Origin of the sequence: Novipirellula artificiosorum (genome assembly GCF_007860135.1) — a bacterium.
Taxonomy (GTDB): domain Bacteria; phylum Planctomycetota; class Planctomycetia; order Pirellulales; family Pirellulaceae; genus Novipirellula_A; species Novipirellula_A artificiosorum.
Map to the genome: position 1 here is coordinate 57,672 of NZ_SJPV01000017.1, position 57,671 is coordinate 115,342.

Consider the following 57,671-nt stretch of genomic DNA (forward strand, 5'->3'; position numbering starts at 1 on the left):
TCGCCAGGCCTCCGAAGATCAGCAAATTCATCAAGACAAACATGACGAGATATCCTGGGACGGATTGCTCGAATCCCGATGGGATCTTCCTGCGTCCGGCGAACTGAACCTCCAACTGGACGGGCTTTTCGCGTGCAAGCATCGCCCTTAACGGCGCTTCACGGAGCATCGAATCAGCTTCCTGCGAAACCACGGCAAAGATCGCCGATGTGACCGCAGTGATCGCACGTACGATTCGCACTTCAACCATCGCCGCTGGCTGCAAATCACTATCCGACCGCCGAAAGAACTCGACATCGACTTGCTCTGCCGATTCGACTTTCGCAGTGAAGTCCTCAGGAATATGGAGGGTTCGTTCGGCGGGATCGGCATCAACCCAATCAATCACCCGAAACCCTTCTTGTTCAAGTTGTTCAAGAAAGATTGCTCCGACGTAGCCGCTATCCTCGTTATGGACGACCACTGTGGGACGCGGATCCTCGGGGGGGCGATCCGATCCACCCGTTGCCGTTCCAAAGAAATAGATAAAGACAACGGGCATCACGAACAACCAAAAATAGCCGCCCTTGTCTTTCAAGAAAACACGAAGATCATTGCTCGCGATCACCCAAATGCATCTCATTCCTCTGCTCCCTGATCAAGTCGGTATTGGAACAGCGGGATCGCGATCATCAACATCGTAGCGCCAACTGCCACTAGACCAATCGACGCGGTCGCCCAATTCGGGCCGGGAAAACCAAACTGAAGATTTTTGATCGATTCCGCAAAGGCGTGATTTGGCATCCTGGGGGACAAAATATCTCGAATGAATGGCGGCAAATTCTGGCTCGGTAGCATCGAACCACCGAGAAATCCAATCATCATGATGAGGATCGTCGACAAAATCGCAATCCGTTTTTCACGGTAAATGACTGCGACCATCAGGTATGCAAATCCAACACAAAACGCGGAATAGGCGGAGGTGAGGATGGCGGTCTCAACTGGGCTTCGCCATTGGATTCCAAAAATCCATGCTCCACCGACAAGCATGATCACCGCAGCAAGGATCACGACCGTATACGAATAGACTGCTTTGGCGACGAAGAACGGCAACAAACGAACTTGGCATGTGCGAAAGCGATTGAGCGTTTTCGTCCTTCGCTCAACGACCAAATCTCTAGCTGTCGCCTCAGCGGTAAACAGCAGAAACAACGCGGCGAGTCCCGGCATGACCAGTGCAAACACGTTAAAGCCTTCGCTTTCCTCATCGGCAATTTCGGGATCCTCGACGGTGCCTCGTTGAAGCCCAATCACCGGTGGAAAAAGGTAGCCTTCCGCCCGCTTCAGCCGATCACCGATGCGTGTCATGATGCTTGCCAAGCGAACGGTATCCGGTGCGCCGGGGGCATCGAGAATTTCGATGACATCTGGCATCTCATCGACCAAGTTCAGAGAAACCGCGTTGAGTCCCTCGGTCACTAACCGCAGCAACTCTTCAGTAATCGCCGGCATGTAGGACTGCGCTGGATTCTTAATCAACTCGATCGGCGGTGTTGACTGACCCGAAACGTACTTCTCGGTAAAGTCTTTTGGGATAACGATCACGGCACTGATCTGATTGTTGTTCATCAAGTCCATCGCCTCGGAGCGAGTGACGCCAACCGAATCGAGGTAGTCAGCAGCCTGTTCACCAGAGGCGGCGGTGGCGATCATGTTTCCGATCAATCCTTGATCCTCGTTCACGATCGCTAGTTGGATACGAGGCATCTCTCCGTTACGAGCCGATGGGCCAAAGACGCTGCCAACGAGTGCGGTGATGCCGATCGGCATGGCCAACAAAATCGCAAAACCGACCCAATTGGAGCGCAGTCGTCGCAAGTCTTTCCGCAGCAATGTTCCAAGCATCTTATTCTCGCAGTTCTCGTCCAGTGAGTTGCAAAAAGACGTCATTTAGATTCGGTTTCTTCACCATTGCGTTGTCAACCCTAACAGGAATGTCCAATAGCTCTCGCAAACAATCAGACGGGTGACGCTCGTCGACCGATGCGAGGATAAGCTGATGCTCGCGCTGACTTAGGATTCGGAAACGATCGGCAAATCCAGTCCATTGCTTCGGATCTGCATTCGCGAAGTCGCCTTCCAATACGAACAATCGGTCACCGCTCAAACGATTTTGCAATTCCTGTAAGGTTCCTTCGGCCAGTAGTTTTCCGTGGTCGATGATTCCGATCCGGTCACAAAGTGTTTCGGCTTCCTCAAGATAGTGCGTCGTGTAGAGCACTCCGGTGCCCTGTGCGGTCAGGCCGCGAACAAACTCGAGAATGTTCGCACGAGCTTGCGGATCGATGCCAACGGTCGGTTCGTCCAGCAACAACAGTTGCGGGTTGTGAAGCAGAGCGCAACCGATATTGACCCGTCGCTTCATTCCACCCGAATAGGTGCGAACCGCGTCGCGGCGCCGATCGGTTAGCATCAGGTCGTGCAGCAGGTGTTCGGTTCGCTCCTTTGCCAACTTGGATGACAATCCGGCAAGTTTCCCCCAAAACAACAGGTTTTCTTCGGCTGAAAGCTCTTCATAGAGAGCAACCTCTTGGGGCACGACCCCCATGCTTTGCTGGGCGGATTTGGGATCGATTGAGAAATCTTTCCCATTGATCGACACGGTCCCGCTATCAGGCTTCCGTAAGCCACAGATCATGTCGATCGTTGTCGTTTTCCCCGCGCCGTTGGGGCCTAGCAAGCCATAGACTTCGCCCGCATTAATCGCGAACGACACACCGGAAACGGCGTGGATGTCACCAAATGCTTTGAACAATCGATCAACTGCGAGAACCTTCGAGTGTGTCATGGGTTTGCTGCAAAACAGGCAGAATCGAAAAAGGGACTGGGCCTGACTGAGAAGGCTCGACCATTTACCTCATCGGGCGCAACAATTCACAAAGAGTTCAAGAAACAGGACACGCAACGCTAAGACGATGCCGCTGCGGTCGTCTACGAATTCAGGCCAGTTTCGAATATCGCGTGGATGCGCTTCGGTGAAAGATCAGCGTGGCCCCAATTTCGAAAGGTGCCGCGTTGCGAATTCCACGTACTGCTGCCAATCAAAGTCGGTCACATCGTGCTTTCCACTTCGCATGTGGTAGCCAATCTGTCCATGGACCGGTTCATTCACCGCGGGCATGGTGTCGGTCGGCAAACCCTCGGTGCCCAGCAGCCGATAGACAGGGTCGGCATGCAGACATGACAAGAACTCACCTTTTGGATCAGCCCACTGGTCCGCTTCGGCGCTTGCAACGTAGAGGGGACGCGGCGCAACGAGTGCCAATAGCACATGGTTGTCGAATGGCATGTCGGCTTCATGGTTTCCGTACTTCTTGAAGTTTCCGCAGAACCAGTGTGGGAAGGAGTCGTTGATTCGCCATACCGTTTCTCCGATCCTCCGGCGTGATAAGGCAGCACCACCACAGCCAGAATCATTTGAAATCACCAGTGCAATTCGCTCGTCCGATGCACCTGCCCACAAACTGGTTTTGCCAAGTCGCGAATGACCGAAGACGGCAACTTTTGTCGCATCCACTTCTTCCACCTTTTCCAAAACATCCACGACTCGGCTCAACGCCCACGCCCAGGTCGCGATCGATGCCGCCTGGTCAGCGGCAGGAATTCCGAGTTGCTCGTGAACGCCGTTCTTGAAACCATCATCGAAATCAGGATCGACGTCTCCGTAGTACAAAGTCACCAACCCGAATCCGCCATCGACAATCTGTTCAATCGACCAGCGACTTGCGGATGTGCCTCGATCCTTTTCATGAGCTTGATGATCCGAAGTACTTCGCATCCAACTCTGCGGAAGCAAAACCGCAGGATCATCGATCACGGTATGGTTGCCGTTAAAGTTATACCCAAGGAAAACGGGGACCGCTTTTTCAGTCGCAGACTTCGGCAAGAACAAGGCAAGGTTCAATTCCTTGCCAGCAAGTTCCACGATCAGCTGTCGCAGCAGCACCTTACCGTCGAGAACCAGCGTGTTGTCCGCTGCAGATCGAAATTGGGTCGCCCCTTGACTCTCAGGCGGAGCCATTCCGAACATCTCTCGCGAAAGCAGGTCGTACCATTCGACACGCTTTGCCACCCAGTCGTCAGCCGTCGTCACTCCGGCAAGGACATCCGGTAACTCGTAGGCCGGAATCTTCGACTCGTCATAGTTTGCCTCAAAGACGAACTCTTCGGCATTGAGGGTAACGGACAACACGAGGGCGGTGGCAATTATGCCAAGCAGGGATAGATTCATAATGAGAATTCTAAGCCGCGCCGTGGCGGATATCAACAGCAGCCATCCCGCCCAGGCAGCAAGTTCAATGGACTGGGGCCACTTTCCCATTGCCGGTCAGGACCGAGTACACTGTTCTTGTTTCCTTCACCGCTCACTCCGTAGGTATGATGATGATTCGCAATTTTGGCTTCTGCATGATCTTTTTGGTGAATCTTCTCAGCACGGCATCCGCAGAGAAGAACGCTTCGCTTGATCCTTTGATCGCTACACTCGGCGAACCCACAATAAAGGAGTCGTTTGATTCCGCGCTTCCTGAGAGGTTCGTGGTCGCGAAGGGGCAATGGAAAGTTTGAGCAGGGAAAATGGTACACCCTGCAAGTGGAGATGTTGGGCGATCAGGTGGTTGCACAAACGGACAATGGCCTCGTTGTCAAAGCTTCCCACGCAAGCCTCGATACCGAAAAACCCAATTATCGTTTCGTCATGCGAGGTGACTCGCTCTCGCTAGACGATTTAACCGTCTGGGACTTGAAATAGACCGCGAATGCTGTCAGCCAAAATGCTCGTTTCCTATTATTGACCTCTCACCTGATTTGACGTCAACGTTGCCCAGCCGACACGGTTTGCGTCGTCGATGCCAATGCCTCGGGTTTCCGATTGGCTTGCTCAAACAACCTGCGGAAACGCGCCACTTCGGGCGTCTCAAACCGAAACAATTCGCTTGCGTGACGCGGGGTGATCACTTGGAACATGAGCGTTGCCTTCACCGTGTATTCCCCGGGTGATGGAATCGGAATTTCGTAAATCAGCGAGTCACTGCCGCCAACAAAATCCCTGTCTTCGCCGATCCCATAGGGACGTGTGGCGGGACCATCGGCGTGGTCAGGATCCCAACCCCGCGGCAACAAACGATTGTCTTTCACGTAAGTTGCACCTCGTAACAAGGTAAAGGTCGGTTTCCCGTCGGCATCCCCCATGATGGTTTCGTAAACCTGGACTTGATCCGACTGATTGACAACCGAATGATGCTCGTTCACCGGTCCGCCGGCCTGTTCGCTGATCAGAACGTTGCCATCGGCGTCGACCAATTCGCCGTCGGAGTTGGTCTGCCCCGACGAGAAAACCGTTTGGCCGTTGACATCGGTGACAACCAACTCGACCCAGACTCGTCGACTCGGATAAGCCGTTGGAAGCTTATGCCCACTTCGATTGCGGACCACCACCGGCACTCTGAGCTGGTTGCCCTCGACCGAAACGGTTTTGATTTCAATTTCCGCAGACTCGTTTTGCAGAAACTGCAAGGTCGTTTGGATCGACTGGTCAAAGGCCTCAGCCGGCGCGATCACTCCCAGCTCCTTCGCATTGTCGCGCAGGATCCGCTTCATCAAAGTGTTGCCGCCAAGGAAAGCATGCCGACCAAACGGGGTCCGTTGTCCGAGGAACGGAAAGTCACGCCCACCTGGATTGTGCGCGATCCGAGTCGCGATCGGCTCTCCGTCGACATCGGTTGTGGGCATGTGACAAGCTTGACAGCTCTTCGCCTCGTTGCTCGGAGGGTCCACTTCGTCGTTGAACACGGAATTTCGCCATTCAAGGTAGGGCGTTTGCTCATGAAATTCACCTGCGGTTGGACGCCCGTCGGCATCAACACTGTGGGTCATCACTGTGTGACAAGTCGCACAGAGTCCCGATTTCAGAACATGATTGCTATGAGTCGGTGTGTAACCGACATGGTGTTGCATGGGCATGGTAAAAGGATCGGCATGCGGACCAAAGATCTTCCGTTCCTGATTGATTTCAAAATGCCCCGTGAAGGAGGCGTCCGTTCCGAGGTTTTGGTCCGCGATTTGATGGCACACGGTGCATGAAACGCCGTCCAATCCAAGCTGGGAACGCTGATCCTGGTTAGTCAAATAGGCCAGAACTTTGCCATCAGGACTTTCCGGCGTTGGCGCGGCCATTGGCGTATGGCAACGCGTACATTTTTCTTCGATCACCCCTTTCATGGACGGCGTTGCCGCAACTTCAGCGGACAAAACGGCTCGCCAAAAAGGGTCCCGCGAAGAATTGGCCATCATCGACGATTGCCATAAATCGTAGGGAGCCACAGGTCTTCGCTTTGCGTCGCGCATCGCCACGGCCCAGTTCGAATTGGAATGACAAACCGCACAATTTTTTGAATCAAGAAAATGACTTTCATTCTGAACTCTCAGCGAAACCGCGGCTTCCACCACGTCATCACGACGGTTCGCGACCGACGCGGTGGGTGAATCCTCTGCGAGCGAGAGCGAGCTCACCAAGGAGCCGGAGAAACAGAGGAGTCCGGAAGAAAACAACGCGAGCAACCGGGTGAAACGTGTTGGCAGAAATACCATGAGTTCACTTTCTCGTCATTTGTCAACGATCTTGAAAAAAAAGATCGAGGATCGGTGGTGGGGGGCTAAGGAAGCGACCGAGGGCGGGGTGTCGTTGCTAGGGGGTGGAAAGACTCCGCGATGGAGCCTCATTCTATCACAATCTCGATCGAGTCATCTTGATCGAGGTTCTCCGCTTCGGAAAGACTCCCCTCGGGCTTCAAGACGACTTCGCGCTCGGGCGTGTGATCGGAGGATTTGACCCAGGTCGCACCGCGAATCCAGCCGTCGTGGCCATTGCCGGAGGAGTCTCGCAACGCACCGCCGGTACCCTCGTCACAGTGATAGAGAGCCAGCGTGTGTTCGTCCGGTTCGAATCGCTCGACTGGCGTGAAGTCCTCGCTGTAGCGAGCGGTGCTGGAAATCCGGATTTCGTCGATCGTGAAGTTCTGCCCGTGCTCGAAATTCTTTCCTAGATGAAAAATACTGGACGGCTGAGAAAGTTTTCCTATCGACGCGGTTCCTTCCAGTTTGCCGTCTACAAAAACACGCAGGACTTCGTCGTCAAAAACGCCCGCAATATGAGTATGTGCGCCGGGCTGAACCACGCTCAACGCTTCGCTTTGGGACATGCCCGTCCTCTCCCACATTTGAACTGAGGGACGACCGTTAGCGAGAATCGCCATGACAATGGAACCATCGCTGTCTTCGGCGCTTAGGATATTGATCTGTCCGGCCGACGATTCCGCCCGAGCCACCGTCGCTTCGATTGTGAAGGAGCCGTCGGGGTTATGTTCGATTTGTGTGAGTTCGACATCGGCCGTTTTACCGTCGAACGCAAGTGCGAAATTAGGTGCGTCGCCTGGATTCCCATCAATGCTGCCATCCTGATCGCTGATGATCCCGCACTCAGGAAGCATCGCTGCGATCCGGCTGACACCCTCGGCAGAGAGTTTCGTGCCGGTCAGTTTCAGCCATCTCAGGGCGCGAAGGCGTTCGAAGTGGGGGATGCACGCATCGGTAATCGACGTGCCTTTTAAGTTCAGCTTTTCCAGATGAATCAACCCGGCGAGGTTCTTTAAGCTGGTGTCATCAACCGCTGCATTATCGGTAACATCAACGCTACGGAGATAGCAGGGCATGCCTTCGTAGAAGATCCCCAATTCGAAGTCGGGCAGATGCGCACCAAATCCGCTCCACTCGACCATCGTTCCGTGTCCACCGACGGAAATCAGCCACTGGCATGCCAATTGGTCAGGGTCGGTTTTCGTCCATGCTAGCCCACGGACCGAATCAGAGATGATTTTGCAGTTGGGTAATGCCCTCTGAATTTCAGCGACCTGATCGGGTGGCGCTAACGTATTGACAATGTCCAGAAATCGGAGATTCGACAAGGCTTGCAGCCCGAAAAGATCCTCTACGGTAGCACTAGCTAGGGTCATAACCTCGAGATCGCTGCAACTTCCTAGGTATTTCAAGCCGTCTCCAGAAATGGTGCACCAACGAAGATCTAAACCGCGGAGCTTTATTAACTTTCCGAGAGACTGTAGCCCCTTATCTGTCAGTGAGGTATAGGTCAACGAAACATTATCTAGCTCCGGTAATCCCGTCAAAATCTCCAACGTTTGTTCGTCAAGTTGGCCAGCGAGATAGATGTTTCGAAGTTCTTTCATGTCCCCAAGAACTTGCATGTCATCCGATGTCAGGCCAGCAACCTCGATCCCAAGGAATTTCAGATTTCGCATCCCTGACAACGCGTGAACTCCTTCAGCCGTCACGGCACAATGGTTAAGTGAGAAATGTTCGAGTTGTGTTAATCCACTCAGAGGGGACAGGTCTTGCCAAGACGCCTGCGGCGCACCAGTGTTATGCAAATTAAGGGCATTCAGATCCGAAAGACGTCCTATATCAGAGAGAAGATCGCTTGAGTCGTTGATCGCAAGTTTGACGCTAAGACGTGAAATAAAGAAAGGTTCGCTGGGGTCCGGCAATGCATCTCCGGGTACAGGCCGTCGCTCTTCGCCATTCGATTTCAACACGAGAATGAGTCCTTCGAAACCCTGTTTGAGCACTGCTTCGGCAACCTTGCGATCGAGGTCGTCGTTGGTAACGTCCTTGTCGGCGCGGTTCATGTTGGCCTGATCGGAGCGCCGGACCCATGTCGCCCCGCGGATCCAGCCGTCGTGGCCATTGCCGGAGGAGTCTCGCAACGCACCGCCGGTACCCTCGTCACAGTGATAGAGAGCCAGCGTGTGTTCGTCCGGTTCGAATCGCTCGACTGGCGTGAAGTCCTCGCTGTAGCGAGCGGTGCTGGAGATCCGAATTTCGTCGATCGTGCCGTCGAACTTCTGCCCGTGCTCGAACTCCTTTCCTAGATAAAAAATACTGGACGGCTGAGCAAGTTTTCCTATCGACGCGGTTCCTTCCAGTTTGCCGTCCACGAAAACACGCAAGACTTCGTCGTCAAAAACGCCCGCAATATGAGTAAGTGTGCCGGGCTGAACCACGCTCAACGCTTCGCTTTGGGGCACGTTCGTCCTCTCCCACATTTGAACTGCGGGACGACCGTTAGCGAGAATCGCCATGACAATGGAACCATCGCTGTCTTCGGCGCTTAGGATATTGATCTGTTCGGCCGACGATTCCGCCCGAGCCACCGTCGCTTCGATTGTGAAGGAGCCGTCGGGGTTATGTTCGATTTGTGTGAGTTCGACATCGGCCGTTTTACCGTCAAACGCAAGTGCGAAATTAGGTGCGTCGCCTGGATTCCCATTGATGCTGCCGCCGTGCTCGCTGATGATCCCGCACTCAGGAAGCATCGCTGCGATCCGGCTGACACCCTCGGCAGAGAGTTTCGTGCCGGTCAGTTTCAGCCATCTCAGAGCGCGAAGGCGTTCGAAGTGGGGGATGCACGCATCGGTAATCGACGTGCCTTTTAAGTTCAGCTTTTCCAGATGGATCAACCCGGCGAGGTTCTTTAAGCTGGTGTCATCAACCGCTGCATTATCGGCAACATCAACGGTGCGGAGATAGCAGAACATGCCTTCTGAGAAGATCCCTAATTCGCCGTCGGGAAGATGTGAAAGGAATCCGTTGAACTCGACTATTGTTCCGTGTCCACCGACGGAAATCAGCCACTGGCATGCCAGTTGGTCAGGGTCGGTTTTCGTCCATGCTAGCCCACGGACCGAATCAGAGATGATTTTGCACTCGGGTAACGCCCTCTGAATTGCGGCGACCTGATTGCGTGGCGCTAACGTATTTATTATGTCCAGAAATCGGAGATTCGACAAGGCTTGCAGCCCGGAGAGATCCTCTACGGTAGCACTAACTAGGGTCATAACCTCGAGATCGCTGCAACTTCCTAGGTATTTCAGGCCGTCTCCAGTAATGGTGCAATAACCAAGACCTAAAACGCGGAGCTTTGTTAACTTTCCGAGAGACTGTAGCCCCTTTTCTGTCAGCGAGGTTTCACCCAACCTAACGCTTTCCAACTCCGGTAGTCCTGTCAAGATTTCCAACGTTTGTTCGTCAAGTTGGCCACCCAGTTGGATTTCGCGAAGCTCTTTCATGTACTTCAGAACTTGCATGTCATCCGAGGTGACGCCAGCAACTCCGATCCCAAGTAATTTCAGATTTCGCATCCCCGACAACGCGTGAACTCCTTCAGCCGTCACGACACAATGGTAAAGTGAGAAATGGGTGTAACCGGCGTTGCGCCGGTCAACATGCGAGCTTTGGTGGAGTGTAGTGCTGAATCAGGTTTCGATTTGGGTGAGCTTGATCGATTTCGTATTGCATATGCCAGTCGATGAAGGTTCGCCAGGGCCGATTTCATGTGTTCCTGCACCAATTGCAGATAACGACGTTGCAGACGCGGCTCCAGCCGCGGAAGATTGATTCCATCCAGGGCAGTCTACAAACTAAGGAAACTTGTGTAGATACCAATGCCCAGAGGGAGAGGTAAATCTTGTAAGTCTTTTTCAATCAACAACTTAAAAACTGCACGACCTCTTCCGAGGGAGGGCCATACGGAAAAAGTCGATCTAAGAGTATGTCCCTACTTGCTTGGCCTTAGTCGAACATGCGCCTTTGGCCAAGATTTCCTTGTTGGCCCTCGAAATCGGCCGTTCACGACGGCACTATCCAATCGTATACTTTTTTTGCGTGGATTCTTACAAAACCGTTAATAGAAAGTTTCACACGGGGAGGGCAATATCGCTAGGGTCGGCCTGATCTGCAGAACGGGATCCTTTCGCAAAACCAATCCACGTGGATTGCGGTTGTTGATTAGCGGGCGCAGTACGTCGCTGCCCAACAAAGTGGCGCTGCAAAATGAGAACATTTGATTAAGATAGTCAAAAATTGCGAGACGCAATCCCTGGCGCAGGTCGTCAGTGGTACCTTCGTATACGGCGGGAATTGGACGAAATCATGGGTGTAGCGACATCATGGGCATAGCGACAGCTGAGAAACTGGAACTGCTTCGGCAAATTCGAAATGCTGGAGTGATTGGGGCTGGCGGCGCCGGGTTCCCTACCTACAAGAAGCTCGACGCGACCGTTGAACACGTGATCGCCAACGGTGCAGAATGTGAACCGTTGCTTCAAAAAGATCGTGAATCGATGCTGCAGCGGCAGGATGCCTTTTTTCAAGGCCTGCGAATCCTCCGTGATCTCACCGACGCATCGACCGTTACGGTTGCCGTCAAGAAGAAGAACGAAGATGTGATTGATCGCTTCCAAGGCGATCTCGGCACAAACCGTTTCGAAAGCCTGGTCTATCCAAACGTTTATCCCGCGGGCGACGAATACATTCTGGTTTACGAGATCTCGGGTCGATTGATTCCGCCCGGCGGCATTCCGCTGAATGTGGGTTGTGTGGTGGATAACGTCGAGACGATTATCAATGTAGCATTGGCCCTCGAAGGCCAGCCGGTAGTCGACAAATTCGTCACCGTATGCGGTGCGGTGGCCAATCCGTTGACGACCGTGGTCCCCGTTGGCGTAACCATCGCGGAATGTTTGGAATTGGCCGGTGGATTGACGGTCGACGATCCGCTGATTTTGACGGGTGGGATCATGATGGGCGGCGTCACGACCGATTTATCCACACCGGTCGGAAAGAACATGGGTGGCATCATTGCGTTGCCAAAGGATCACTACCTCGCTAAGCGAAAGACGGAGTCGCAAGAAACCTATACGCGGGTCGGCCACGGCCAATGCGATCAGTGTTCGATGTGCACGGAACTGTGTCCTCGATACATCATGGGCTACCCGATTGAGCCCCATCGCGTGATGCGTACTTTGCTGATGACGGGTGAGGCCAAGGATCGAACCAGTTTGTGGGCTCAGTACTGTTGCGAGTGCAACGTCTGCACGATGATTGCTTGCCCGGAATCACTCGATCCCAAAAATATCTGTGCCGACGCCAAGCAAACTTTGCGGAAGAACCAACAGGGTCGAACGGAGCTGGAACTGGAGACGCTGTTTCGAGATCCTCATCCAAGTCGCAAAGGTCGCGAAATCCCAATTCCACGGCTGATCACTCGATTGGGACTGACTCCGTACGACGTCAAGGCACCGTTTGTCAGCTTTGACAATTGGCAACCACCGCAAGTGACCATTCCTTTGAACTCACATGTCGGCGCTCCGGCAACGCCCATCGTTGCGGTCGGTGATACCGTTCGTTGCGGAGAGACGATTGCAACGGTTGACGAGCAGCAATTAGGGTGTCCCGTCCACGCCAGTATTGACGGGCGCGTGACGAAAATCAGCGCAAGCAACATTGAAATCACAGCTTAACGAACGAACGGAAGATCGATGGAAAACGGCAAAGCAATTGGTATCGTCGAGACGTCTAGCATCGCGCGAGGTTTTTTGATCGCCGATACCGTGCTCAAGACAGCCAATGTCAAGATCATTGTCAATCGAACCATTTGTCCCGGCAAGTACATGGTACTGATTGGTGGCAACGTCGATGCCGTGACTTCGGCGATCGAGGCCGGCGTCGCGGCCGGTGCCCATACCGTCGTCGATCAGTTAGTCATTCCAAACGTCCACCCGTCGGTTTTTCCTGCGATCAGTGGTGTGAGTCATATGCCGGAGCTCAAGGCGCTGGGCGTCATCGAAGCGTTCAGCGTCGCCTCGGTTATCGAGGCCGCGGACGCAGCGGTCAAAGCGACTCAGGTCCAGTTGATCACGATTCACTTGGCGATGGCCATCGGCGGTAAGGGCTGGGTCTCGTTAACCGGCGACGTTGCGTCGGTCACGGAAGCGGTCGAGATTGGCAGTGCGGTGATCGAACGCAAAGGATTGTTGGTCGACAAAGTGGTGATCCCCGCTCCACGCCCAGACATCATTCGAGAATTCGTTTAAGACGAACTTGAGTCTCGAGTGATCCGTCAGCATTAAATTTTGCTTCCTTAGAAGAATCTGTGGGTGAATTTTGGCTCTGGCAGCGCACCAAGGTTGTGATCGAGCGCTGTTTCGTGAGCTTCTTGGGTGCGAAAACCTTAGGAATATCTGGTAACCCGTTTTCGCTTGTTGTTAAAACCTTCTCCAACGCCGGATGACAACGTCCCTCCGGCTCGAAACCAGTTCAGCAGCAATTCGCGTTTCTTGCGGAGCGTCGTTGCTAAATCCTTCATCGGATCGATTTTGCTTCTCATCGCGCGAGTACACCAAGCATCAAGAAACTTACCTGCCGATGCATGACGTGAAAACGGTCCAGGATACGAATCGCGTGAGGGCCCTTCTTGGCAATCACTTTCAAGTACGCCTGCCACATGTCACTGCAAACAATTGGATGTCTGTTCTCCTTCCTATTGAGGATTGCCCAGTCAAACACGAGGCAGGCTCTGCTGCGGAGCAACCTACCGAAAGATAACTGGGCCAGGAAGGGAAGAGTTTCGGCTCATCCGACGGAAGCGCGCGGAACCCAGACTCGAGGTTTTTTGGAGGTATGGCTCCGGTGTCCAATGATCTCTTAGAAAAGAGTCCCCGACGGACGGTCGTCCGCAGGGAACCGGTAGCACCCTTAGCGCACCGTCGACCGGGATATCCCTTGTCAAGTTGCACCTCTGCAGAGCTCCACTCCGTTTCTCCCGGCAACTGCACGATAACAAGTGAAAATAGCTCCTGCCAGCAATGATGGGACACCGGAGAGATGCCTCGAAAACCTCCTGCGCACGCTTCCGCCGGATGAGCCAAAAAAACGGGGGATCGGCATGAAGATAGCAAACAGCTCCCCACCCATTCCGTGGGAGAGCCAAATTTTAGGGTAGTGGATTACGCCAGAAATCCGTAACTCAAATGTTCTTAGGGGCTTCTGGCGAGGTCCACTACGTCCCAACTCGCAGTTATAACCTTGACGGTCCACTAGGAGCAGGCCTTGTGCTGGGTGTTCAACGCCAAGGATTGCCAGAGGTGCAGCTTTCGCTGGGCTCAGAAGCCTGTCGAAGGACTGATCACGAAGTGGAAGATCATGGGTCGGGGTCGATAGCAAGACGAGCGACAATCTTGAAGCGTTTACCTCTGCATTTACGAAAAACGCCTAAAGGGTTCCGACAACGAAGGGCTTCGCCCCCAGCCTGAATCCGGCGAATGTCTGGCATCAACTTCGCGGCATGATTAGCGTGATTCGTGTACCCTTTCCGGTTGCACTCTGAATCTCCATCTGACCACCGAGGTGTTCCGCACGTTCGCTTATGTTGAAGAGCCCGAAGCTGTTGCAGTGCCTTGTCTGATTCGGGTTGAATCCCGCGCCCTTGTCATTGACCTCGACAAGCATCCAATCGTCGCTGTGCGGTTTCAGTCGCACTTGGGCACGTTTCACGCCCGCATGTTTGACGACATTGAGAAGCAACTCACGAACGGCTTGCAAGATGAAGGTGCGCAAGCCGTCCGTTGTAGGTTCGGCCTCTTCGTCCGCATCGACGGTCAGCGTCATACCAAACTTTTCTTTCATATCACCTTTGAGCCACTCGAGCGTTGCACCGACCCCCTCGACGTGAAGGACTGGAGGATGGAGATCCAGGGAGATGGAACGCGTGATCTGGTGCGCCCTACGCAATTGGTCATCAATTTTGTCTAGCAATTGCTGCCGCTTCTCGGTCGGGATATTTTCCATGTTCAGCGCGGAGAGCGTGAACCTTGTCCCCACAAGGACCTGTTGGAGGTCTTCGTGCAGAATGTGGGCGATTCTCTTACGCTCTTCCTCCTCCGCCCGGATCAGCTTGGCGGTCAACGCCCTCAGCTTTTCTGTCCGCGACTTGACTTTCTGCTCCAGCTCAGCACGAGCTTGGTGGACAGCTTCCTCTGCCCTCCTGCGCTGGGTGATGTCTAGCACTGAAGATTCGAAGCCCTTTGACGTGCCATCTTTGTTGATCAGAAGCGTAGCCCGGCTCTCCGCGACGAAAGTGGAGCCGTCCTTTCTTCTCGCCAGAAATTCCCCCTGCCAAGTTCCGACACGATGGAGCGCTGCCAGAATCGCCTGCGATTTCTCGGGGTCGTCAAGAAAATCGGGTATGGGCTTGCCGATGACTTCGTCTTTGGAGGCGTACCCCCATGTGGAGACGAAGGAACCATTGACCGTGTTGATGATGCCGTTGACATCCGCTGTGCTATTGGCGGCGAGTCCGTTTTCGTAGGCGATACTGGCAAATTCTAGGGCAGACTCCGCCTGCTTGCGCTCCGTGATGTCGGTGACGATAATACCGAGACCGTCCTGAATCTTGAATGCGGTCAACGAGACATGGATCGGGCCAAGCTTGGGATGAGGAACAAGTTGATCAATCTGAAATGGGAGCCCTGACTCAATAACCGAGCGATACGCAGCGTCTCTGCCGCTCTGCTCCAGACTTGGCACGACATCCATTAGAGGCTTCCCAATGATGTTCGTCGCCGTTAGTCCGGTCATGTCGAGGCCCGCCGGGTTCGCATAAAGATTTCGGAGGTCGCTATCAAAAAAGAACAAACCGTCCCTGGAAGCAGTCATAAAGCTCTGCCAAGCATCGTTACGCGATGAGGGCGGATCATGACTCTTCGCCCGAAGACGACGCAACGCTTCAATCAGCTGGGCCGTTGTCTTGGTCTCATCTTTCACAGTCATGACTCCTGACAAATGAAATGGGATGACTGATTTGTGGGTCAAGGCACCCATAAGGGGCGAATCACCAACCGATCATCATCTCAGGTGGTTGTTTCGATAATCTCTTGGTGATGATCCGGTCAGCGTTTTGAATTGACGGCTGAAGTAATTGCTGTCGCTGAATCCAACCAACATCGCAATTTCAGTGATGCTCTTTTCGCTTTGTGCGAGCAATTTACAGGCTTGGCGAACTCTTAACCGGATCAGGTAGGCGATTGGTGGACAGCCCATGGTCGACTCGAACGCTCGCAGGAAGTTTCGCCGAGACATTCCAGAGATTTCAACCAGTTCGTCGAGCGTGAGTGGATCGGCGTAGTGACGTTCGATTAGGGAAATCGCTTCCGCAATTCTCAGCAAGGATTTGCTCTGGGGATTGCGTGATTGGCTGTAACAGCGAGCAAGAAAGGTCACCAATTGCAAGAGCGTTGTTGTGGCGATGACGCCAAACCCCGGCCTGCGGTCGGTTAGCTCTTGGTCAAGTTGGTCAATCAGGCCAATCGCTTGAACCAACTTGGGCGGCGACAGTTGTAATCGACTATTGAAGCCATGGCGTTTCCGCCAATCTGGCTCGAGCGTAAACAACGCATGGTACCCAGGAAGCAATTGCAGATCACTGAACGTCATCGGTAACTCGGTTGCGTCAAATAGCACGTTGATCAGACGCAGTTGGTCCATATTCAAATAGTCATGTGGACGCATGGGACCAATGACAAACGTATCGCCTGTCCCAATTTCATAGGAGTCCTCCCCCGTAATATGTTCCCCTTTGCCGCCGGTGATGATGACGATTTCGGAAAACTCGTGGGAGTGAAGTCCGAACGGTTTTTGCGGATCACGTCGTTCCACAACAATGGGAAAACCATCCTCATGGAACCAGTTCTGTTTTTTTAGCACCTGCATGAATAGACGCTTCCTTAACGAAGGCTTGGATGCCCGTAAGCCCTGGCAATGCGCCGCAGCACGCAATTGGGACTGGTTTCGCGTTTGGCATTATTGTGCTGATGTTTGGCGCAATCGTCAAGGTTTTCGAGATCGCATTGGCGTAGGTTTTGCTAATCGGTGGCGTTTCGCTAGACTGGCGAACGACTTCTTTTTGTTTGCGAGCGCTTGATCCACACCAGGATTTGGGGTTGGGCCGTAGCGGAAGTCGGCAGAACTTTGGAGGATTCCGGGGACGGCCGAAACTCTTGGCGAGCTCCGCTACCCCCAAAGCAAGACGGGATGATGCACGAGGCCCCAATCAAAGATCAACGAAGCATCGAGCTAGCGAGAAAAAAAATGGAAACACAACAAAATTTCATCCATCCACGCGATGCGATTATGCAAACGATGGAGCGAATCTATCGGTATCGCATGACGACGACATCGGGAGGCAATCTTTCGATCCGGCGACCCAATGGAGATATATGGATCACGCCGGCGCGCGTCGACAAGGGCAATCTTACACGAGACGATATCGTCTGCGTTCGGTCCGACGGTACCGTTGAGGGGAGACATCCGCCATCTTCGGAGTTTCCATTCCACAAAGCAGTCTATGAAGTTCGCCCCGATATTGAGGCTGTCGTTCACGCGCATCCCGTCGCTCTGGTTGCCTTCAGCATTTGTCGGGCGGTCCCGGACACGCATCTATTCCATCAAACGTTCAAAGTATGTGGCAAAACGGGCTTTGCCCCCTACGCCGTACCCGGCAGCCAGCTACTTGGCGACAGAATCGCCGAATCCTTCAAAGCGGGTTGTGACAGTGTGATTCTCGAGAATCATGGCGTTGTGGTAGGAGCAGAGAATCTCGCCCTGGCATTCCAGCGTTTTGAAGCTTTTGAATTCGCTGCAAAAACCATCGTCAAAGGCACGCGTCTCGGAGAGGTTCGCTACCTCACGGAGAAATCACTGCACGAGGCGCAAGCACGAAGTGTTGCTCTCGAATCCGCAGTACCGCCGCCTGCTAGTTGTCGTGAAATGGAACTCCGGCGCCAATTGGCGACATTCCTACGCAGAGGATGTCGACAGCGACTTTTCATTAGCACCGAGGGAAGTTTCTCAGCACGTGTCGATGAAGACACCTTCTTAATCACGCCGACTCAAGAGGACCGTGAACTACTTCGCATCGACGACTTTGTGCTCATTCGAGGTGACGTTCGTGAAAAAGGCAAAAAGGCGAGTCTCGCCGTGTTCTCCCATCAAGCGATCTACCGAAAGCACCCAGAAATTCAGTCGATCGTGTTCGCTCATCCCGTCAACGCAACCGCGTTCAGCGTCACGGATTCGTTTTTTGACTCACGAACGATTCCGGAGAGTTATGTCTTTCTTCGCGATGTCCGCCGCGCACCCTACGGAGTGCAATATCAGAACGACGGAGCGATTTCCGAGTATGTGTCTCCTGCTTCCCCCGCTGCTATCCTGGAAAACGATGGTGTGGTTGTGACAGGCGACAGCATCCTCGACGCATTCGATCGGCTTGAGGTTCTCGAGTCGACGGCGGAAGCCGTCATCAATGCGAAATCGATCGGGAGCGTTTCCCCCATGCCGGACAGCGTCATTGATGAACTTCGCAGTGCTTTTCAGTTGCCGTGACGAGCCCATTCAATTTCAATCGCCACCCGTTTAAGGGAACTCAGACATGATGGAAAAACGTACGTATTTTATGCCACCGATGAGTATGATCGGCCCTGGTGTGCTGCAAGATCTGGGAAAGGAAATTAAGGGTTTAGGGGTCCAACGCGTCCTGATCGTGACCGACAAGATTCTCGTCAAACTTCAGCTTGCACAAAAGATCATCGACATTCTGGATGCGGTGGGAATCGAACACGCACTGTTTGACGCGGTCCAGCCCAACCCAACCTGCGCGAACGTTACCGAGGGGCTGTCCGTACTTCAAGAGAATTCCTGCGATGCACTGGTTTCTCTTGGCGGCGGTTCTCCGCAGGATTGTGCAAAAGCGATTGCGATTCTGGCGACCAATGGCGGCGATGTTCGCGACTACGAAGGTGTCGGGAAATCAGAAAAGACGAGCCTTCCGATTGTTGCGGTCAACACAACGGCTGGAACCGCTTCGGAGGTCACGATCAACTATGTCATCACGGACGAAGATCGCCACGTGAAGATGGTGATGGTCGATAAGAACTGTTTAGCAACCATCACCGTGAATGATCCGGAATTGATGTTGGGAAAGCCGGCGGAGCTTACTGCAGCGACAGGCATGGATGCGCTCACGCACGCTATCGAAGCCTACATCACGAAAGGCGCCTATCGACTCACCGACGCCTTGGCGCTCGAGGCGATTCGGCTGATCTCGGAAAGCTTGCGGGACGCCGTCAAGGAGGGGAACAACGTCGAAGCCCGAAGTAAGATGGCCTATGGCTCGTTTATTGCCGGTATGTCCTTCAGCAATTGTGGTCTCGGTGTCGTCCATTCCTTGGCCCACCAGCTGGGAGGCGTTTACGACCTTCCCCACGGTGTTTGCAACGCGGTACTTCTTCCACATGTCATTCGATTCAATGCCGCAAGCTGTGGGGACAAGCTTCGTGAAGTTGCCCAGGCCATGGGCGTCGATACAAAGGATATGGATCGCGATCAAGCAAACGACGCGGCGATCCATGCGATTGTCCAGCTCAGTAAAGACGTTGGCATTCCTTCGGGGTTAGCGGAGCTGGGGGTAGACGATTCTCAACTGAATCGCATGGCCGAAATGGCATTGGCCGATCCCTGCACGCCGGGAAATCCTCGCGGCATGTCGCTTGTAGACGCGATCGAAATCTACGCAAACGCGATGTAGACTCCATCGGCTGCTCGGCGATAGGTAGTTCACCTGCCGAGCCCGATCTTTGTTCAATGCACCGACGATGACCCGTAACAGCGAGAGTGTTGCGAATAATGCTCTGTTTCGAGGAGCGTTTCACGCGGGGAGAGCGGGCGATCACCTTTGTCATCTGAGAGGCGTCGCCATTGGTGTGAAATTGGCTGCGTAGCCGCCTTCTTTGTTAGGCAGGATGCGGCGTCCGGGTCCGTCTTGGGAATCTGAGCGGGACCCTTGGTGCCAAGGCGACGTCGGTTTTCGTCCCTCGCCTCAGCGGTCTTCATGTGCTCGGCGAGTTGCTCGCGACGCTCTTGCAAATCGCTGATCGCGGCAGGTAAACGATCGGCTGAAATAGCTTGTCCGAGCAGGTCTTGCTCCCAGGAATCTTGATTTTCCAGCGAGGAGAGTGCTTCGGCGATCTTCAGGTCGATGGCCAACTTGATCATCTGGCGAAATGCGTTGAGGATTTCATCGACCAGTCGGACAGGATGGTTCTCTGGGACCATGTCCTCGAGTGCCTTGGTGATCAGCACGAGTTGATGTCGAGGCATCGGAGCGCCTTGCCAATAGTTGGCTTTGGGTTCTCGTTGACTCAAGGGGAACCCTCCCGTGCAGAAGCAAGTGAACGAAAAGAGTTTAGCGCGACTGTCATCGATGACCAGACACTACCCCTCCAAATTGCGAATACACTCAACCGACACGCTGCTTGCACTTCGTGCGTATATTGGCAACGTTTTCCACAGGGAGGGTGGGGGCGTAGACGCTTATTGTCCAAGCACCTAATAAGTGCACCGCACGGAATGGGGAGCCCTACTGTGGAATCAGCCAAACTTGGGGCTGATCAGGATGATCCTCGATCCGTCTGAGGCTAACCTACGGACTCCAAATTGGTCCTCTGGACGTTGTGATCGCATCTTCCATTGGCACCATTTCGGAGTCACAAGGACAGGGCTGCACAGAAGGGCAACATTGAGAAGGTTGCGTACCAAAGTGACACATGCCCCAGTTGTCACATTTCCATTGCTCCATGCCGCGAATGGTGCCGCAGCCGGTTGCGGAAAGCAGCAAGAGGGACGCAAGGGTGTACTTCAATTGCTGCATTATTCTTCTCTCGTGGATGGTTGTGCTCATGCTCTGGTTAACGATGCGTTTCGGTTTCGCAATTGCAAGGTTTGCAACCACAAATCGATGATCGAGCGGGTCGATTGGGTCCGATCGTGAGCATTTTTTCGCCTAGGCGTTCCAAACAAAAATGATTCAAGAAGCCGATCGTCTTGGTAGTTTGACTCATTTGGCTCCGCAGCTCTGCGGGCAGCAACGTTTGAAAGCGATCGCTCTGGGATCTCCTCTTCGGGCTCGATGCAAAGCGTTGGTGATGGGTAACCGATTCCTGGCAGAACGTGATGGCTCAACTTGTTACGGAAGTCCTGGTTCGTCATCATCCGCCCCGGCCCAGCTCGGTTCGAAGGAGTCGCCGCTGCCTTGTAACAAGCTCGCTCGCTTGCCCAATCCGAAGAATTTCTTGCAAATACCTGCTTTTCTGGACGTGGGAATCCAGCGATCATGACACGAAACACGGCCGCAAGTATAGGATGGAAGGAGCGCTCTGATTGAATCCGGCTCATCCTTTTTTGCTTGAAAATCTATTCCGATGGGATCCACTCCGTCACCGGCGAGTTCCGTTTCGACAAAGCTGCTTGAGTTGTTGAGGGATTACCAGCGAGTCGTGGTGGTGATGCACGATAATCCAGATCCAGATGCCATCGCGTCCGGGTGGGCAGTCAAGGTGTTGATTGATGAGAGGCTCCGCAAGCCAACTCGGGTCGTTGGCGGCGGTGCGATTGTGCGAGCGGAAAACCGATACATGGTTGAACTGCTGGAACCTCCCATCGAGTTGGTTGATGATATTGAGTTCGATGAGCATACGGCGACAGTCCTGGTGGATTGTGGTGTCGGGGCCAACAATCACATCTTGACGCGGCGAAAAATCGATCCGGTTGCGATTATCGACCACCACATGACGATTGACAGTCCGGTTCGCCCTCGGTTTGTCGACATTCGTGTTGATGTAGCCGCGTCCGCGACAATCACGGCTAGCTATCTGCGTGAACAGAACATTGATCCAGGCCCCAAGTTGGCAACCGCCATCCTCTATGCGGTTCGTACCGAAACGACCGCCTACGAATCACATTATTCGTCTCTCGACCGGTCCATTCTGCCGTGGTTGATGGAATTCGGTGACGCGGAGTTGCTAGCCGAGATCCAAAACGCTCCTTTGAGGCCGAGCTACTATGGCGATTTGCTAATGGCCTTGCAGAATACATTCCTCTACGACGACGTCGCGGTCTGTTTCTTGCCACGAGCCGACGGAGCTGAAATTGTGGGGGAAGTCGCTGACCTCTTGGTCCGCGGCGATACGATTCACCGAGTGCTATGTGGTGCGGTCATCAATGGTGAACTGCTGGTCTCGGCGCGAACGCAGCATGCGTCGGATAACGCAGCGGATCTTATTCAGGGAACGCTCGACGGGCTCGGTGGTGCTGGCGGGCACGCGCACCGCGCAGGCGGGAAAATCTCCGGCATTGCAAGTGGGACCAAAGCAATCGAAACGCTTTGTGATGAATTACGAGGGCGATGGCTGGACGCATGCAAGGTGCCGCGAAAGCGGGGCACCCGATTGATCGCGAAACGCGAAATCGTACAGAATCTCGTTCGGTAGTGGACGCTTTTGTCCTGGTACGTGAATGGCAACACGTTGCCTGAGGTAGAATCATCGCGGGCAAGGCTGGAATTGGAATCGATGGATTCGCTCTTGTCCGAGGAAAAATATTTGGGGATTGTCGATGTTGGACCAGATCTGGAGTGCTCAAGTTAACGACAGCCCGTTGATCGCAACCGCGATCCATGACGGGCACTCGATTCGCCCCGACGCGATGGAGCACATCGCGTTGGATGAGCTAGGGCGTTTGCGGGAAGAGGACCCCCATACGGGTTGTTGGGCGCAGGTTGCTCCGACTCGCGTGATTGGGGTGCGGTCACGTTTCCAGGTCGACCTAAATCGGCCCCGTGACAAGGCGGTTTATCGAACGCCCGCGGACGCATGGGGGTTGAGCGTTTGGAAGGGCAATCCACCTGAAGCGATCTTTGATCAGTCATTGGCTGAGTACGACGCTTTTTATGATGCCATGCAAAAATTGCTTTCCCAAATGGTGCAGCAGCATGGCAGGTTCGTCGTCTTTGATCTGCATACTTACAATCATCGTCGAGGGGGTCCCGACGGTCCGTTGGCCGATCCCGAAGGCAATCCGCAGGTCAACATTGGCACCGGCACGATGAATCGCCAACTCGCCGCCCCAGTGGTCGATGCCTTCATCGACAGCCTGCGTGCGTTTGATTTCCCAGGCGGCAAACTGGACGTTCGAGAAAACGTGAAGTTTCAGGGCGGCAACTGGCCTCGTTGGATTCACGAGAATTTCCCGGAGTCGGGGATCGCAATTGCAATCGAGTTTAAGAAGTTCTTCATGGACGAATGGTCTGGGACGCCCGACCTCGATGCCGTCGAGGCGATCGGGGCCGCACTGAGGTCTACCGTACCAGCCGTATTGGATGCCTTGAAGAGTGATCGGTAGCACTCGAATACGATGGACCTCCTTTTTGACCAATCTACTTATCGAGCCAGTTGATCTTTTTTGTATTCAGTGTCACATTGAAGACGTCAATCCGAGACTAATCGCAGGAAGAACACAATCGCAAAGTCAGACAGAAAACAGTGGCCCGGCTCGCTCGTTCAAGCTGTTGGTTTGCGATTGGGGCGAGACAAACGCGTGCGGCGATCGCTGCCATGTGGTGGGCGGCTGCACATCGACAGACAAGTTCCGTTTTTGTGCGTTTATCGTCAACCACCAGATCACGACGATGCCGGAACGGAGCAGTTGGTTAAGAGTGAAGCCTCCTACCTCGTCGCGCCTGGCGCTGCTGAGTATCACGAGGGGGTTTCGAAGCTGGTCGACCAGATCGCCCAGACCCTGTCCCATGAATTTGGTGCGTTTCTGATCGTCGAAGTCTGGAGTGCGCCCGAAGGGGGCCAAGCAAACGACCCCTCGGTCCCGACGGTTTTGCCCACGTTCACCATCCGCGCGCCGAAGACGGCAAAGATGACCCGGACGGCGGAAGCGCTGGCGAAGCGGTTAAGGAAGATCAAGGTTTTGAAGCACGGCGTTGAAGTTGAATTGGTGCGGGGCGGAAACGCAGGGCCGCCGATGCTGCCGCGGTTGATCGCTCCTGCTCGCGCGAGCGAGTTGAATTGTTGGTTCCTCGGAATTGCGGTTCCGCCCGTTTTTCGCAAGGCGAACACGGGCGATCAATTCCCGCTTGTGATTCGATCGCTGCGTCGCAGCTTGAGTCTTGCCATGCGGCAGGCCTATTTCGAGTTTGCCAGAGCACGGACAACCCATAGTCCCCCTCACTATCACACGTTGGGACGCAAAGCGGTCGTTAGAGCGGTTTGGGATGTTGACCGCCAGCTTGCCGACGTGAGTAACCAATTCGACTATCTACTGCAACTCACGCCCGTCAATGCGAATTCAGCGTGGAAAGAGTTCGAAGAGGGCGGTTTCAAGCAACCACCAGAGTTTCACTATCGACCGCTTCCGATTGATCCGACCGTGCTGAAAAGCCAGCTCTTCAAAATTCCGATCGAGCGTGTTGAGGATCCTGCTCTACAGCGGCTGTTTCAAGAAAAACAAGAAGAGTTAGAGCTCAAGCTAACGATGCTTCGTGATCGGGATACCCCTCGCTTTTTGTACGAAAGCTTGACGCTATTCGGCAGTGTCCGAGATGGCGTGTTGACTCTGGCCGAAGAGCTACTCCGCAAATTGCCGTCAAATCCTCCGAGCGGTGACCTGCTATTTGATGCGGCGGAGTTTTCAACGCAAGTCCAGGCAGAGATCGACCATTACCGAGAGATCAGTCCTGTCTTTAAGGCAAAGGTGCAAGTCAGTGACGACGTCAGTGGACTGATCGTTTCACGTGGGAAGCTGATGATCAACTCCGATTTGAAGCTTTCACGGTCTCGCGTCGACGCATTGTTAGCACATGAAGTCGGTACCCATTTGGTGACCTATTTCAATGGTCGTCATCAACCCTTCCAACAACTCTACTCGGGGCTTGCCGGCTACGAAGAACTGCAGGAGGGCTTAGCGGTCTTGTCAGAGTACTTGGTTGGCGGTTTGAGCACTTCGCGTTTGCGTCAGTTGGCTGCTCGAGTCGTTGCGGTTCGAATGATGAGTAACGGCGCGTCGTTTGTCGATACGTTTCAAACGTTGCACAATGACTGCAAGTTTACACCGCGCAGCTCCTACAACATCGCCATGCGGGTCTTTCGGGGCGGAGGATTGACGAAAGACGCTGTCTACCTGCGCGGGTTAGTTGCTATCTTGCAGTACGTTAGTAAAGGTGGTGATTTGGCCCCCTTGTTGGTTGGCAAGATGGCCGTCAAACATATTCCGATTATCAAAGAGCTTCAGTACCGCGATGTTCTTAAACCGGTTCCCATCACGCCGCGATACATGACGAATCCCGATTCCGTTGACCGACTCGAACGACTTCGTGGCGGAACGGGTTCCGTTTTTGACCTCGTTGCCGAAAACGCAACGAGGCAAAACGACGCATGAGAAGGAGAAGCACCAACGACGGCATTCTCCATTCCCTCATGCGTCGAGCCGGCAATACCGCAGATGGTTTGCAGTGGGTTTGTGTTCAAGCAAATTCAGGACTCGACTTTTCACCGCACATAAAGACAAAGGAAATTCCATGAAAATCGGATTTATCGTAAACGAAGTGATGTCAGAGGAAGCCGGGTACACGACGACCCGACTCGGTTGGGAAGCGGTCAACCAAGGGCACGAGGTCTTTGTGATCGGGGTCGGAGATCTGGCTTATGACCCTGATGAATCCATCCGTGCTCGCGCTCGAAGTGTTCCCCCGGGCAAGTACAAATCGCATGAGACCTACTTGAAGGATTTGCAGGGGGCAAAGTCGGTCAAGTCGCGTATCACGGTCGACGAGCTCGATATCTTGATGTTGCGCAACGTGCCATCGGATGACTATCTTAAACGCCCTTGGGCAGCGACCGCAGCAGCGGAGTTTGGGCGGCTTGCGATGCGACATGGCGTGATTGTCGTCAACGACCCGAATGGCTTAGCAAAAGCCAACACGAAGATGTATTTTCAGCTCTTTCCTGAAGAAGTGCGTCCTCGCACCTTGATCACTCGTGACCGCGACGACATCAAGGCGTTTGCCAAAGACGAAGGTCAATGTGTCCTCAAGCCGCTTCAAGGATCGGGTGGGGCAAGTGTCTTCTTGGTTCAAAAAAGTGACATTCCGAACTTGAATCAAATGATCGACGCGGTCAGTCGCGACGGGTTTGTGATCTGTCAGGAATACTTACCCGCGGCAGAAAAGGGGGACACACGATTGTTTGTCATGAACGGGCGACCGTTTCAGGTCAAAGGCAAATACGCCGCTTTTCGTCGTGTGCGTTCTGGTGGTGACATGCGAAGCAACATTCACGCGGGTGGGAAATTGGCGGCTGCTGAGATCGGTGAGATCGCGCTGCGGATTGCTGAAATTGTACGGCCCAAACTGGTCCAAGATGGCATGTTTTTAGTCGGCCTGGATGTCGTTGGCGACAAACTGATGGAAATCAATGTGTTCAGCCCCGGAGGACTGGGGAGCGCGCAGAAGTTTACGAAAATCAACTTCAATAAGTATGTCATTGGTGCGCTCGAACGAAAAGTTCACTACATGCAATACTATGGTCGTAACTTTGACAATGTGGACATGTGCACGCTTTAGGCATCTTTCCCGGCAATCAGGTTGGACTTCGAACGTGTGAGCAGCAAAGATGAACAGCGAGGATGGAAGGATCACGTCCCAGGTCATTGAGGATGTCTGCGCGCGTTTGCGAGAGAACAAACGGATTCAACAACCCTTGCCAGGGGGCGGAATGCTCCAGATGGATCGGTTGTTGCCCTTCCTCTGTGTTTACCGGCGAAACCCGACTCGACGTGACGAGGGCACTTCCAAGCTCGTGATGTCCGAAGCGTCCTACCTCTGCGCACCTGGCAATGCAGTGCAGCGCAGCGGACTGCGCGAATTGATCCGTGAAATCGCCAAAACGGCAATCGACCGACTCGGTTCGTTTCTGATCATGGAAATCTGGTCGGGCGAAGATCGCGTGGAGACGGACGAGGTGACAGGCGAGCTTTGCTTGCCGCGAGCGATGTTTCAAATCCTGGCGAGAAGACCGTACCGTCCGCAAGGAACGGTGGCGACATTAGAGTTTGCATTGCAGCGGGTCCGGGTCCACCGCCGAGCCGCAAAGGTGGAGATCAAGATGGTTGCCGAGAACCATCCAAACGGAATGAAGGAGTTGATGTCTGAGGCGGTTGAAACACAGATCGGCTGTCACGTCATGGGCTTGGAAGTACGCCCCGTGTACCGGGACCCAGAGACGGGCGAGCTCTATGACCGCATCTCGCGGTCGTTCGGTCGGCAAGTCTCACATGCACTGAAGAAGTCGTTCTTTGTGTTCGCGTTGACGAGAACCGAAATGCGTCCGGAGCACTACCATGCCCTGGGTACGAGTCGATTGTCGATGCAGATCTTGACGATTGATCGGAAATTGGCCGAACTGAGTCGCGAATTTAAGTTTCTGCTGTTGGTGACACCCATCAACGCCGAGCGATCATGGAACAGCTTTGTCGAAAGTGGTTACCACAAGCCGCCTAGCTTTGAGTATCGCCCGCTCGATCAAGACCCGCTGTTGCTAAAACGTCGGTTGATGAACATTCATGCCGAACGTGTGGATAACCCGACATTGGCTCACGTGTTTCGGCAGACGCAGCTTGAATTGGATCGGCAAATTACGATGCTGGCCGATATTGACACCGATCGCTTTTTGCCGGGAAGTCTTCAGGTGTTCGACCGCGTTGCCCCCAAGCTCAGAGACCTCGCGCGGGACATTCTGAGTAATCTAGCCGACCTTGAACCGGTTGGCGAAGTTGAAATGATGGACGCCAATCAGTTTGCTGAGTTTGCGGACAAGGAGATTCAGTACTATCGCGATCAATCGCCACTTTTCGCTGCAAACGTAACGATTCGGGATGACATTTTTTCTGGTTTGTTGGTTGCTGGCGGCGACCTGCTGATTGGAAGGCAAACCCGGATCGCCAAGAGTCGTGCCGAGGCACTGTTGCAACACGAAGTGGGAACCCATTTGGTGACCTATTTCAACGGTTCGGCGCAACCGTTGCGATTGCTGCAAGTTGGGCTGGCAGGCTATGATGCATTGCAGGAAGGGCTTGCCGTTTTTGCGGAGTACTTGGTAGGCGGGTTAAGTGCCGGGCGCATGCGGACATTGGCGGCTCGTGTGATTGCAGCAGACCAACTGGTTCAAGGGTTATCGTTCCTAGAGGTGTTCTCTCAGTTGGTGGAAGCGTTTGGGTTTGAGCCCCGCACGGCGTACACGATCACGTTGCGAGTTTTTCGTGGGGGCGGCCTGACGAAGGATGCACTGTATCTGCAAGGTCTTGTGAAGATTCTTGACTACCTTGGCTCAGGCGGTGACCTGGAACCGTTGATGGTTGGTAAGATGGCGGTCCAGCACGTTCCCATCATTCGTGAGCTTTTGCTGTGCGGCGTGCTTCGCACTCCTCCGTTGCGACCAAAGTATCTGGACACACCGGCGGCACGCGATCGACTTGCGAAGATCAACCCCGATACAACCGTCCTCGATTTGATCAGTAAAACTCGGAGGGAATTATGAGAATTGGATTCATCGTCAACGATGTGAAAACCGAAGAGGGGAAGTTTACGACCAGCCGTCTGGGGCATGCTGCCATCAACCGAGGTCACGAAGTCTGGGTGATGGGGGTCGGCGATTTGGCTTACGATCCCGACGGAATGATCCGCGCCCGGGCCAAGTCGGTACCCAAGCCAAAGTATGGGACGCCGGAAAGCTACACGGCGGATTTACAGGGAAAGAACGCCGTCCATCGTCGGATTGCCGTCGATGAGTTGGACGCATTGATGCTGCGGAATCTTCCCTCCGATGACTATTTAAAGCGACCCTGGGCAGCGACCGTGGCGGCCGAGTTCGCTCGGATCGCCATGCGAAATGGCGTTGTCGTGCTGAGCGATCCGAATGGCTTGGCGATCGCGTCGAGCAAAATGTACTTTCAGCTGTTTCCCGAGGAGGTTCGCCCCAAAACCTTGATCACGCGCGACCGTGAAGAGATCAAGCATTTCGCCAACCAAGAAGGCAAGATCGTGATCAAGCCGCTTCATGGTTCGGGAGGGGCCAGCGTGTTCTTAGTTCGTCAGGAAGATATCCCGAATTTGAACCAAATGATCGACGCCGTCAGTCGAGATGGTTTCGTGATCGCCCAAGAGTATTTGCCTGCAGCCGAACAGGGGGACATGCGTTTGTTCGTGATGAACGGTCGACCGCTTCGAGTGAAGGGGAGATATGCGGCTTTCCGAAGAGAACGCAGTGGCGGTGACATGCGAAGCAATATCCATGCGGGCGGCATGAAAGCGGCAGCGGAAATCGACCATACGGTTCTTCAGATCGCAGAGATCGTCCGCCCTAAACTGGTTCAGGACGGCATGTTTTTGGTTGGACTCGACATCGTGGGTGACAAGTTGATGGAGATCAATGTGTTCAGTCCAGGCGGCTTGGGGAGCGCCCAGCAATTCGAAAAGGTCAATTTCTCGGCACATGTGATCGAAGCGATTGAGCGCAAGGTGCAATACATGCACTTTTACGGTCGCAACTTCGACAATGTCGATATATGCACGCTCTAGATAGACAGCGCCACTTTGTGAGCGGCAAGGCGCGAGCCTCCGGTTATGCCCATGAAATACCGGCGGCTAGAGTCAGAAACCTATAGTTCCATCCTGTTTATGAGCCGACGGCTCATCTCCCCGTCGCGCTGGACCCTTGTGTTTCGAAGGCGACACATGCACGCCTGTTTTGATCCTGAGATAGCCGTCGCGCATCTCTGATTCTGACATGATCTGATTGACTCGTTCTAAGTGTTTTTGCTTCGTCAGCCACGGCCATTTGCTCTTGCTGGGAACCCTTGGCAGCCTTGATTTGGTCTCGGCATGTGCGGCATCGTTTGGCTGTTTTGTACAGCGATCCGTTCAGCTATTCTCTCGAACTCGGGCTACCACAACCTTCGCAATCCATGTTCGATGGCGACCCCGAAGTCAAACGCGAATGCTTGTGGCGTGGTACAGCAATGGATGCGAAGTCACTCTGTGCCGATCGTCGGCTATCGACGCTACGGTGTCGAAGCGAGAAGGGTAAATGGCAAGATATTGACTTGCCGATCACCACCTATGCCAGCATGTTATCGGAATACGCAGATCCGTTCGCTGCACCGGAGTTGATCGTGATGCGAAACATCCTTCGGTCCTGGCGTTTTTATGACACGTTTCGGACGGACGCGGACGCCCCCGCGCGGCGAACGTCCACGGGCACGCGCACTCACGCCTCATCACTCTTGCTGCCGAGCGGAGCCAAGTGATCGTGGTAAGCCATAGCCAGCCCCTCGTCGAGCAACTTGAATCGGACGAGATTTGCGTCCCCATCCGACTCGAAAAGCGACTCGGTGAAACGATCCTGCAAGACGCAAACCTCCTCAGCCAATGTGGTTGGAATTGGCCGGCGCGATAAGCGGGGCGTCCGGTCCACCCACACGGTTCATTCGTTGCCCGAACCCTAATGATTCTGTGCAGCGTGGTAGCAAACAAGGTAAGATCGTCAGGAATCAATACAAAGGAAAGAGAATGACCATGCCAATCCAAGTTCCGTTTGTTCGCCAACCGGCCGCATCCTTGATGGCTTGCGGTTTCGTCACCGGCCTGCTGTCGAGTTTCGCTTCGGCTCTCCATGCCCAAACGGTTGACCCAGAGACAGTATTGGGCGACACCACCTTACCTTTTGCCGAACAGGTGTCGCAAAACTTTCCCTACGGAATTACCGGGAAGACGCCACCGTCGCTGATCAAAGTCAATTTCGAAGGACAACCACCCTACCACAAGCACCGCATCAATCTGAGGATCTTTCAAGGCTGCCCGCAGGTAGAAATTTCCGAGGGGGGAAGGCTTTGGGCAACATGGTTTGGCTCCAATGTCCAAGCCGAACGCGCGCCGTACCACAACGACCAATTCTCGGTCATCTCGACCTCCGCAGACGGAGGCAAGACTTGGAAAGAAGTCTTTGTCTTCGACCCCAGCGAGCTGCTCGGCGGGGGAGCATCGGACCCGATGCTGTGGAAAGATCCCAACGGCAGTATCCGCTTCATCGGCCTTAGGAACATCGATTTCAAAGGCCAGGACGCATTCGCCTCGTCTGCCTGGGAATTCACCATGCTCGACCCGGAAAGCGAATACACCGCTTGGACCGAGCCGCGACTGCTTGGAAACAAAAACATCTCCGTTATGAAGCCGCTCATTTTTCCTGACGGCACCGTTATGCGCTCGATGGACGACTTCAAACTTGTCGGCAAGCCCGACAAGGTGAGGATTCGCTTTTTGAAAGAAGACGTCGATGGCAAGCCGATCTTTGTTTCCGAATTCCCCGTCGATAATGACGCGTCGTTTGCGGAGCAAATGCCCATCATCCGAAAAGACGGCAGCCTCTTCACTTTCTACCGCGCCAAGAAAGGACAGAAATTTGCCGAGTCCTTTGACGGCGGTAAGACTTGGAAGCTGGGCGGCTACTATCCGATGCAGTTCTCGATCAACACAAAGTGCATCCTCAAAACACTCCCTTCGGGAAGAGTGTTGCTAGTGGCAAATGACGTCCAAGTGAAAGCGGAAAAGGGCAAGAACAAATACTACTATACCGACGACAACGGTAAAGAATGCGATCTTGAAGAACCTAAGACCGCGCGCACCCGCATGACCGCCTACCTAAGTGACGACGACGGCAAATCCTTTACACATCGACTACTTTTATGCGACGAAGGTCAAATCAGCTATCCTTCGGCGGCTCTCAGCAAAGACGGTTCCATCTACATTGTCTACGACCAGGGGCGTGGCGTGATCGGCCAGCACACCATCTTTTTGTCAAAGATTACTGAACAGGACATCCTTGCCGGCAAACTCGTCCTAGGCGAAAGCTTCTTGAACAACATCGTCAGCCGCCCGAGCGACCAAGGGGGCGGACGCCGTGAAGGCGACAAGATCTAACGGTCGCTAAGAAGATAAACACATTATTGCATCTCTTATAGCGGCAGTGAGGTGAAGTCTGGGCTAAGCCATGAAAATCACAGCCTAGTGCGTTGTCCAGATTAAAAATGGCTCATCCGACCGAAGCGCGCGGAACCCAGACTCAAGGTTTTTTGGAGGTATGGCTCCGGTGTCCAATGATCTCTTAGAAAAGAGTCCCCGACGGTCGGTCGTCCGCAGGGAACCGGTAGCACCCTTGGCGCACCGTCGACCGGGATATCCCTTGTCAAGTTGCAACTCTGCAGAGCTCGACTCCGTTTCTACCGGCAACTGCACGATAACAAGTGAAAATAGCTCCTGCCAGCAATGATGGGACACCGGAGAGATGCCTCGAAAACCTCCTGCGCGCGCTTCCGCCGGATGAGCCTTAAAAATTAGGGTGAGACCGGACGGCTCGCGCCGTTCCGCTACAGGTTTTAGCGGCAGGGCGTGAGCCCTCCGGTCCCTCGAACCCCAAACTACCGCTGCAGTTTCCTTTCCCGCATTCGACGCCTCACTGCTCGATCCCACGACCTTTGCGGAACGCGTCGGCAGCATGCCTGAGTCTCTGATCCAGGGTGACAGCGAAAACGCCAAGCTCGGGCCCAAGGGGGTCGTGTGGTGTAAGCAGGCCAAGCCGCACTGGAAAGGCATCAATAGCAAATGATCGTTCTCCTTTACGGAGAGTTCTACCAATACGGAGAGTTCTACCAAACCCAAGATAACCCCAGATGGACCATCGAATTTGCCCCGCGGAAGAGTCAAGATTAAGATACCGTCACTCCGCGGACCAACTATTAACCACGAGCTTCCCGATGCACACACGCTTCGCTCTGATTGCACTTTCCTTTGTCTGTCTAGTAGACAGTACGCCCAACGCGACGGCACTTGATGCGTCATCGGACCAATCCAATCCGCTGTCATTGGTCCAGGCAGAGCGGTCGCTACAAAAAGCGGTCACCTTTTTGCGTGGAAAGCTATCCACGGATGGTGGCTATGTTTGGCTATACAGCGATGATCTCTCGCGACGTGAAGGAGAAGGCAAAGTTGGTTCCACCACGGTCTGGGTCCAACCGCCTGGGACGCCAGCGGTCGGAGAAGCACTGTTGTTGGCGTACGAGCGGACTAGGCAGTCGTACCTGGCTGATGCAGTCAAGGAGACCGCGATGTGCCTCGTTCGTGGTCAATTACATTCCGGTGGCTGGGACTACCGAATCGAGTTTGCCCCAAAAGAACGATCGCGTTATGCCTACCGTGTCGACGGTCCGGCAGACAAGAAACGCAACGTAACAACGCTTGATGACAATACCTCCCAAGCCGCAATTCGTTTTCTGATGCGTGCCGATGCAACGTTTCAATTCAAGAATGAATCGATCCATGAAGCCGCCGCTTACGCCCTCTCGCATCTGGTTGATGCACAGTATCCCAACGGAGCTTGGCCACAACGATTCGATCGACCGCCTGAGGCTGCCGAGTATCCAGTGTTGAAAGCAAGCTATCCCGAATCGTGGTCGCGAGAATTCCCGAAATCCGACTACAAGGAGTACTATACCTATAACGACAACACGATCGTTGACACGATTGAGTTGATGTTTGAGGCGGCGGAAATCTACGACGAGCATCGCTATTTTGAGTCCGCTGTGCGTGCGGGCCGATTCATTTTGTTATCGCAAATGCCCGACCCGCAACCAGCATGGGCGCAACAGTACAACGCAAAGATGCAACCGGCGTGGGCTCGCAAATTCGAACCGCCCGCGATTACCGGCGGCGAGTCGCAGAAGGTTCTGCAAGCGTTGCTGGAAATTTATCGCCATACAGGTGACAAAACGTTTCTGGACCCCATTCCGCAGGCAATCGCCTATTTAAAAAGATCTCAACTGGCGGACGGACGACTTGCACGCTTTTATGAGCTAAGGACAAACAATCCACTGTTCTTTACCATGGATTACCAATTGACCTATGGCAGCGACGACATGCCGACGCACTATGCATTCATCGTGGGATCAAATCTTGAGCGAATCGAGAAACAGTATCAAAGAACAATTGGTGAGCCCTGGAAACCCATCCAGAGGAAATTATCACAACCGTTTCGCATGACACCTACGTTGACATCCGATGCGGAACAAGTCGTCCAGCGGCTGGATCTGCGAGGTGCATGGAGCGAAACCGCACGGTTAAAGTATCACGGCGAAGACGATCCGACGAGAAATGTCCTCTCGATGCGAACCCTTGCAAAAAACATCGAGGTATTGAGTCGCTATATTGCGGCAGCGAAAGCAGAATGACGTTGCGAGTGGACCGTCAAGGTTAAAGCTGCGAGTTGGGAGGTAGTGGACTTCGCCAGAAGTCCCTCAGAACATTTGAGTTACGGATTTCTGGCGAAATCCACTACCCTAAAATTTGATGATCACGGTCCAGCTAGGCTCCTTATGAAATCACTGCGAAATGTCAAATAACCGGGAGAAGATGACAGTGAGGGGAATGTCGGTTTTATCCATGACTTTGTTGGTCGCTGTCGCCTGTAATGCTGAGACGGTGAAGGCTAAGCCAAATGTTTTGCTCATCACTGTCGATGACTTGAGAACGGAACTGAATTGCTACGGTGCTGAGCGAGCGATCACGCCGAACATTGACGCTCTCGCCACGCGAGCCGTCACGTTCCTAAACGCATATCAATCGTGGGACGAACTGTCATGGATACCTGAGCCGGAACGATGCTATCCCGACGATGCACCCAAAGCGCTTGCTGTTCAAAAAATCCGACCCGCAAAGGTCGATACGCCCAATGACAAAGCCTCGTATGACGTCGTGGTCTATGGCGGTACGCCAGGAGGAATTGCGGCAGCGATCGCGGCAAAGCGTGAAGGTGCGTCCGTTGTTCTGCTGGATCAAACCAGACACGTTGGCGGCATGAGTACCAGCGGTCTGAATCGTGATGAAGGCTTGCGAACAAAGTCAGAATGGAAGTGGCTCTTTGATGTGATTGACGATGATGCGAACGGGCAGATCGATCGCATCGAGTATGTTGACTTCCAGACCTATAAAGAACAGCATCCCAATTGGCGAGAAACGCTTAAGCCTGAAAGATGATGGCCACGCCTTGCCTACGCCCCCCGACGGGTCGATGGCAGAACTACCCTACCCTTCGCCAACAATCTGATAAACTATTTGGTAGCGACTCGCGGTTTGCCACTCGTGTGGTCGTCGGCTGACGTCGGTCACCCCAACCTCCCTACCTGCCTTCCCCACCCGCCGCCATGAAACCCACCGCATTGCGATTCGCACTCGTATTCATCCAGCTCGCTGTCGGTTTGCTATGTAATGCGTCGGAGCTGTTTGTGGCTGCATTCGAGGATTCGTCTTCGCTGAGTGATTGGTCCAAGTCCGGCGCTGAGTCAGACTCTTTTGCAATTTCATCCGGTGCACTTAGGATCACGCAACCGAATCCGGGTGGCACTGCCGTGTGTCGCCAAGAAATTCCAATCGACGGACCGGTCCCCGAGCTTGTGACGCTTTCGGCGAAGATCAAAGCCGAGAATGTTAGCGAAAAGCCAAACCATCACAACGGCGTCAAAGTCATGCTCGTTGTGGAAACGGATCGAGGCATCGAGTACCCGCAACTAAGCTTGCCCGACAAAAGTTTTGACTGGTCTACTGCAAAACGATCGATCCGCCTTCCGCGTGACACTCGCAAATTGACGCTCAGCTTAGGCCTGGAAAAATGCACTGGGACTGTTTGGTTCGATAAAGTTCGGATCGATTTGGGTAGAATGCAATCAAAGGCGAAGCAGCTGGGAACTCCCTTCCGTGGGCATAACCTTCCGCGGCTTCGCGGCGTCATGCATGGGCCAGATTTTGATGAAAAGAGCTTTGAAGATCTCGCAGCGTGGGGTGCAAACCAAATTCGTTGGCAGCTGAACTGGACTCCGATGAAACCGGCGGAACAATGGGCAAAGGACCTGGATGCCTATGACGATTGGCTCGATAGCATTCTCGATGACACCGACAAAGCGGTCGATGCATGCGAGAAATATCGCATCGCTATGCTGTTGGATCTTCACTGCCCGCCGGGTGGCCGCGGCGAAGGAGGGGTTTGCCGAATGTTTCAGGAAAAGCAGTATCAAGATAAGTTTCTTGACATTTGGCGTAAATTGGCAACGCGTTACAAAGGTCGCGACATCATCTATGCGTACGACTTGATCAATGAACCGGTCGAGCCTGGCTTGCTACCCGACGGGCTGCTCGATTGGAGAGAGCTGGCGACGGAGGCGACCAAGGCGATTCGCCAGATTGATCCAGGGAAACCGGTCGTCTTCGAACCAGGACCTTGGGGAAGCTGTAATGGCTTTGATGAGATGGTGCCGTTGGATGTCAATCGTGTTATCTACAGTTTCCACATGTACCAGCCTCACTCATTCACGCATCAGTTCCAACAGAAAGATCGATATCCAAACGGCCTTGTCTATCCAGGCAAAGTCGATGGTGTTTACTGGGACAGGGCGAAGTTGCTCGAGTCGATGAAGCCCGCACTAGATTTTGAGCGTGACTTCAATGTTCCTATCTACGTAGGCGAATTCAGTGCGATCCGTTGGGCCCCAGATGAGTCGGCATACCGTTACCTCATAGATCTGATTGAGCTATTCGAACAGCAAAGATGGGATTGGTCCTATCATGCATTCCGCGAGTTTCACGGATGGAGCGTCGAGCATTCAACGAACGAACGCGAGAAAACGCCAACAGTAACACCTACCAAGCGAGAACAGCTTCTGCGAAAATGGTTCGCGTTGTCGGAGCAATTCAAACGCGCGTCCGGGTCTGGGAGACAGGAGTGAACACTTACTTGAAGGCAAGAGCTGTGACGAAGTCTCTATTGCATCTAGCTGGCCCGGGCATCGTGACGCTCGCGGTGATGACGATCAACTTACAATCGTCGTTCGGCCAGAAGTCTGACTCGGCCGAAACTGGCTCCAACCCCTCGGAGACACGGGGGGTTCCGCAAGTTCCCGCTGCTGGTGAACGATTGCCGCTACTGATCGACAGCGACGTCGCGAATGAAATCGATGACCTTTACGCCATCACGCTCGCACTCGCCGCGAACGATCGATTTGAATTGAAGGGAATGGTGGCCACCCATTTCGCCCAGTGGGCCGGGCCCGACAGTACGGATCAATCGTACGAGCTGTTGCAGCAACTATTGGAAGTATCGGGTAACCAAGATCAATTTCCAGTGGCGCGTGGCGGCGATCCAATGCAGTACACGGGCGTTCCCACCTCCAGCCAAGGTGCGGATTTGATCATCAAACTCGCTCGGCAAGCATCGCCGCAAGAACCGCTGTGGGTCGTGGTGCTGGGTGCGGCCACCAATACCGCCAGTGCGATCCTTCAGGCACCGAGTATCAAACCCAACATTCGCGTTATCTTTCATGCTCGGTGCGCCCAATACTGGCCCCAACGCACGGTTCAATTCAACGTGGTTGGCGATGTCATTGCCGTCCAAACCCTGCTAAGTAGCCGTGTGCCATTGGTTTGGTTCGACACCGGAACCGAATTGACGATTCCCTACGACGAAACCAAATCGAGACTTGCCCCGATGGGAGCCACCGGAAAATTCCTGCATGAATTTCGAGATCAAAAGCCAGAGTTTGCCAAAGCGACAAAAGGTTTTTTTGATATGGGCGATATCGCTTGGTTGATGGACCCATCGCTGTGCAAAATGGAGACCGTTCCAGCGCCGTTGTTGCGACGCAACCTTGGATTCGACAAGGATCGGACGTACGGGAACATGTTGCGAGTCAGCGAAATTGATGTCTCCCGCACCTGGCAACTCTTCTTTGAGACTCTCGATCAATCGACGAAGATTCAATAGCACTACCTCAAAGCGACAATGCCCAGGCCAGCCACGGGGTGGGGAAAGCCTGAAGCAATCATTGACCCGAAAGCGATCGAGTCAAGGCGGTTGACCCCCACCGTTCCGCAGGTGGGCCGTCCCAAAATCGGAGCCCATCATAACGGCTTGTTTCTGAGCGTTTTGTCCAAAAAATCTCTTGAAGGCGATCTCCATTCCAAAGACTGGTACTTCACCGGTTTGGATCCAATCGGCTCGCAAATCCAAAAGCTGGTTGTCGCCGAGACAGCTAGCAGTCCAGCTAGGTAGCCCATGACTAATTAAGCTGCAAAAACAATGCATCCCGTTCGCCCAAAGTGACGCGACCGGCGACCGGTTGACCGTTGTTGGTCTCTTTATCCTGGTTCGCGCTGCCTTGTAGGCGTCGGTAGCTTTTATCGGGGCTGATCGCGTCTAAGTCAAAGGTGTACGGATTGCGTGAGGGGTTCGCCAGCACGATGCCATGCTCAAAGATGCGGTAGATGACGTCGGGACGTGCGTGAGCCGTTATCGATTCAATCCATACCGGCTCGCTGCTTTCTACCGTGAACGAAAGATCGACTTCGGCCGAGCGAATATCACGAAAATAGAATCCGGATTCGAAGGTTTTTTCGTTCACCCAAGTCATAGCCTGGGCGAACGGGGTCACGTTGTTCCTATGTGTGTTTTCCTTAACAATTCGAACGCCACCCCAGTACGCTTGGTCGGTCGTTGTATTGTCCTTCGGCCCACAATCGGCAACGAATTTGAAGCGAACGCGTTTCCCGCCCAACGATTGAAGCGACACGGATTGCGGTAACCATTGGTGCGTGTTGGTTGTCGCTTCAAAAAGGGGCACATATTCACCCAATCCACTCGGCTGGACCTCGGCGGCAAAGACTTGAAACATGACACCATCGGAACGCTGCGGGCTCAATTCGCCCATGCCGATCGAAAAATGCAATTCGCTATGGGGCGGAATGGTCGCTTCCTGTGTCCAATACGTGTATCCCTTGGCACCGCGGTAGGGCGGATGGGTAAACACAGCCGGCATCGATTGGCCGTCTAGTTCAGCCTTGCGAAGGCTCACGCCGGCACCGGTTTGCCGATCAAGCGGCTGCTCTTGCAACTCCGATCGTATCTTCATGCCTGTTTCAATTGGCTCTTTTGCCAACAGATCCATCATGCCGCCCGATACACCGACCTGGGCAAAGCGGGCCATTTCTGACGGATAGTCGTTCATCGAAGCCGCTTTCATTTTGACTGAAACGAACAAATCGCTTCCGCTGGTTGGAACATTGCCAACGTGAAACTCGATGTCGGCCTCATTCGCCTTTGCGGCGGTGACTTGAACGCCATCGCGGGTGGCTTTCGTTTCAACAGAGCCTTGGATGCGTTGGGCCAGACTCTGACCCGTCCCCGAGCCTGAGAGTAAGTCTTCATGTCTGGTCGCGACGCGAACGGCGGGCGCCAGCGGGCGACCTAGCCAGGCCAATTTGTTCTCGTTGCCGCAGCAAAGCTCATCCCAAATGCCCATTTTCCCATCGGGATCTTTTTTCGGCGCGTAGGAATAACAGATGGCGGCATCGAAAAACTGAGCCGCTGCGAACGCCAGTCGATGCCTTGAGAACGGCACCTGAGGATGTTCGGTCACACCAGGTTGCCCCGGAACGCTCTGGACCCATTTGTGGTTGATGTAGTTGAAGACGGGGGGGCGAGCGTTGTCACGCCAGAAAAAGTGGCGATTCAGACCGCCGGACCAATCATCGAATTCCCAGTCTCGAAGATCTGGCCAGCCTTCGCTTTCAATCCCGTTGAAGATCTGCCAAGCTCGTTGGCTCGCCGAACCACTGGGACCAAGCGCGCCGTCAGCCTGCAGAATCACATTGTCTCCAAGTCGTTCTCGCAGCTGACGTGCAAACTCTACCACACCAATTCCATATTGATTGATGCCGTCGATGATGGCGTCGTCGGCTACTGTGTCGCCATCGGTATCACCGTGCGTGCGGTTAAACAACACGTCAAACTCCAGTCCGTCGAATGCGGCCAACTTACCGCCTGGCCCGAACCACCGAGCCAAATCATCCACAATGCGATCTGCACACGTCTTCCCCTCGGCATCTCGGGGGCAATGCGTTGCATAGTTGTAGTACCACATCAAATGATTGTTCTTGCCCCAGGGTCCTTCGCTGGTATGAGCAGCAGCGCGAGCCGACTTGGCCGAAAACGCCAAGGGCTTGGTCCCGTAACACGCCCGGCGCACTCGAATCGCATTTGCTTTTGTGTCGATGTCGATTAGTTGAACCTGTTCACACTGGTTCCAATCATGTTTTCCATCCGCGGTGATACCAAACAGTGCGATATCGTCATTGCTGTTCTGGTACCGACCCGTATTGATTTTGAACCGTGAGGCATCAGCGACATGAATCACCGACTCGCCCGATTCCGCTGGCACATCGCCGAGAACCAAAGTCGCTTCGTCATAAACCCAATGGCCGGGAAAAAAATTCTCGGTTTCATACAACGGATCGCGGGCGTTGCCGTTGAAATGCAACAGAACCGCTTGGCCGGGGTGTTCGCGTTTGAAGCGGGTAAAGAACTCCGGGTTACGAGCTTCGCGGCCAAGGCATTCTTCGTCTAAACACTTACCGATGATTCCCTGCAGTCGGTTGAACACCCCTTCCCATGATTCGTAGGACGGGTAGAGGTGTGTGCTGTGAGCACCTTCGCTGCCGCGAAAAAAGAACGCCCGTGGGTACTGGTCGCTGACGATGTCCAGCGATTCCGGATCACGCGCAAACGCGGGTGTGATTGAGGAAACGAAAAGCAGTAGAAGTACCAGGTCGCGTAAGGTGTGCATGGGAAGTCTTGTGGTGGGAACCAAACAAAGATAATTAGTCGCGATACGTTTTGATGAAGTCATGAATGTTTCGGCCAGTGCATTGTCCCAGCTAAGAATTGGGATGCAAGTCGTAGGGCAAGTCGTTCAGTTAATAAGTCGTGGTATTACGAGGAGTTACGTTGCTGTCACCTCCCCGCTTCGGAGGTCGTCCGGTATTTAAGTTGTGACTAACACAGTGTCGAGGTATCCAACCACCCCTGCCCGCGCAGCGGGAGGGGTAAATCTTGTAAGTCTTTTTCAATCAATAACTTAAGCTTCCTTAGAAGAATCTGTGGGTGAATTTTGGCTCAGGCAGCGCGCCAAGGTTGTGATAGAGCGCTGCTTCGTAAGCTTCTTGGGTGCGAAAACCGTAGGATTTTCTGGTAATCCGTTTTAGCTTGTTGTTAAAGCCTTCTACAACGCCGGATGACAACGTTCCTCCGGCTCGAAACCAGTTCAGCAGCAATTCGCGTTTCTTGCGGAGCGGCGTTGCTAAATCCTTCATCGGATCGATTTTGCTTCTCATCGCGCGAGTACACCAAGCATCAAGAAACTTACCTGCCGATGCATGACGTGAAAACGGTCCAGGATATGAATCGCGTGAGGCACCTTCTTGGCAATCACCTTCACATCACAGGTTGCACAGTTCACTCGACGCATCGTTAATTCAATGCTCAGAGTCGAATCATTTTCAGCGAATTGAACATGATCGACGACAAAAGGCTTGTAGTTCGTTACGCGATTGAAGATAGTCTTTAGTTGCATCGAGTTGGCACTTGGTTACTGGAAGGTTTAGTCACCAATACCAATAATCACTTTGCCAGCCCGATGCATTTCCTTTCTTGAAAAATGGTTCGATTGAGCCCCTTCCGCCTCGCCGTCGCTTCGGCCCGCACCCTGCAATGGGTCGAAGCAATGGGTCGAAGCGACGGCGTGACGGTAGGGGCGGCCCCATTCTGAGGAGCCCCGAGCGAGTGTTTGAGCATCTGCAAAGGCACTCCAAATCACCGATCCCGAGTGCCAAATTCGCGGCAAGTTTCAAATAGAGGTGTGACAGACCGCGGTGGTCTTGTTGACGGTTGTCCCCGGGGTTGTTGTCGATGATTCCCATCGTATTTTCCCGCTCTGACACGATGCGGACCGCTTGGCTGGATCGGACACCCGATTGATATTGGATCGATCATGACCGCCAGTGTGGCGATGGGGGTCGCCATTGACGATACGCTACACTTCCTCACGTTCCTTCATCGCAGGCTTGATGCTGGGCTCAGCCGAGGCGAGTCGGTTTTACGGGCTCATGGGCATTGTGGTCGTGCAATGGCCCAGACAACGTTGGTTTGTGGTGCAGGTTTGGCGCTCTTCGCGTTTTGCGCTTTTGTTCCGATGGCGAGGTTCGCTTGGATGATGGTCGTGCTGCTTGCTGCGGCACTTGTAGGCGACTTGGTTCGGTTGCCTGCGATCTTGCTAGGGCCGCTCGGCAAGTATTTTGATCCGAGAGATCCGTCCCATACCTATTCGAACAACCACTTCTCGTAACAACCGGTACGACAAACAACCGGCACGACAAAAAGCATGAGTTTCTATTATAACGGCTTCGGCACTCAGACGCCGAAAGTGTCGATCAGCCAAACAGACTCTGCGACGCTCGCAGCTGAATTCTGCAGTCCGACGGAAGCCCAATCGCGTCTGTTGCCGATTTTGTACCGCCGCACAACGGTCCAGCGGCGGCACAGTGTGCTCCTCGAGCCCAGCGGAAGTCATAACGGGGGGGCTGCGGATCCGATCAATCAAACCTTTTACACCCTTGCCCATGATCGTCACGATCGCGGGCCTACAACGGCCACTCGGATGCAGGCCTACGAGCGTTACGTATCAGAGTTGGGTGTGTCGGCGTCACGAAAAGCGATCGTGGCGAGCGGCATGGAACTCGATTCGATCACTCATCTCATTACGGTTTCCTGCACAGGTTTTTCGGCTCCAGGCCTTGACATTGCATTGGTTCGAGAGCTAGGCCTCTCGCCCGATATCGCTCGCACCCATATTGGCTTCATGGGATGTCACGGTGCGATGAATGCGATTCGTGTTGCAAACGCCTTTGTCGAAGCCGATCCGAACCATCGCGTGCTCTCGTGCGCAGTCGAACTTTGTAGTTTGCATCATCAGTACGGCTGGCATCCAGAACGGATTGTCTCGAACGCACTGTTCGCCGACGGTGCTGCTGCATTTGTTGCGTCAAAAAACCGGCAACCTGACTCGACGCCACAACTCGAACATGTCGCGTCGGGTTCGTTCGTGGTCCCTGGAACGGAGTCGATGATGAGTTGGCGAATTTCGGATCACGGCTACGAGATGACGTTGTCACCGAGAGTCCCCGAGATCATTCGAGAATCATTACCTGATTGGCTTTCACCGTGGCTTGAAAAACAGGGCTACGGCTTGAGTGATATTGGTGGCTGGGCAGTGCATCCGGGCGGGCCTCGAATACTCGATGCGACCGCAGCTGCATTGCAGCTCAAACAGGAGGACCTGAGTGCATCGCGTGATGTTCTGAAACAATACGGCAATATGTCCTCGCCGACCGTTTTGTTTGTGCTCAAGCAATTGCAGCGGAAACAGATTGCTGGCCCGTATGTGATGTTAGGATACGGTCCGGGGTTGACGATTGAAGCCGCATTGTTGCGATCTAGCGATTAGCTTAGACCAACCAACGCAGACCAAGAATTAACTGATAATGATGTCAAGCACTTTCCCCAGGAATCGCCAGCCTGAATTGATGGATCAAGATGACCTGCCCCAGGCGAGTCATCAGCATGCACTCAATGGGCTTGCGCGTTTGAATGGCTTATCTGGAATTGCTGGCGTGATCTATCGGCGAATTCGGCAGTTGGCCATCGAAAACAAACAAACGACACTTCGTGTTTTGGATATTGCGTCAGGCTCCGCGGATTTGCCAATCGCATGGGCCTTGCGGGCAAAGAAGGATGGACTTCGGCTCGATCTATCGACACTCGAAATCAGCAGCGTCGCGATCGAGGAGCAGTTGAAGCGAGCGAAAAGGGCTGGCGTGACGATCTCGCCGATCCAACAAGATTGTCTAAGCGAAGCGTTGCCGACCGATTTTGAGGTGATCACGAATTCGCTATTTCTGCATCATTTAGACGATCCTAACGCAATTCAATTGGTTCGGGCGATGCATGCAGCGGCCAAAGAACGGGTGATGATCTGCGATCTTGAGCGTACGCGACTGAATCTCGCACTGGTCAGCGTTGGCGCCAGGCTTGTGACTCGATCGAAAGTCGTTCACACCGATTCGGCATTGAGTGTTCAGGGCGCCTACACGATCAACGAGTTCCATGCGATTGTGGAACAGGCCGTCGGCTTTCGCATCAAGGTTGCGAGAGTTTTTCCTTGTCGATTCCTTGCGATGTTGCCTGCTGCACAGGAGTGAATGTCAACCGTGTCCCCATTTGGATTGGATCAAGGTCCAGTGATGATCACGAAAGCGACCCCATCAAATTGTCGATTCCGCGTTCTCGTGATTGGTGGGGGCATAGCAGGTTCCACCTGTGCACTGCGATTAGCGCACCACGGTATTCACGTGGAATTGGTAGAACGTTTAGCGTTCCCTCGCAGCAAAGCGTGCGGTTGTTGCTTGGGTGCTGCAGGATTGCGGCTACTCGACCGACTTTCGCTCGCCGACGCGGTGCGTGATTTGGGGACGCCGACAAACCGATGGGTTGCTTCCTTGGGCACTCGACGCGTTGAAATTCCGATCCCAGCGGGACTGGCCATCTCGCGAGAAGCCCTCGACCCGCTGTTGCTCAATGCGGCCCAAAACGCGGGTGCAATCGTGATGACGGAAACGAGTGGAACGGTGCGACAAGTCGAATCAGACGGAGTGGACGTTGAGTTAAGGGGAAGGGCGAGTGTGTCGCAGCGGCGATTTGACATCGTTGTCGTCGCGGCAGGATTGTCGGCTGGTGGATTGAGCAAGGTTCTCCCCTGGTCCGAACAACCCCATGGCCCGTTTGGCGTATCCTGCACGATTGAGGATCCGACGTTACAACCCAATACGATCTACATGGCATGTGATGACGATGGTTATGTCGGAATGGTCCGGCTTGCTGATGGTCGTGTCGACGTTGCAGCCGCGCTTCGCAGCGGTTCTCAGGCAAACCTCTTAGGCAATCCGCTGATTCGAATGCAGCAAATTCTTTCACGCAGCTGTTTCGATCTGCCAACGTGGAAGGACCCGTCGGTCGTTTCCACCACGCCGCCACTGCGGCGAACACGACAGTTCGGAAACGGCCCTGTGTTGGCGATCGGCGATGCAGCCGTCTATGTCGAGCCGTTTACCGGCGAAGGGATGACGTGGGCGCTGGCTGGTGGAATTGCGGCGGCCGATTTGATTTCCGTTTCTGGCGATTCGGCTTTAATCGGTCAAGCATGGCAGCGGCAGCTCACCAACCAGCTTCGCACCAAACTACGACTCTGCCGCACGGTCACCACCGCCTGTCGTTCCCAAGCCGTCCGCCGAACCTTTGGCGAGTTGCTAACCCATTTCCCAAGTCTCGCACAACCATTGGTCAATCGCTTGAGCTAATTCAAAGACGAATCTTGATGGATTCTCCATTGCCTAATCTGCCGCGGAGCCTACAATGTTTGCAGGTGCATTATTTGTATCTCCAGAACAACCTTTTTCGACAGGCATGCGATGGCGGGGACGATTTCAAGGACCGAGTTTCTGAGCGATTCGCAAGGGAAAACGTTTTCGGACGTGGTCAACGATCCCAAACAGCCTTTCGACGTGGTCCTCCATTTCTTTAGTGACGCGGATCGACAGCGACGAATGGAGGAAGCGGAATTGCATCACGACCGTGCACCTTTGGCAGGTGTGGTTCGTGAATTGGAAGCCCAACCAGAGATTAATCAGTTTCTCGGGCGAGCAGAAACACGTCGCAACAATCGCTTTCGCCAAGCCGTTGGTGTGTTGGTGCGGATCGTCATGGAGAGCCGAGGTTGGCAGAAGACTGGTCGAAAAGGATCACTCGGCGTACGTGCCCCACGATCGTCGAAAGTGGTGTCTCACAATTCGGGCGGCCTTTCGCTTTGGTTTGTTCGAGCTGAACGATATGAGCTGAACGCCGGGATGCCGTATCGATCGGTTCGAGAGCGATGTGCAGAAATTGGTTCCCGCAAACGGAGTCAAAACGCGTGACAAGGCGGTTACAAGAAACCGGCTCGTTCATTCGATAACAGGCTATCACGACTTGTTTCAGAAAGTTCTCGCAGCATGCTGTCACATGATGCGATCAAGAACAAAATGTTGTCAGACTCAAAAGCTGACTTTGCTTTGTACTCCGCTCAAGCTTGGGCGAATGAAGGCTGCATCGAGAGCATTGGTTCTCTCGGTGAGCCAATAGGCTTCCGCCATGATTGAAGGCAGTTGCAATGGATAGGATGTCAAGCATTTGGCTGCTAACCGCGCCACAATTCCTGATTGGCTTCGCGATCATCGCATTCCTCATTGGCCTGCTACTGGCCGCGATGTTTGCGAAGTGGGGATCGTATTGGTTTCAGGCATACATGTCTGGGGCGGATGTCTCAATGAAGAGCCTGATTGTGATGAGTCTTCTGGGTATCAATCAGCGGATGATTGTCACCGCAAAAGTGATGGTGCGTCAGGCGGGCTTACCGATTGATCGCGAAAGCGGAATGAGTACCGATCGGTTGCAGGCCCACGTACTCGCAGGCGGCGATTGCATGAACGTCGTCAAAGCCATCATTGCAGCGCACCGTGCTGGTATTGATCTCGATTTTGATCGAGCTGCGGCCATCGACCTTGCAGGCCGTGATGTCCTGCACGCCGTTCAAACCAGCGTCTCTCCGCAAGTGATCCATTGTCCCGACAAGGACGGTCATGGCAGGAAAATGCTCAGCGCCGTCGCGAAGGACGGTATTGAACTGCTTGTGGGAGCGCGCGTGACGGTCCGAACGAACTTGAAGCAATTGATCGGAGGTGCGACCGAAGAAACCATCATTGCACGGGTTGGCCAAGGAATCATCACCGCGATCGGATCGGCCCGGACACATAGGGAGGTGCTTGAGATGCCCTCGCAAATAACAAAAAACGCGATGGCTCATGGGTTGGATGCAAACACCGCCTTTGCCATCGTGTCCATCGACATTGCCGACATCGATGTCGGAGAAAACATCGGAGCGAGGCTTCAGTCCGACCAAGCGAATGCTGACATCCGGATTGCAAGGGCGAATGCTGAGGTTCGTCGCGCCGAGGCTGTCGCAAAAGAGCAGCAGATGAAAGCCAAGGTCTCGGAAAGCCAGGCACAGCTTGTGATGGCAGAGGTCGATGTGCAAGCATCGCTTGCGGATGCATTCCGTGCCGGACAGTTACGCAAGCTGCGTGCGCGACCAGGACAGCACAGTCACAAGAATCCTGAACTGAGGATACATGATGGACGCACCGTTGGTTAACACTCCTCATTACGTTTTGCTCGACGGAAAACATCGCATTGGCCCACCGTTGGTGTCACCCCGCAGCGGCCAGGAATGTGTTGCGATTTATGGATTTTCGGACAAACATCCCTATGACGCCTTCTGCAGCCAATCTGAATTAGCGCTCACGCCTTATCCACTGGTGAAAGGCTATTTGCGAAATCAGCTTGAGGTCGCACGCAATGCGATCTTGCTCATTGTTGTCGATGCGGCGGGCCCGAATGCGTTGCAACTGAACGCGGCGACGATGCAGTCCGTTTTGGAATCGCAGGTCAATCAATCGAAGCATGTAGCCGTCTCGTTCCGGCTGACTCGAGATGAGCAGTCAAAAGCCTATCATCTGGAAGAGTCCTTGCCGGACCTCGTCTCCCCTTAACTGGATTAGATCATGACACTTGGAAACAAAGTTCCTGACAAGACGTTAGAAAAAAACGTGCTTCGTATGATCGTACGAAAATGTGCCGGTTCGACTCGAATTGGTGCGACTGTTCGCGATGGTGATGCTACGGTCACAGGAACCATCAAGCAAGAACACGAGCGCAGGCCGATCATTCGCTGTGTCAACGGCGTACAGGGAATCCGGCGGGTAATTGATCAATTGCAGGTAGAGGTTAGGAAACCCAATACCTACTAGTCCAGGAAGCGGGAGGTGTCGATTTTGCTTGCCCGCTAAGGGGTCTTGAAATTCGCGAACCATTGCTGCGGCTTACGCCCGAGTCGTCGCCATCGCGTCGCTCATTCGAATGGTCGGGCAACCTTTTGGAGGACCGCCGATGAATTCGCAATTGACCAAAAAGCGATTGCTCAGCCCTGCTGATATCAAACCGACAAACGATGTTTTCGAAGTGATCGGTGTTTTCAATCCGGGCGTAATTTACATCGATGACGATGTGTTGATGCTCGCACGAATTGCAGAGCGACCTCTTGAGGATCGACGCGGATTCACCGGATTGCCGCGATGGACCAGCGGTGGCGATTCTACCGTCGATTGGGTTGCCAACGCCGAATTGCAATCGATTGATTCTCGTGTCGTGAAAACCAAGGTCGATGGATGCTTGCGTTTAACCTCGGTCTCATACTTGCAAGTGTTTCGCAGAAAGCGTGGAAGCGCTGATCCATGGTCACTCGGTTCACGTTTTCTACCGAATTCGCCACTCGAGTCGTTTGGTATCGAAGATGCTCGGATCACACAAATTGATCAAACGTACTGGATAACCTATGTTGCGGTGTCGCCAACCGGTGTCGCGACGGTGCTCGCGTCGAGTGACGACATGCTGACCCTTGAGCGACATGGGATCATTTTTCCTCCCGAAAATAAGGACGTTGTCCTTTTTCCAAGCAAGATCAATGGACAGTACTACGCCCTGCACCGGCCAAATCCGAGTTCGCGATTCAGCCCGCCGCAAATCTGGCTTGCCCGATCCGACGACTTGATTCATTGGGGTGACCACGCGCCGTTGGTCGCGGGTTGCCATTGTTGGGAAGGCGATCGAATCGGTGCCGGTACGCCGCCAATTCTGATTGATGAAGGATGGTTGCTGGCATATCACGGTTGCAGCCGGCCCGCGAGCGAGACTGCTGCGGGCCAAGTAGGCGTGTATTCTGCGGGGTTGCTGCTATTGGACCGTGATGATCCCAGCCGTGTGCTGACCCGATCCTCTGCCCCCTTGTTGTTTCCAACAACGAGTTACGAAACCACCGGGTTTGTACCAGACGTCGTTTTTCCAACCGCAATGATCGATGCCGGCGAGAGCATCGATCTCTATTACGGCGCAGCCGACACAAGCATTGCGTTTGTCACGATGAAAAAGCAAGCCCTCTTGGACTCGCTGCATTGGAACTAAGAATCTATCCGAAAAGGGGGCTGACCCTTTGTCGACCGACGTTTCGATTGCTCAAACACTCGTTGTTTTCCAATGGAGTTCGCTACCGATGCGCTCAGACCAAGAGAGGGTCAGACCCCTTTTCGAATAGGTTCTAACTCATTTCACATTCTGGAGGCCAGCAAATGGCTATTGATGATTTCAAAAGAATTGCGTTTGTCGGCAACTACCTCCCTCGCAGGTGTGGCATCGCTACGTTTACCCATGACCTTCGTTGTGCTATCGCACAGGCGTCCGAGGCGGAATGCTTGGTGGTTCCTGTCGATGACCTTGATTGCGGCTACGCCTACCGATCGGAAGTGCGATTTCAGATTGTTGAACAAGAGATCGAGTCTTATCGCCGGGCGGCGGATTTTTTGAACTTCAGCGACGTCGATGTCATCTCGCTCCAGCACGAATTTGGAATCTACGGCGGGCCAGGCGGGAGTCACCTACTGGCGTTGTTGCGAGATGTCCGCATTCCGGTTGTATCAACGTTGCATACGGTGTTGTCGCAACCGAATTCGGTACAACGCGGTGTGATGGATCAATTGATTGAACTCTCTTCGCGTCTGGTCGTGATGACTCAGCGGAGTCGCGACACACTTTGTGATACCTACGGAGTTTCGGCAGAGAAGGTCGATTTGATCGCGCATGGAATTCCCGACGGACCCGATATCGACCAAAAACAGTTGAAGGAACAGTTTGGCATCGCTGAAAAGCAAGTCGCACTCACGTTCGGGCTGCTTTCCCCCAACAAGGGAATCGAATACGTCTTACAAGCGATCCCGAAAGTTGCGAGGGAGTTTCCAGACTTCATCTACTTGGTACTCGGTGCGACCCATCCTAGCCTGGTGCGCAGTGAAGGTGAACGCTACCGCATCGGTCTCGAACGAATGGCGAAAGAGCTCAACATCGCTCGTCACGTTAGTTTTTATGACCGCTTTGTTGAACTCGACGAATTGACACAGTTTATCGGGGCGGCGGACCTCTATATCACGCCGTATTTGAATGTCGAACAAGCGGTGTCGGGCACCTTAGCCTACGCGTTCGGCTCTGGCCAAGCCGTCATCTCGACTCCCTACTGGCACGCTGAGGAATTGCTGGGAGACGGTCGAGGTGTGATCGTACCGTTTGCGGATTCCGGAGCCATCGCGAAGGAAATAATCGGTCTATTGAAGGACGAGCCGAGTCGGCTTCAGATGCGAAGCGATGCTTACGAGATGGGCCGCAGCATGACTTGGGACCAGGTAGCGGAAATCTACCTACAGTCGTTTCGCGATGCCAGGAAGAGTCGAAGCAGCGAAGTCAAGCCGCATGCCGTCCGAACCCTTGAGGAAAAGCCTCTGGCGCTTCCCCATATGAACCTGGAGCATCTGATGCGGATGACCGACTCAACCGGAATCATTCAGCACGCCGTCTACTCGATTCCCGACCACACCCACGGCTATTGCACGGACGACAATGCACGGGCACTGATCCTGACGGTACTGCTAGAGGAATTGGGAAAGGACTCATTGGAGGTCGATGCACTCGCATCGAAGTACGCTTCGTTCTTGAACATGGCGTTCGATGCTGACTCAGGGCGTTTTCGTAACTTTATGAGTTTTGATCGTCGATGGTTAGAAACCGATGGCTCCGATGACTCGCAAGCTCGTGCGTTGTGGGCACTGGGCACCTGCGTGGGCCGTTCCCGTCGGCGCGGGATTCAAGGTTGGGCAATGGAATTGTTTCACAAGGCGTTGCCCGCCTGCGAGCAAACCACTTCACCGCGTACCTGGGCACTCGCGTTGCTCGGGATCGATGAGTATCTTCAACGACTGGGTGGCGACCGTACGGCAGAGCAAATGAGCATCCGGCTGATCGAAAAGCTGGTTGACTTGTACGACCGAACGGCGACCGACGATTGGCCATGGTTCGAGGATGTCGCATCGTACAACAATGCGAAACTGTCACACGCATTGAACGTCAGCGGGCGCCGATTCGAGCACGCCAGAGCTGTTGAGATTGGCATGAGTTCTCTGCGTTGGCTATGCGAAAAGCAACTTTCGCCCGATGGTCGCTTTCGGCCAATCGGTTCGAACGGATTCAGCCGTGTCGGCGGAACCGCGGTCTACGACCAACAGCCCATTGAAGCTCACTCGATGGTGTCCGCCGCGGTCGACGCCTATGCAGTCAGCAAAGACCCATTTTGGTGCGAGCAAGCGCATTTGGCGTTTGACTGGTTTTTGGGACGAAATGATCTAGGAAAGCCGATCTATGACACTTCCAACGGAGGATGCTTCGATGGGCTGATGGAACATCGGGTCAATGAAAACCAGGGAGCGGAATCGACGCTCGCATTCTTGCTTTCGCTTGCCGAGATGCAGCGACTGCAATCAACGCAAGTCACATCCGCAGCGCAGAATTCCAAAGCCTTCAGCAACCCATCGCATCGTCGTAAGGAAGCCGCAGCAGTCGGCCATCATGCAACTTAAACGAACCGGAATCGTCCTGTCACCGAACAAGCGACGTGTCGTCCTACGTCCCTTTCAACCCGAAGGCGACGACCGCATCTTGCGACTGATTGGCCGCGTGTCGATGCTAACCGAAGCGGAAGTCAACGCATTGCTTGATCAAGTCATGTCGGAATTCCATGGCAGACACAGACGTCCCAAGGACTTTTTTGAAGGACGGTTCCGGGCCATGCGGGGGCACTTGTTGACCGACACGCCGTTGACTCCAAGTCGTCGTCTGTTGATGGGAGCCTATTTCACCCAAGAGTACGCACTCGAATCCGCTGCGTTGTTCAATCCCTCGCTCGTCCGTCACCCCGATCAATCTGGCCTTCCCGAACTCACAACGCAGTTTGTGCTCAGTGTGCGAGCTGTTGGTGAAGGGCACATTTCGTCGATTACATTCCGCACCGTTACCATTGATCAAGACCTTAAGATCGTCGTCGATGAACCCGCGAAATTCGTGACGACACCCGAGTTTGTCCCCGATTCAAGCTATGAAAAGTCGCTCTTTCGCCGAAAAATGATTGAACTTGAGCTTGGGGGCCCGTTCATCGACGAGGCTTTCTCGCGGCTCGACCATGACTTCACACTCGAACAACTAGAACACTCGTTGCAAACAATCCTTCGCGATCATCGCATGCACCACAACGAGCTTGCTCCGCTCGTTCAACAAGTGGTGATGCTTGCCAAATCCAATTATGAAATCCAGTACACCCCCGATCAGGTTCTGTCCGAGCGACTGATTTTTCCCTTCGGGCCCACCGAAACGAACGGGATCGAGGACGCTCGCTTTGTCCAATTCCAGGACGACGATGGAAGTTTGCGTTACTACGCAACGTATAGCGCGTACGATGGCAAGATGGTGCTGCCACAGTTGCTTGAGACGAAAGATTTTCTTCGTTTCAAAATGCACACGCTCAACGGACCGGCGATTGAGAATAAAGGGATGGCGCTATTTCCTCGCAAAATCAACGGACATTACGCCATGCTTTCCCGCCAAGACGGCGAGCATCTTTTCTTAATGTACTCCGACATGCTTTACTTTTGGCACCACAAAGAGATCGTTCTCCGTCCAACCAATCCATGGGAGTTTGTTCAGATGGGCAATTGCGGCCCACCTATCGAAACCGATAAGGGGTGGTTGGTCCTGACGCATGGCGTCGGCCCCATGCGCAAGTACACGATTGGTGCCATCTTGCTCGATCTCGATGATCCGTCCCGGGTCATCGGTCGCTTGCAAGAGCCCTTGTTGACGCCAAATGAAAACGAGCGAGAAGGTTATGTGCCAAATGTGGTCTACAGTTGCGGAGCTGTCATTCACAATGGTCACCTGATTCTGCCCTACGCCATGTCCGACTACGCATCGAGTTTCGCAACCGTCGCAATCGATGAACTGCTTGATGCGCTGTTGTCGCAAAGCCGGTCGGCGTCAGCCATAAAGTGAAAGACGATCGCAAGTTGGCAGTCAGAAGGCTCGTTCGATACCTTGAGCCCACTCGCGAACCGTTGGGCTGGCCGTTTGTCGGCTGCTAGCCCGGATGATTCGTTGGAGTGGTAGGCTTTAGCCGATCAAGCAAAGATCCAGCACGCAATCGGCTAAAGCCTACGACTCCAACGTGCGCAGTCTGCTTTTGACTCTATCGGTGTAAGCTGATTGCATACAAAAGGCTACGAAAAAAGTAGAAATGCTGCGCGAGCTAGGACAACCACGCATCGAGGTGTTCTTGGACGAAGGAATCATCGTTCAAATGGGGATAGGCGGCGATCACGCGATCGATCTCCTGCGATTGTCCAGCGGACAGGACTTCGTTGGGATCCAGGCACCATGTTCCTGGTAACAAACCCTGCCGACGCAGAACTTCGTGTATACCAGGGATGCAACCAGCAAAGTGATTCGCGGCATCGAAGAAGGCGGCGTTGCAGTCGGTAACTTCAACATTCCGCCGTAGCCATTCCGCCGGGACGGCGTCGCCGGATGCGAGTCCCGCATGAATCTCATCAAGCAGCCGGACGGCCGTTTGAGTCCACACGCACCAATGGCCGAGCAACCCTCCACGAATACGAACTCGCTTCCGTCCGCAATCGGTTGCGATTCGATACTCGGTGATTAAGTCCGCAATGATGTTGTCGTCATTTCCGGTGTAAAGTGTGATGTCGTCCTCACGCCCGGCATCACAAACGGCTCGGACAACGTCAAGCGTCTGATAGCGATTGAAGGGGGCCATCTTGATCGCGATCACATTTTCGATTTCTGCGAACTGACGCCAGAATCGATAGGGCAAGGCGCGACCCCCCACGGCAGTTTGCAGATAGAATCCGATCACAGGCATCACTTTGGCGACCTCGCGACTATGCTCTAGCAAGGTTTCCATACTTTCGTTGGCTAACGCGGCGAGACTTAGCAGACAGGCGTGGTAGCCCTGCGACACCGCATAGGACGCTTCCTTGATCGCCTGTTCGGTTCGTCCACAGACCCCGGCTACCTTGAAAATGTCTCGGTCCTTGGCTGCTCCGTATTCGTCGATCACATTTGACACCAAACGGAGTACCGGCCCAAACAGTCCAATTTTTGGGTCACGAATCGCAAACTGTGTTGAATGCACGCCTACAGCAATTCCACCTGCACCTGCATCGATAAAGTACCGGGTCAAAGCCGTTTGGTATCTCGCATCGAAGCGTCGATTTGCATCGAGTGCTAACGGTTGAGCCGGAATGACGATCCCTTTGCGGACATTTGCTCGGATCACCGCCGGCAGGTCACTGATTCGCATTGGACTAGTAGCTTCCGTCGGTAACGGTAAAGTGCGTTGGTTTGCCGAGTGACCGCCCACCCATCATGCTCCAGTGGGCTTGCCAACGGATGAGTTGTTCCGCCGCCACGGAAGGTGCGCCGAACAATGCAGTGGCTCTCGCACTATCGCTCAAGTAGGACAAGTCGCTGGGCTTTCCGGTGAACCGAACAGGCATCCCCATCCATTGGCCTAACTGTTCTGCGACATCTTTCGTTGTCAGTGTTTCCGGTCCCGTCACATTCAGGATATTTGCTGGCGACGAGCAATGGCCCAAGCACATTAACGCTTGCGTGTTGGCATCGCCTTGCCAGATCACATTGAACGCCGGCACGCCAAGGTCAACGGGTTCATCACACTGAATTTTCTCGGCAATGTCGTGCAGCACCCCATATCGCAAATCGATCGAGTAGTTCAGGCGATACAAGCAAACGGGCGTTCCGTAGGCACGACTACCATACTCGAACACGCGTTCACGCCCCAAACAGGATTGGGCATACTCACCGATGGGCTCCGGAGCGACCCTCTCGTTCGGTGCGCTACCAATGCGAACTAACGGGTAAACACAGCCAGTCGAAAAAGCAACGATGCTTGATTGGCGGAAATGCTCGGTGACGTTCGCGGGTACGATCGTGTTCATCGCCCATGTCAATGACGCGGCACCCGCCGTGCCGAATTTCCGTCCCACCATGAAGAGAACGTTTTTGATCTGTGGAAGTTGGGCGACCGCCGCACGATTCAACAGATCGCACTGGATTGTCTTGACGCCGATCGATTCGAGTTGTTCCTGTGATTCGGGACGCGAGAATCTCGCAACTCCGTAAACCGTTTTTCGAACACCGGCCCTCTCGATGGCCCTGACGGCCAAGTGCCCGAGACTGACTCCCATCTTTCCAGCAATCCCGAGTATGATCAGGTCGCCTTCTCGATTGGCAATAAAGTCTACCAGCGCATCGGATGGCCGAGTAAGAAGTGCATCGAGTTGCGATTCGCTTTCAACAATTTCGGGGAGATTCAAGTCGGTGATCACGGTCCCAGCCTCCCTGACAAGATAACGCTCGCTTCGGCATCCGCATCCGCCATCACTTCGGCAAGGTGAACCGGATTGCCACCACGTTGTTTGCTGAGCATTGCCGCTTGCATGAATGCGTACAGCTCGATCGTTTCGGTTGGCTCGATCGGCGACCGAAGGGATCGGAAGAATCTGCCAATCTCGATCACCAGCGGCTTGTAACCTTCATAAGGCCCAATCGACTGGATACCTTGACTGCAAAAAGCGGTTCCACCGTAGCCGGTTTTTCCTGAGCGAATTCCACGGAACGTTCCAATCCGTCCGTCCGCCCACCGACCTACCGAAAACTCGAAGTCATTCGACGAAGTATGACTAACGCTGACACAGCCGGTTCCCATGCACGTGTAGAGCAGCTCCACTCCATGAATTCCGTACCAAAACAAATCCACATGCGTCTTCTCGAGTGAGCAGGGACTGTAACTGCTACATCCCAGAACAGGACCCTCGTCGCCGGCGCGAACCCGCTGTACCGCGCTGCTGAAACGAAGTGACGAGCTACTGAACATCGGTGTTTTGTAGTGTTCGGCAGCCCGGAAAATCGCGAGGGCTTCCGCAAGATTCGATCCGATCGGCTTGTCAATGAAAACCGGTTTCCCCGCCCGAAACACCTCCAAAGCTTGTTCAAAGTGGATCCGACCGTCGTTGGTTTCAAGTAACACACAATCGACTTTGGTTAGCAGGTCCGCAATCGACTCGGTGATCTCGACTCCCAACGCTTCCATCTCCGCGGTCAATTTAGGGATGCGGCTCGTACTCGATTCAATATCGGGGCTACCGTGCGGATAGGCAGCCACAACACGAAGTCCGACCAAAGCCGGGTCGCTGGCCTCGTCTCGGTTGAATTCTTGGGTGAACGCGGTTGCGTGAGACGTATCGAGCCCGATGATTCCGAGTCGAAGCGTTTCGGGATGATGCGACTCGGGTTCGTCAGCGTGAATTCGCATGTTCGTGGGTATCGCAAAGGTGGTTAGCACCAGCAAGTAGATGCCGAAATCGATTCTCATAGCATGTCCTCTGACTCATGGACCGTCAGCATTGAATTTTAGGGTAGTGGATTTCGCCAGAAATCCGTAACTCAAATGTTCTAAGGGACTTCTGGCGAAGTCCACTACGTCCCAACTCGCAGTCTTAACCTTGACGGTCCACTAGGTACGGCGATTCATGGGGCCATCTTTCCAGGTTGAAGACGGTGAGCGCGCGAACGGGCCATGTAGTCATCCAGTCGCTCAAGGTCAAACTCCTCGATCATCGAATCGATACTAATCGTTTCGTGTTCGCTTGCGATCAGTACGGGCCCCAGCAATCCTGGATCCGTGATCTTCACCCTGACTCCGTACTTCGCCTTCATCGCTTTGAGACGTCCCCAGTTTTCGTCCAGGTGAACCAACTCGCAATCGAGATTGACCTTGGCGACGGCACAATCAAAGTCATTCGTATTGCTCGCGATCGGCTCGCCAAGCGGATTCCGAATCTGGGACGGGGTGGGCCGTCCCGCGATCGCCCCGACAAAGTGGCTCCAAGTTGCTAGGTTCCCATCTCCATGACCGGTCGCGGTGAGATGCGCGAAATGCATGCCCCGCGCAATTGGACATCCCACCGCTCCCAATCAGGAAGATTCCACGACTTCAATTGGCCAAAGCCAGCTTCGCTCGAAAAACAAGGTCTCCCATGAGATACCGCGGCCGATAAAGAGAAGCATACCAACTGCATGGCAGGGAGGCAACCCAGAAAATTGTGTTTGCATGCAACCTTTTGGTATTTCAGGAGCGGTGCCCACGATACTTGGCTGGCGTGATGCCAAAATGCTTCCGGAAGATGGAGATGAAATACCACGCTTCGTTGAACCCACATTGCTCGGAGATGCTTTCGATCGAAGCCGAGGATTGCTGCAATAACTCAATCGCTCGCTGCATTTGCAGCCGCACAATCTCTTGCTTTGGCGTCCGTCCAACAATCTCCTTAAACCGACGATTCAGCAGCGAGCGTGAAATGGGCAAGTGTTTTTCCACGTCATCCACCGTCAATTGGTTGCACGCCTGTTGTCGAATCAGCCGAATGGCTTTCGCGATGATTGGGTCGTCACAAGCAATGATATCGGTCGATTGTCTCGCGACGACTCCGGTTGCTTCAAACCACACCGGCTGGCTGAGTTTCGTTTGATCGTTCATCAGTCGGTCGAGTTGGACAGCGGCCTCGAAACCAATCCGCTCTGCATCGATGTTCACACTGGTTAACGCAGGATCTGATAGCTGGCAAAGAAACTCATCATTATCAACGCCGATCACCGCGACCTGATCGGGAACCAATAAATTGGCTCGCTGGCATGCATCGAGCACTTGTCGCCCGCGATCATCGTGGCAAC

47 protein-coding genes (2 of these 47 cut by a window edge) are annotated in these 57,671 nt (G+C 53.9%); 28 read left to right on the forward strand and 19 right to left on the reverse strand.

The features are described 5' to 3' along the window. The 4 genes from Poly41_RS29325 to Poly41_RS29340 all read right to left on the reverse strand — a co-directional run. Nucleotides 1–622: the 5' portion of an ABC transporter permease gene (locus Poly41_RS29325; RefSeq protein ID WP_146530936.1), read on the reverse strand. 515 nt of this gene lie to the left of the window's left edge; the window shows 622 of its 1,137 coding nt (coding positions 1–622); its start codon is at nucleotides 620–622; the stop codon falls past the left edge of the window. Next, nucleotides 619–1,929, reverse strand: a complete 1,311-nt coding sequence (locus Poly41_RS29330; RefSeq protein WP_146530937.1) for an ABC transporter permease — start codon at nucleotides 1,927–1,929, stop codon at nucleotides 619–621. Before Poly41_RS29330 ends, Poly41_RS29325 begins: the two co-directional genes overlap by 4 nt. After that, entirely contained in the window at nucleotides 1,886–2,827 is a 942-nt protein-coding gene (locus Poly41_RS29335; RefSeq protein WP_146530938.1) for an ABC transporter ATP-binding protein, read from the reverse strand. The genes Poly41_RS29330 and Poly41_RS29335 overlap by 44 nt, the downstream gene beginning before the upstream one ends. A 195-nt stretch (nucleotides 2,828–3,022) precedes the next feature. Beyond that, complete coding sequence (locus tag Poly41_RS29340; protein ID WP_146530939.1) at nucleotides 3,023–4,270, reverse strand: glucuronyl esterase domain-containing protein; 1,248 nt, start codon at nucleotides 4,268–4,270, stop codon at nucleotides 3,023–3,025. Between the two features lie 279 nt (nucleotides 4,271–4,549). Between Poly41_RS29340 and Poly41_RS29345 the strand changes: the two genes are divergently transcribed. Continuing rightward, the gene (locus Poly41_RS29345) at nucleotides 4,550–4,789 is read left to right on the forward strand and encodes a hypothetical protein (protein ID WP_146530940.1); all 240 of its coding nucleotides are present in this window, start codon (nucleotides 4,550–4,552) and stop codon (nucleotides 4,787–4,789) included. A 62-nt stretch (nucleotides 4,790–4,851) separates the two neighbouring features. On the opposite strand, the gene Poly41_RS29350 is transcribed toward Poly41_RS29345, so the two are convergent. Both Poly41_RS29350 and Poly41_RS29355 read right to left on the reverse strand, forming a co-directional pair. Then, nucleotides 4,852–6,627, reverse strand: a complete 1,776-nt coding sequence (locus Poly41_RS29350) for a multiheme c-type cytochrome (RefSeq protein ID WP_146530941.1) — start codon at nucleotides 6,625–6,627, stop codon at nucleotides 4,852–4,854. A gap of 128 nt (nucleotides 6,628–6,755) precedes the next feature. Next, the gene (locus tag Poly41_RS29355; RefSeq protein ID WP_146530942.1) at nucleotides 6,756–10,283 is read right to left on the reverse strand and encodes a LamG-like jellyroll fold domain-containing protein; all 3,528 of its coding nucleotides are present in this window, start codon (nucleotides 10,281–10,283) and stop codon (nucleotides 6,756–6,758) included. Between the two features lie 774 nt (nucleotides 10,284–11,057). On the opposite strand from Poly41_RS29355, the gene Poly41_RS29360 reads away from it, so the two are divergent. Next, on the forward strand, nucleotides 11,058–12,410 hold the full coding sequence (locus Poly41_RS29360; RefSeq protein ID WP_146530943.1) for a 4Fe-4S dicluster domain-containing protein: 1,353 nt from the start codon (nucleotides 11,058–11,060) through the stop codon (nucleotides 12,408–12,410). A gap of 18 nt (nucleotides 12,411–12,428) precedes the next feature. Then, entirely contained in the window at nucleotides 12,429–12,983 is a 555-nt protein-coding gene (locus Poly41_RS29365; RefSeq protein ID WP_146530944.1) for a BMC domain-containing protein, read from the forward strand. A 137-nt stretch (nucleotides 12,984–13,120) separates the two neighbouring features. On the opposite strand, the gene Poly41_RS35205 is transcribed toward Poly41_RS29365, so the two are convergent. From Poly41_RS35205 to Poly41_RS29380, 4 genes are all read right to left on the reverse strand, one after another. Continuing rightward, nucleotides 13,121–13,276: a transposase gene (locus tag Poly41_RS35205; protein WP_231616046.1), complete on the reverse strand. Its 156-nt coding sequence runs from the start codon at nucleotides 13,274–13,276 to the stop codon at nucleotides 13,121–13,123. Beyond that, a complete protein-coding gene (locus Poly41_RS35835) occupies nucleotides 13,273–13,455 on the reverse strand; it encodes a transposase (RefSeq protein ID WP_390621501.1) in 183 nt (60 codons plus the stop codon). Before Poly41_RS35835 ends, Poly41_RS35205 begins: the two co-directional genes overlap by 4 nt. Before the next feature lie 765 nt (nucleotides 13,456–14,220). After that, complete coding sequence (locus Poly41_RS29375) at nucleotides 14,221–15,711, reverse strand: PAS domain-containing sensor histidine kinase (protein ID WP_231616047.1); 1,491 nt, start codon at nucleotides 15,709–15,711, stop codon at nucleotides 14,221–14,223. 81 nt (nucleotides 15,712–15,792) lie between these two features. Further along, the gene (locus Poly41_RS29380) at nucleotides 15,793–16,656 is read right to left on the reverse strand and encodes a helix-turn-helix domain-containing protein (protein WP_146530947.1); all 864 of its coding nucleotides are present in this window, start codon (nucleotides 16,654–16,656) and stop codon (nucleotides 15,793–15,795) included. A 378-nt stretch (nucleotides 16,657–17,034) separates the two neighbouring features. On the opposite strand from Poly41_RS29380, the gene Poly41_RS29385 reads away from it, so the two are divergent. Further along, nucleotides 17,035–18,327 (forward strand): class II aldolase/adducin family protein, encoded by a 1,293-nt coding sequence (locus Poly41_RS29385; protein WP_146530948.1) that lies wholly within the window; start codon nucleotides 17,035–17,037, stop codon nucleotides 18,325–18,327. 46 nt (nucleotides 18,328–18,373) lie between these two features. Then, on the forward strand, nucleotides 18,374–19,528 hold the full coding sequence (locus tag Poly41_RS29390; protein WP_197231796.1) for an iron-containing alcohol dehydrogenase: 1,155 nt from the start codon (nucleotides 18,374–18,376) through the stop codon (nucleotides 19,526–19,528). 53 nt (nucleotides 19,529–19,581) lie between these two features. Here the strand turns inward: Poly41_RS29390 and Poly41_RS29395 are convergent, their stop codons facing one another. After that, nucleotides 19,582–20,145, reverse strand: a complete 564-nt coding sequence (locus tag Poly41_RS29395; protein ID WP_146530949.1) for a hypothetical protein — start codon at nucleotides 20,143–20,145, stop codon at nucleotides 19,582–19,584. Nucleotides 20,146–21,200: 1,055 nt separating this feature from the next. Between Poly41_RS29395 and Poly41_RS29400 the strand changes: the two genes are divergently transcribed. The 12 genes from Poly41_RS29400 (at nucleotide 21,201) to Poly41_RS29460 (ending at nucleotide 37,697) form a co-directional block, all read left to right on the forward strand. Beyond that, nucleotides 21,201–22,268: a DHH family phosphoesterase gene (locus Poly41_RS29400; protein WP_146530950.1), complete on the forward strand. Its 1,068-nt coding sequence runs from the start codon at nucleotides 21,201–21,203 to the stop codon at nucleotides 22,266–22,268. Nucleotides 22,269–22,392: 124 nt separating this feature from the next. After that, nucleotides 22,393–23,178, forward strand: coding sequence for an N-formylglutamate amidohydrolase (locus Poly41_RS29405; protein WP_146530951.1), 786 nt, complete (start codon nucleotides 22,393–22,395; stop codon nucleotides 23,176–23,178). A gap of 303 nt (nucleotides 23,179–23,481) precedes the next feature. After that, nucleotides 23,482–25,221: a flavohemoglobin expression-modulating QEGLA motif protein gene (locus tag Poly41_RS29410; protein ID WP_146530952.1), complete on the forward strand. Its 1,740-nt coding sequence runs from the start codon at nucleotides 23,482–23,484 to the stop codon at nucleotides 25,219–25,221. 139 nt (nucleotides 25,222–25,360) lie between these two features. Then, nucleotides 25,361–26,404: a glutathione synthetase gene (locus tag Poly41_RS29415; RefSeq protein ID WP_146530953.1), complete on the forward strand. Its 1,044-nt coding sequence runs from the start codon at nucleotides 25,361–25,363 to the stop codon at nucleotides 26,402–26,404. Between the two features lie 49 nt (nucleotides 26,405–26,453). After that, a complete protein-coding gene (locus Poly41_RS29420; RefSeq protein ID WP_146530954.1) occupies nucleotides 26,454–28,376 on the forward strand; it encodes a flavohemoglobin expression-modulating QEGLA motif protein in 1,923 nt (640 codons plus the stop codon). Beyond that, nucleotides 28,373–29,416, forward strand: a complete 1,044-nt coding sequence (locus Poly41_RS29425) for a glutathione synthetase (RefSeq protein ID WP_146530955.1) — start codon at nucleotides 28,373–28,375, stop codon at nucleotides 29,414–29,416. Before Poly41_RS29420 ends, Poly41_RS29425 begins: the two co-directional genes overlap by 4 nt. A gap of 278 nt (nucleotides 29,417–29,694) precedes the next feature. Beyond that, nucleotides 29,695–30,144, forward strand: a complete 450-nt coding sequence (locus Poly41_RS29430; protein ID WP_197231797.1) for an AAA family ATPase — start codon at nucleotides 29,695–29,697, stop codon at nucleotides 30,142–30,144. A 268-nt stretch (nucleotides 30,145–30,412) separates the two neighbouring features. Then, nucleotides 30,413–31,813, forward strand: coding sequence for a sialidase family protein (locus tag Poly41_RS29435; RefSeq protein ID WP_197231799.1), 1,401 nt, complete (start codon nucleotides 30,413–30,415; stop codon nucleotides 31,811–31,813). A gap of 833 nt (nucleotides 31,814–32,646) precedes the next feature. Then, nucleotides 32,647–34,116, forward strand: a complete 1,470-nt coding sequence (locus Poly41_RS29440; RefSeq protein ID WP_197231800.1) for a pectate lyase — start codon at nucleotides 32,647–32,649, stop codon at nucleotides 34,114–34,116. A gap of 196 nt (nucleotides 34,117–34,312) precedes the next feature. Continuing rightward, nucleotides 34,313–34,921 (forward strand): FAD-dependent oxidoreductase, encoded by a 609-nt coding sequence (locus Poly41_RS35210; RefSeq protein WP_231616048.1) that lies wholly within the window; start codon nucleotides 34,313–34,315, stop codon nucleotides 34,919–34,921. A 167-nt stretch (nucleotides 34,922–35,088) separates the two neighbouring features. Further along, nucleotides 35,089–36,663, forward strand: a complete 1,575-nt coding sequence (locus Poly41_RS29455) for a glycoside hydrolase family 5 protein (protein WP_146530958.1) — start codon at nucleotides 35,089–35,091, stop codon at nucleotides 36,661–36,663. Next, the gene (locus Poly41_RS29460) at nucleotides 36,660–37,697 is read left to right on the forward strand and encodes a nucleoside hydrolase (RefSeq protein ID WP_197231802.1); all 1,038 of its coding nucleotides are present in this window, start codon (nucleotides 36,660–36,662) and stop codon (nucleotides 37,695–37,697) included. Before Poly41_RS29455 ends, Poly41_RS29460 begins: the two co-directional genes overlap by 4 nt. A 295-nt stretch (nucleotides 37,698–37,992) precedes the next feature. Here the strand turns inward: Poly41_RS29460 and Poly41_RS29465 are convergent, their stop codons facing one another. From Poly41_RS29465 to Poly41_RS29475, 3 genes are all read right to left on the reverse strand, one after another. Next, entirely contained in the window at nucleotides 37,993–40,554 is a 2,562-nt protein-coding gene (locus Poly41_RS29465) for a hypothetical protein (RefSeq protein ID WP_146530960.1), read from the reverse strand. A gap of 301 nt (nucleotides 40,555–40,855) precedes the next feature. Further along, complete coding sequence (locus tag Poly41_RS29470; protein WP_146530961.1) at nucleotides 40,856–41,101, reverse strand: transposase; 246 nt, start codon at nucleotides 41,099–41,101, stop codon at nucleotides 40,856–40,858. Next, nucleotides 41,098–41,340 carry a transposase gene (locus tag Poly41_RS29475; protein WP_146530962.1) on the reverse strand — a complete coding sequence of 81 codons (243 nt, stop codon included), beginning with the start codon at nucleotides 41,338–41,340 and terminating at the stop codon, nucleotides 41,098–41,100. The genes Poly41_RS29470 and Poly41_RS29475 overlap by 4 nt, the downstream gene beginning before the upstream one ends. 417 nt (nucleotides 41,341–41,757) lie before the next feature. On the opposite strand from Poly41_RS29475, the gene Poly41_RS29480 reads away from it, so the two are divergent. The 11 genes from Poly41_RS29480 to Poly41_RS29530 all read left to right on the forward strand — a co-directional run bounded on the left by Poly41_RS29480 (nucleotide 41,758) and on the right by Poly41_RS29530 (nucleotide 52,892). Next, nucleotides 41,758–42,111: a hypothetical protein gene (locus tag Poly41_RS29480; protein ID WP_146530963.1), complete on the forward strand. Its 354-nt coding sequence runs from the start codon at nucleotides 41,758–41,760 to the stop codon at nucleotides 42,109–42,111. Between the two features lie 36 nt (nucleotides 42,112–42,147). Beyond that, the gene (locus Poly41_RS29485; protein WP_146530964.1) at nucleotides 42,148–43,269 is read left to right on the forward strand and encodes a type III polyketide synthase; all 1,122 of its coding nucleotides are present in this window, start codon (nucleotides 42,148–42,150) and stop codon (nucleotides 43,267–43,269) included. A 37-nt stretch (nucleotides 43,270–43,306) separates the two neighbouring features. Then, on the forward strand, nucleotides 43,307–44,023 hold the full coding sequence (locus Poly41_RS29490) for a methyltransferase domain-containing protein (protein ID WP_146530965.1): 717 nt from the start codon (nucleotides 43,307–43,309) through the stop codon (nucleotides 44,021–44,023). A 42-nt stretch (nucleotides 44,024–44,065) separates the two neighbouring features. Further along, nucleotides 44,066–45,178 (forward strand): NAD(P)/FAD-dependent oxidoreductase, encoded by a 1,113-nt coding sequence (locus Poly41_RS29495; RefSeq protein WP_231616054.1) that lies wholly within the window; start codon nucleotides 44,066–44,068, stop codon nucleotides 45,176–45,178. 111 nt (nucleotides 45,179–45,289) lie between these two features. Then, complete coding sequence (locus Poly41_RS29500; RefSeq protein ID WP_146530967.1) at nucleotides 45,290–45,793, forward strand: hypothetical protein; 504 nt, start codon at nucleotides 45,290–45,292, stop codon at nucleotides 45,791–45,793. 242 nt (nucleotides 45,794–46,035) lie between these two features. Next, nucleotides 46,036–47,067, forward strand: a complete 1,032-nt coding sequence (locus tag Poly41_RS29505; protein ID WP_390621503.1) for a flotillin-like FloA family protein — start codon at nucleotides 46,036–46,038, stop codon at nucleotides 47,065–47,067. After that, a complete protein-coding gene (locus Poly41_RS29510; RefSeq protein WP_146530969.1) occupies nucleotides 47,045–47,464 on the forward strand; it encodes a hypothetical protein in 420 nt (139 codons plus the stop codon). Before Poly41_RS29505 ends, Poly41_RS29510 begins: the two co-directional genes overlap by 23 nt. 12 nt (nucleotides 47,465–47,476) lie before the next feature. Next, nucleotides 47,477–47,722 carry a BON domain-containing protein gene (locus tag Poly41_RS29515; RefSeq protein ID WP_146530970.1) on the forward strand — a complete coding sequence of 82 codons (246 nt, stop codon included), beginning with the start codon at nucleotides 47,477–47,479 and terminating at the stop codon, nucleotides 47,720–47,722. A 139-nt stretch (nucleotides 47,723–47,861) separates the two neighbouring features. Next, nucleotides 47,862–48,932: a glycoside hydrolase family 130 protein gene (locus Poly41_RS29520; protein WP_146530971.1), complete on the forward strand. Its 1,071-nt coding sequence runs from the start codon at nucleotides 47,862–47,864 to the stop codon at nucleotides 48,930–48,932. A gap of 164 nt (nucleotides 48,933–49,096) precedes the next feature. Beyond that, nucleotides 49,097–51,427, forward strand: a complete 2,331-nt coding sequence (locus Poly41_RS29525; protein WP_146530972.1) for a glycosyltransferase family 4 protein — start codon at nucleotides 49,097–49,099, stop codon at nucleotides 51,425–51,427. After that, the gene (locus Poly41_RS29530) at nucleotides 51,417–52,892 is read left to right on the forward strand and encodes a glycoside hydrolase family 130 protein (protein ID WP_146530973.1); all 1,476 of its coding nucleotides are present in this window, start codon (nucleotides 51,417–51,419) and stop codon (nucleotides 52,890–52,892) included. The genes Poly41_RS29525 and Poly41_RS29530 overlap by 11 nt, the downstream gene beginning before the upstream one ends. Before the next feature lie 253 nt (nucleotides 52,893–53,145). On the opposite strand, the gene Poly41_RS29535 is transcribed toward Poly41_RS29530, so the two are convergent. The 5 genes from Poly41_RS29535 to Poly41_RS29555 form a co-directional block, all read right to left on the reverse strand. After that, a complete protein-coding gene (locus Poly41_RS29535) occupies nucleotides 53,146–54,219 on the reverse strand; it encodes a dihydrodipicolinate synthase family protein (protein ID WP_146530974.1) in 1,074 nt (357 codons plus the stop codon). Nucleotides 54,220–54,223: 4 nt separating this feature from the next. Next, nucleotides 54,224–55,267 (reverse strand): NAD-dependent epimerase/dehydratase family protein, encoded by a 1,044-nt coding sequence (locus Poly41_RS29540; protein WP_231616049.1) that lies wholly within the window; start codon nucleotides 55,265–55,267, stop codon nucleotides 54,224–54,226. Next, nucleotides 55,264–56,313, reverse strand: coding sequence for a Gfo/Idh/MocA family protein (locus Poly41_RS29545; RefSeq protein WP_315853751.1), 1,050 nt, complete (start codon nucleotides 56,311–56,313; stop codon nucleotides 55,264–55,266). Before Poly41_RS29545 ends, Poly41_RS29540 begins: the two co-directional genes overlap by 4 nt. Nucleotides 56,314–56,468: 155 nt before the next feature. Continuing rightward, complete coding sequence (locus Poly41_RS29550; protein ID WP_146530975.1) at nucleotides 56,469–56,882, reverse strand: hypothetical protein; 414 nt, start codon at nucleotides 56,880–56,882, stop codon at nucleotides 56,469–56,471. Nucleotides 56,883–57,069: 187 nt separating this feature from the next. Further along, a protein-coding gene (locus tag Poly41_RS29555) for a XylR family transcriptional regulator (protein WP_146530976.1) crosses the window boundary here: on the reverse strand, nucleotides 57,070–57,671 show its 3' portion. The gene runs 553 nt beyond the window's last position; 602 of the gene's 1,155 nt are visible here — the last part of the coding sequence; its start codon lies beyond the right edge, outside the window; its stop codon occupies nucleotides 57,070–57,072.

What these genes read in the sequence shown, in the direction of transcription:
- Poly41_RS29330 (WP_146530937.1), bottom strand. Translation starts at nt 1,929, where the DNA reads ATGACGTCTTTTTGCAACTCACTGGACGAGAACTGCGAGAATAAGATG.
- Poly41_RS29335 (WP_146530938.1), bottom strand. Translation starts at nt 2,827, where the DNA reads ATGACACACTCGAAGGTTCTCGCAGTTGATCGATTGTTCAAAGCATTT.
- Poly41_RS29340 (WP_146530939.1), bottom strand. Translation starts at nt 4,270, where the DNA reads ATGAATCTATCCCTGCTTGGCATAATTGCCACCGCCCTCGTGTTGTCC.
- Poly41_RS29350 (WP_146530941.1), bottom strand. Translation starts at nt 6,627, where the DNA reads ATGGTATTTCTGCCAACACGTTTCACCCGGTTGCTCGCGTTGTTTTCT.
- Poly41_RS29360 (WP_146530943.1), top strand. Translation starts at nt 11,058, where the DNA reads ATGGGCATAGCGACAGCTGAGAAACTGGAACTGCTTCGGCAAATTCGA.
- Poly41_RS29365 (WP_146530944.1), top strand. Translation starts at nt 12,429, where the DNA reads ATGGAAAACGGCAAAGCAATTGGTATCGTCGAGACGTCTAGCATCGCG.
- Poly41_RS35205 (WP_231616046.1), bottom strand. Translation starts at nt 13,276, where the DNA reads ATGAGAAGCAAAATCGATCCGATGAAGGATTTAGCAACGACGCTCCGC.
- Poly41_RS29380 (WP_146530947.1), bottom strand. Translation starts at nt 16,656, where the DNA reads ATGCAGGTGCTAAAAAAACAGAACTGGTTCCATGAGGATGGTTTTCCC.
- Poly41_RS29385 (WP_146530948.1), top strand. Translation starts at nt 17,035, where the DNA reads ATGGAAACACAACAAAATTTCATCCATCCACGCGATGCGATTATGCAA.
- Poly41_RS29390 (WP_197231796.1), top strand. Translation starts at nt 18,374, where the DNA reads ATGATGGAAAAACGTACGTATTTTATGCCACCGATGAGTATGATCGGC.
- Poly41_RS29400 (WP_146530950.1), top strand. Translation starts at nt 21,201, where the DNA reads ATGGGATCCACTCCGTCACCGGCGAGTTCCGTTTCGACAAAGCTGCTT.
- Poly41_RS29405 (WP_146530951.1), top strand. Translation starts at nt 22,393, where the DNA reads ATGTTGGACCAGATCTGGAGTGCTCAAGTTAACGACAGCCCGTTGATC.
- Poly41_RS29415 (WP_146530953.1), top strand. Translation starts at nt 25,361, where the DNA reads ATGAAAATCGGATTTATCGTAAACGAAGTGATGTCAGAGGAAGCCGGG.
- Poly41_RS29420 (WP_146530954.1), top strand. Translation starts at nt 26,454, where the DNA reads ATGAACAGCGAGGATGGAAGGATCACGTCCCAGGTCATTGAGGATGTC.
- Poly41_RS29425 (WP_146530955.1), top strand. Translation starts at nt 28,373, where the DNA reads ATGAGAATTGGATTCATCGTCAACGATGTGAAAACCGAAGAGGGGAAG.
- Poly41_RS29435 (WP_197231799.1), top strand. Translation starts at nt 30,413, where the DNA reads ATGCCAATCCAAGTTCCGTTTGTTCGCCAACCGGCCGCATCCTTGATG.
- Poly41_RS29440 (WP_197231800.1), top strand. Translation starts at nt 32,647, where the DNA reads ATGCACACACGCTTCGCTCTGATTGCACTTTCCTTTGTCTGTCTAGTA.
- Poly41_RS35210 (WP_231616048.1), top strand. Translation starts at nt 34,313, where the DNA reads ATGTCGGTTTTATCCATGACTTTGTTGGTCGCTGTCGCCTGTAATGCT.
- Poly41_RS29455 (WP_146530958.1), top strand. Translation starts at nt 35,089, where the DNA reads ATGAAACCCACCGCATTGCGATTCGCACTCGTATTCATCCAGCTCGCT.
- Poly41_RS29465 (WP_146530960.1), bottom strand. Translation starts at nt 40,554, where the DNA reads ATGCACACCTTACGCGACCTGGTACTTCTACTGCTTTTCGTTTCCTCA.
- Poly41_RS29470 (WP_146530961.1), bottom strand. Translation starts at nt 41,101, where the DNA reads ATGAGAAGCAAAATCGATCCGATGAAGGATTTAGCAACGCCGCTCCGC.
- Poly41_RS29475 (WP_146530962.1), bottom strand. Translation starts at nt 41,340, where the DNA reads ATGCAACTAAAGACTATCTTCAATCGCGTAACGAACTACAAGCCTTTT.
- Poly41_RS29480 (WP_146530963.1), top strand. Translation starts at nt 41,758, where the DNA reads ATGACCGCCAGTGTGGCGATGGGGGTCGCCATTGACGATACGCTACAC.
- Poly41_RS29485 (WP_146530964.1), top strand. Translation starts at nt 42,148, where the DNA reads ATGAGTTTCTATTATAACGGCTTCGGCACTCAGACGCCGAAAGTGTCG.
- Poly41_RS29490 (WP_146530965.1), top strand. Translation starts at nt 43,307, where the DNA reads ATGATGTCAAGCACTTTCCCCAGGAATCGCCAGCCTGAATTGATGGAT.
- Poly41_RS29495 (WP_231616054.1), top strand. Translation starts at nt 44,066, where the DNA reads ATGATCACGAAAGCGACCCCATCAAATTGTCGATTCCGCGTTCTCGTG.
- Poly41_RS29500 (WP_146530967.1), top strand. Translation starts at nt 45,290, where the DNA reads ATGGCGGGGACGATTTCAAGGACCGAGTTTCTGAGCGATTCGCAAGGG.
- Poly41_RS29505 (WP_390621503.1), top strand. Translation starts at nt 46,036, where the DNA reads ATGTCAAGCATTTGGCTGCTAACCGCGCCACAATTCCTGATTGGCTTC.
- Poly41_RS29510 (WP_146530969.1), top strand. Translation starts at nt 47,045, where the DNA reads ATGATGGACGCACCGTTGGTTAACACTCCTCATTACGTTTTGCTCGAC.
- Poly41_RS29515 (WP_146530970.1), top strand. Translation starts at nt 47,477, where the DNA reads ATGACACTTGGAAACAAAGTTCCTGACAAGACGTTAGAAAAAAACGTG.
- Poly41_RS29520 (WP_146530971.1), top strand. Translation starts at nt 47,862, where the DNA reads ATGAATTCGCAATTGACCAAAAAGCGATTGCTCAGCCCTGCTGATATC.
- Poly41_RS29525 (WP_146530972.1), top strand. Translation starts at nt 49,097, where the DNA reads ATGGCTATTGATGATTTCAAAAGAATTGCGTTTGTCGGCAACTACCTC.
- Poly41_RS29530 (WP_146530973.1), top strand. Translation starts at nt 51,417, where the DNA reads ATGCAACTTAAACGAACCGGAATCGTCCTGTCACCGAACAAGCGACGT.
- Poly41_RS29535 (WP_146530974.1), bottom strand. Translation starts at nt 54,219, where the DNA reads ATGCGAATCAGTGACCTGCCGGCGGTGATCCGAGCAAATGTCCGCAAA.
- Poly41_RS29545 (WP_315853751.1), bottom strand. Translation starts at nt 56,313, where the DNA reads ATGAGAATCGATTTCGGCATCTACTTGCTGGTGCTAACCACCTTTGCG.
- Poly41_RS29550 (WP_146530975.1), bottom strand. Translation starts at nt 56,882, where the DNA reads ATGCATTTCGCGCATCTCACCGCGACCGGTCATGGAGATGGGAACCTA.